This window comes from Pseudomonas sp. WC2401, assembly GCF_041200115.1.
Classification (GTDB): Bacteria; Pseudomonadota; Gammaproteobacteria; order Pseudomonadales; family Pseudomonadaceae; genus Aquipseudomonas; species Aquipseudomonas fragi.
Genome location: NZ_CP165623.1, coordinates 5108809 through 5166479, shown reverse-complemented (window position 1 = coordinate 5166479; position 57671 = coordinate 5108809). Strand labels below are relative to the sequence as shown.

Below are 57671 nucleotides of genomic sequence, written 5' to 3'. Positions count from 1 at the left end.
GCCACCCGGGACTCGGTCGAGCCTTGCAGTTGGTGATTGCCCAGCGCGAAAAACAGCAGCACGCAAGTGAGCAGTAATAACAGCAGAGCAGGACGAGTCAGGCGCATTGGGCTACCAGGCAGCAATCGAATGAATACTGCGCTGGAGTATAGGAGGGCAATCCTTAATAAATTGTGAAAGCTGGCAGGCCAAACACACATCCATGTGAGAGCGGGCTTGCTCGCGATGCTATCACCGCGGTTTTGCAGTCAGAACGCGGCGATAGCATCGCGAGCAAGCCCGCTCCCACAGGAAGCCCAAGCCCTTAGAAAGTCGCTTTTACCTGCAAACCCGCCACCAGCGCATTGCTGCGCTTGGCGCCGTAGAAAGCCCCAGGCTCGATGATGTACTGCAGGTCCGGACGCAGCAGCAGCCACGGCGTGACTTGCGCACCATAGTTGAGTTCCAGCAACTGCTCGCCGCTGTCCAGGCTGGCGATCATGTCCGCCTGCTCGGGACTGCTGGCTGCCGCTTCCTGGACATCACGCGAACGCGAGTTGAACACCGCGCGGCCATAGGCAAAGGCGATGCTGTCCTTGGGACGGCTGGCAAACGGCTTTTGCTTGACCAGACCCACCGAGTACCAGTGGCGCATCGGCGAGGTGGCGGCATTGCTGCTGGACGCCTGGCCAAAGGCGCGCAATACGCTTTCGGGGTCTTGCTCGTCACGCCAGATGGCCTGGTCGACCAACACATAGGCACCGGTGCGGTTGTTGGCTTTTTGCGTGCTGCCAATCTTGCGGGTGTTGGAGGTGTCGTAGTACCAGCCCACTTTATATTGGCCATTAAGCCAGGCGTTGTTGGTGAAGATCGCCTCCAGCGGCATGATCGCCCCCGTGGTGCCTTTGGTGGTCATGCTGAACGCTTCGGAGGAGCGGCTGTTGTACTCGGGGTTGACCTGGAACAGCGCCGTTTGCAAGGTCAGGGCCGGGCTGACGGTGTAACGCAATTCTGCACCCCAGTGGCCGGTGGGGTAGTTGGTCCAGCCACTGCCATTGGATTGGGTCAGCGGGTGCGCGCAAAAACCGGCGTTGACGAAGCTGGTCAACAACGGCATGCCGCCAAAGTCGTTGCCCATCGGCATAAAGCCCAGCTTGGTGGTCAGGTCTTCGGAAAACAGCGTGCGCTGGTAGCTGAACTCAGACAGGCGGGTGTAGTTGCCGCCAGCGTTTTCCTGGATCGGCAGGCGGTTGCCTACGAGGTCTTCGGAGGCGCTGTGGCCGCGACGGTCATTGACGGTGACTTGCACCAGGCCAGCATCGGCGCTACCGAGTATTTTACTCAGGTCGAACTGGGCACCGATGCGCACTTGCTGCGAATAGCGGGTGCCGTGCTTGATGCCGCCATGCAGGTTGGAGAAGGTTTCGGAGTTGTAATCACCGGTCAGCTTGATGCCTTTATCGGCCAGCTTCTGGCGTTCGCCGCCCCAGTCGCCGGTCAGGGTCGAACGGTTCATCAGGTTGTCGGTGGTGTCGGCCAGTACGCAGGCAGGCGTCAGGGCCAGCAATGACAAGCCGCCGCACAGGCTGGTGTTCAGCAGGGCGCGGGAAGAGAAAAACATCTACGGGAGCTCCTTTACATGAAGTGTCGGCGACAGGGCGCGACACGATGCCGCACATTATGAACTATTTAGTTAATTAATTTCATATTTGGTTACACGGCCTCCCTCTAATGACTAAGGGCGTTGGTAGCGGCCATCCGCTAGACTCCCGCGTTTACCCGTCTCAAAGGATGTTCATGATCTGGTTTCTTGAAGGGCAATCGAGCCAACGCGACGTGATTGCAGGTGCCCGGGCGGCGCTGCCGGAGACGGTACGGATTTTCGCTTCACACCGACAAAGCCGTCCCGAAATTACCGGGTTGGCGGATATCGCCTGGCGCGAACCGCAAGACAACCAGGAGCGCATCGGCTGGGTGATCGAGCAGGCTCGTGCGCAACAGATCAAGGTGGTGCTGGCCGGGCGTGTGGGCCAGGTCTATGAAGCGCACCGCGCCGAGTTCGAAGCGGCCGGGCTGCAACTGGTGACTGGCGCGCTGGACCTGGACACCTTTGAACGGGTCGACGACAAGTCGGCGTTCACTCGCGAAGCGCTGGCGGCCGGGCTGGCGTGCATCCCGGCGATAACCGTGAGCAACCGTGCCGAACTGCAGGCGGCTTACGCGCAACTGGCCCGTGACGGCCAGGTCTGTGTCAAACCCACACGCGGCATTTACGGCCAGGGCTTCTGGCGGCTGGCCGATAACGTCGACCCGTTCCGCAGTTTTGCCAATGCCGACGCCCATGAGGTCAATGCCGACGTATTTGCCCAGGCCTACGGTCAGTCGGACGCGCCCAAGCCGTTGCTGGTCATGCCTTATATGCCCGGCAGCGAATGCTCGGTGGACATGGTCTGCGAGGCGGGCGAGGCCGTGGCCTGGGTCGGGCGGCGCAAGCAGGGCCTGATGCAGACGTTCGAGCGCGAAGGCGGCGCCGTCGAGCTGGCGATCAAGGCCGCGCGGCACTTCAAGTGCGACGGCATCGTCAATGTACAAACCCGTGATGATGCCGGGGGTAAGCCGCACCTGTTGGAAATCAACCTGCGTTACTCCGGCGGCATCGGCTACACCCGGGAAGCCGGGGTCAACCTGCCGGGGATTTTTGCCGCTCGCCGCCTCGGCCTGCCAGTGCCTCCGAGCGTCTGGCGCGAAGATGTACAGGTCAAGGCGATCACCGTGGTTGTGCCGGTTCGCGGCGATTCGCTCCTGGGGTGATTTGACGTTTTCGGTAACTATTTATCGCTTGTTTAAAGTGATCGACTCGCCGATTGTCCCCCACTTTTTTATGTATTTCAGGTAGTAAAAGTTGATGAATAGCACTAACCCCATGACCGGTCCCAAGGTTTTGCATGCAAACCTCAAGCGCGGTCGTCTGGAGGTAGAGGTCAATGCATCGACCTTTGCTGCGCAGGCACTTTTCGATTTTGCCGAGCGTCGCAATCCCAAACGGGCCTTTCTGTTTGTTTCGCGTGTACTGGGCCGGCATATTCCGGCTCGGCCCTCATTAATGGCACAAAGCTCCAATGCCCTTGCCGGCAAGATTCCTGCTGACCTGCCCGGCCCGGTACTGGTGATCGGCATGGCCGAAACCGCCGTGGGCCTGGGCGCCGGGGTACACCGTGCCTTGAGCCAGACCCGCAATGACTGCGTGTACCTGTGCAGCAGCCGTCACCCTACGGGCAGCGCCTTGTTTGCCCGCTTTGAAGAAGAGCACAGCCACGCCAGCTCGCATTTGCTGCACCTGCCGCAAGACGCGGCAACCCGCGACATGATGCTCAACGCCCGTTCGCTGGTGCTGGTGGACGATGAGGCATCCACCGGCAATACCTTTATCAACCTGTCCCGGGCGCTGGCCGAGGCGGGGCTCGATTCGATCGAGCGCATCGTCACTGCCACCCTGACCGACTGGTCCGGGGACGCCGTGCGTACCGCCATGGGCGATCACGTCAGCAGCGTGGCGTTACTCGACGGTCGCTACAGGTTCGCCGAAGATCTAACCGCAGAGCTGCCGGATATGCCCGAAGTGGGCAGTGTTGCCCAAGGCGACTGGGCGCTGGACGCGAGCCGCGACTGGGGCCGCATGGGCGTTCGCGAACACCTCGACACGCTGGCGCCGGGCCTGCAGGTCGCTGCCGGTGAGCGGGTTCTGGTAATCGGTACCAGCGAATTCGTCTGGCGTCCGTTTTTGCTGGCCGAGCGCCTTGAACGGGCCGGTGCCGATGTGCACTTCAGCTCTACCAGCCGTTCGCCGATTGCCCTGGGCCATGCCATCGATCATGCGTTGTCGTTCTCGGACAACTACGGCCTGGGCATCCCCAACTTTTTATATAACGTCGCCCCCGGCCAGTTTGACCGGGTGCTGATCTGCAGCGAAACCCCGGCGGCTGCCGTCGACCCGGCGCTGGTCAGCGCATTGAATGCGCAGGTAATCGTTGATGAACAGTAATCGCCCCCTGGTGTTCGTTGATCTGGACGACACCCTGTTTCAAACCGCCCGGAAAATGGGCGAGGAGCCACGTTTTACCGCCACCCTGGACTTGGACGGCCAACCCAACGGCTTTATGAGCGCGACGCAAAAGAGCTTTGTGGAGTGGCTGCTGGCTACCAGTGACGTGGTCCCCGTGACCGCACGCAGCATCGAAGCCTATCAGCGCGTGCAGTTGCCATTCGTGCATGGCGCGGTCTGTGCTCACGGCGGGGTGATTCTCAACCCGGACGGCTCGCTGGACCCGGTCTGGCATGCCCGCATGTGCGAAGAGCTGGCGCTGGAGCAAACCCGCCTGCATCAGTTGAGCGAGCAAACCCTGGCCATTGGCGCCGAACTGGGCTTCTCGTTGCGTGGCTGGGTGGTTGAAGAGCAGGGCCTGGCCAATTACGTGGTCACCAAGCACAACAACGAAACCGACCAGGCGCTGCTCACCGTGCTGGCCGAAGTCAAGGCGCGGGGCTTGCTCGACGGCCTGTATGTGCATGGCAATGGCAATAATCTGGCTTTCCTGCCCATCACCTTGCAAAAGCGTGAAGCGGTACGAGAGTGGATCCGCCGCGACCGGGCGATCAACGGCAAACGCCCGCTGCTGGGCTTTGGCGACAGCGTGTCGGACCTGGGCTTTATGGCCGAGTGCGACTGGTGGGGCACGCCCAAACGCGGTCAGTTGGCCGCGCATGTGCTGGCGAGCGTCGATCATGAATAATGCCTTCGCCGGGCTGCAGACCGTCGGCAGTGGCAGCTATGCCGCCGATGACGTGCACTTTTTACTGCGTGCCATGCAGATTGAAGTCACCGACGTGCAGGAAAAAGAACGCCTGATCCAGACCCAACAGCGCCATTACTCCGAAATGATCAGCCAGGAGCATGCGCCGTCCGACACCCATAAAAGCCTCTATCAACTGGCCCTGGCCCAGAACGGTGCCCGTATGGCGGGTGATGTGCAAGCGCTGGCCCAGGCCTTGAATGAGCGCTACAACGGCCCTTCGATTGCGCTGGTGTCGTTTGTGCGCGCCGGCTTGCCCTTGGGCGTGTTGCTGCGCCGGGCATTGCTCGATCTGGGGCGCGAGGCTGCGCACTACGGCATCAGCATTATTCGTGACCGTGGAATCGACAATGTCGCACTCGAAGCTATCATCAAGGCCCACGGTGCGGAAAATATCGTGTTTGTCGATGGCTGGACCGGCAAGGGCGCGATCAGCGGCCAGATCCGCGACAGCCTGGCTGGGGATTCGCGTTTCCCGCCAGATCCGCGCCTGGTGGTCCTGGCCGACCCATGTGGCCGGGCCTGGCTGGCCGCCTCGGCAGAAGACTGGCTGATCCCGTCGGGCATCCTGGGGGCGACTGTTTCCGGGCTGGTTTCGCGTTCCATCTGGCCACAAGACCCGGGCCTGCATGGATGCGTTGTGTATGACCATTTGGCGGAACACGACGTGACCATGAGTTTTATCCACAGCATCGAAACCGAGCGGGCACAGCTTGCCCCGCTGGCCGCTGCACAACCCTGGACAGCCGAGCAGGCCGCAGCCTTGCAACACTCGGCGGTAGCCGCGGTCGAACGTATCTCGACGCGGTTTGCGGTGACCAACCCCAACCGGGTCAAGCCGGGGATCGCCGAGGCCACCCGCGCCGTGATGCGCCGGGTGCCAGACCATGTATTGGTGCGCAACCTTGACGATCAGGACGTGCAACTGCTGTTGCACCTGACGCGCCAGGCCCATATCGAGGTCCAGGAAGTGGGTGATGAACTGGGGCCGTATCGCGCCGTGACCGTAATCAGGAGTGTTCGCTGATGATCAAGCACTCAGCCTATGCCTTGGGCGCCACACTGTATATGCCGGCCACTCGCCCCGACATTCTGGAGGTGGTGCTGGGTGAAAAGATCCAGGGTTTGCGCTCGCTGGTGGTGTGCCTGGAAGACGCCGTGGCCGAAACCGACGTGCAGCAAGGGCTGAACAACCTGAAAAACCTGCTGCTGGGCATCGAGGCGCGTGGCGGTCGCCCTTCCAGCGGTCCGATCCTGTTTGTGCGGCCACGGGATGCTGCGATGGCAGCTGTGCTCAATGACTGGTCGTTGATGCGTCACGTCGACGGTTTTGTCGTGCCCAAGCTCAGCCTGGGCAATATCCGCGAGTGGCAACAGGCGGTCACCCGCGAAGACTTGATGCTGATGCCCACCCTGGAAACCGCAGACGTTTTTATCCCCAACGCCATGGTTGAACTGCGCAGTGCCATGCTGGAGCTGCTGCCAGGGCGTATTATTGCCTTGCGCATTGGCGGTAACGACTTGATGGGCTGCCTGGGCTTGCGTCGCCCTCAAGCGATGACCTTGTACAGCACGCCCATGAGCTATGTGATCCCCATGTTGTGCGGGATCATGGGCTCGGCAGGTTTTGCCCTGACTGCGCCGGTGTTCGAGCAGCTCAATGCACCGCACTTGATGGAGCAAGAGCTGGCGCTGGATATGGCCCACGGGCTGGTGGGCAAAACCGCGATCCACCCGTCGCAAATTGCAGTTATCCACAGGGCGTTGCAAGTCAGTCTTGAAGATCTCAACAGCGCACGCCACATATTGAATGAGGCGGCGCCTGCGGTGTTCAAGTTCAACGACGCCATGTGCGAGCCTGCGACCCATTACAAATGGGCGCAAACAATTATTGAACGGGCACACTGGCAAGGGGTTCGCCCTGAAGTTGCCAGCCCGTCGGACACTTTTGGAGGCAGCCTGCGATTGGCTGAATTAGTGGGTTGAACGACGTTTTGAAGACAACGGACAAAGGCAATAAGCAGGTACTGGCTGCGTTCGATTTTGATGGCACGCTGACCTATCACGACAGCTTTGTGCCGTTTTTGCGCTTTGCCTTTGGCAACCGGCTGTTTGCCATGCGCCTGTTGCGGATGATCCCGGCCACGGCGTGTTACCTGCTGGGCAGGATTTCGCGCAATGATTTGAAAGAGAAACTGATCGCGGTGTACCTGACCGGCACCCGGGAGGCCTGGGTAAAGGAACGTGCTGAAGCATTTTGTGACGTTTCCTGGCAGCGCCTGATGCGGCCTTTGGGCTTAACATCCGTCGCCAACCAGATTGAGCAGGGCGCCAGCGTGACGATTTGCTCGGCGTCCCCCGAACTGGTGCTCGCGCCTTTTGCCAAAAAACTCGGTATCGGCCTGATCGGTACGCGGCTGGCCTCGGTCGATGGCGTGCTCACCGGCGATATCGACGGCATCAACTGTCGTTGTGAACAAAAAGTCATCCGGCTGGAGGCGCAATACGGGCCTCTGGACCAATACGAGCTGCGTGCCTGGGGTGACACCCGGGGCGATGAACAAATGCTCGGGGCCGCTCAAGAGCCGCATTGGCGTGAATTTCACGCACTGTGGCGGCGCAAGCGGCCACTTGACGTGTGCTTGCGCGAGGAGCTGTAAGCAAGGCGTAAGCAAAGCATGTCAATAATCACTTATTACCTATCGTGCTTCAGTGCAGACAAGGAGACGCTTCATGGCCATTTCGCTGTCCAAGAATCAAACCATCTCTCTCGAGAAAGAAGCGGGGACCGGTCTCAAGAAAATCCGCATGGGCCTGGGCTGGGACCCGGTCAAGCCCAGCGGTTTTTTCGCCAAGCTGCTGAGCAGTGATGCTGCCATCGACCTAGATGCTTCGTGCATTCTGCTCGACAGTGCCAAACAACCGCTGGACCTGGTGTGGTTTCGCCAGCTCAAGTCCAACGACGGCTCCATCGTTCACTCCGGCGACAACCGCACGGGGGAGGGCGATGGCGACGACGAGTCGATCCTGGTCAACCTGGAACAGCTGCCGGCCGGGGTCAAGCACCTGGTGTTTACCGTCAACTCGTTTACCGGGCAAAACTTCGAAGCAGTAGAAAACGCCTACTGCCGTATCGTTGACGAGCTGACCGGCAAGGAGTTGGCGCGCTTCAATCTGTCGGACAAGGGCCGCCACACCGGCGTGGTTATGGCTTACATCAGCCGCACATCGGCGGGCTGGGACCTGACCGCCATCGGCACCGTGGCCAATGGCCGTACCGCCCAGGACCTGGCCACTGATGCGGCCCAGGCGGTGCGCGCATGACTACCCTGACTCCAGGCGCCAATACGGGCGTTGCCGGCTCCAGCCTGAGCGTCACCGTCAGCTACACCCCGGTAGCGGGGGCAGACCTGGATGTGTCGGCGTTCCTGCTCAATGACTCGGGCAAGGTCCGTGGCGACAACGACATGTGCTTCTTCGGCCAGCAGAGCGTCAACAATGGCGCGGTCAAGCTGGTGGAATCGGCGGCAGGTCGCAGTGTGTTCAGTGTCAACCTGGACGCCATTGATCCGGCCATCGAAAAAGTCGCCCTGACCGCGACCATCTACGAGAACAAGGCCCGTTTCGATGCTTTCCCGCAACTGACGGTCACCGTGAGTGGCGGCATTGAAGCACCGATTCCGACCCAGGGCATGCAGGAAACCGCGTTGATCCTCGGCGAGTTCTATCGCCGCCAGGGTGCGTGGAAGTTCCGTTGCGTGGCCCAGGGCTTTGCTGGTGGCCTGGCGCCTCTGGCTCAGCATTTTGGCGTTGATATCGCGGCACCCGCTGCGGCACCTGCTCCTGCAGCCGCGCCGACGCCTGTGCCACCGCCAGCACCAGCACCTGCACCTGCACCTGCATCGAAGATCAACCTGTCGAAAATCACCCTCGACAAGCAGCGTCCGTCCATCAGCCTTGAGAAAAAGGACGGTGATTTCGGCGAGATCAAGATCAACCTGAACTGGAATCGCACTAACCCGAATGACAGCGGCGCCAGTGGTGCTGGCGGCTTTTTCGCAACCCTGCGTAACAAGGCCACCGGCAAGTCGGGCGGTATCGACCTGGACGTGGGCTGCCTGTACGAAATGGAAAACGGCCGCAAGGGCGCGGTCCAGGCCCTGGGCAATGCCTTCGGTGATTTCCGTGATGAGCCGTTTATCCAGTTGATGGGCGACGACCGCACCGGCTCCGTGAGCGACGGCGAGTGGCTGCGTATCAATGGCAAGGAGTGGCGCAAGATGCGTCGCGTGCTGGTCTACGCGTTTATCTACGAAGGCGCCCCGAACTGGCAAGCTACCGACGGTGTCATCACCTTGTATATCCCGGGCGAGCCGCCGATTGAAGTGCGCCTGAGCGAAGAGGGCGGGACCAAGGGCATGTGCGCCATCGCCTTGCTTGAAAACGTCGGTGGCAGCGTGAAGGTCAACCGTCGGGTCGAGTTCTTCAAGGGCCACTCCGACATGGATAAAGCGTTCGGTTGGGGCATGCGCTGGGCTGCCGGTTCCAAATGAGCGCTGTGTAAGTGGCCGCCTGATGAAACAGGCGCCGTACCTGCAATTACTGACAAGGTGACTCCAATGCTCGAATGGCTCAAAACCAACGCTACCGCCGCCCGTGACAAGCTCTCGACGGAAGTCAGCAAGTTCAAGAACCGTGAATTCATGGAAGCCGTGGTTTCCGGGTGTGCACTGGTGGCCGCTGCCGATGGCAACATCAGCAGCGACGAAAAACAGAAGATGGTCGGGTTTATTCAAAATTCGAACGAGCTGAAGGTCTTTGACGTCAAGGACGTGATCAAGGCCTTTAACTCCGTGTGCGAAAAGTTTGAGTTTGACCAGCAGATCGGTCGCGCTGAAGCGCTGAAATCGATCGGTCAGCTCCGTAAAAAAGAAGATGCCGCCCGCCTGCTGGTGCGTGTTTGCTGCGCAATCGGTAGCGCCGACGGCAACTTTGATGAAAGTGAGCGGGCTGCTTGCCGCACCATCTGTAATGAGCTGGGGCTGAACCCTGGCGATTTTGATCTCTGAGGACATCATGGAAAACACGGCAATTGGCTTTCCGCCAACTACCATCGCTGTATTTGTGGCTCTGGCGGTCATTGCTCTGGCAATCGACCTGTTTACCCACAAAAGCGATAAACCGGTCTCGCTGACCAACGCCGCCGTCTGGTCGGTGTTCTGGGTGGTGATCTCGCTGATATTTGCGGGCTATCTGTATGTGGCCCACGGCCCAAGCGTGGCCAGCCTGTTCGTGACCGGTTACGCGCTGGAAAAAGTACTCAGCGTCGACAACCTGTTCGTGTTCATGGCGATCTTTGCCTGGTTCAAGATCCCGGACGCGCTGCGTCACCGGGTTCTGTACTGGGGCATCATCGGCGCCATCGTGTTCCGCCTGATTTTCGTGGCGATCGGTACCGGTCTGCTGGCGTTTGGCCCTTGGGTCGAAGTGCTGTTTGCCGTGGTCGTGGCCTGGACGGCAGTGATGATGCTGCGCAGCAAGGAAGAGGATGAGGAGGAGGATTACTCCAAGCACATCGCCTACCGTTTTGCGAAAAAACTGTTCCCGGTCTGGCCGAAGCTGCACGGGCATAATTTCTTTGTTTCACGCACAGAGCTTGAAAAAGAGATCACGAAGCCGCAGAACAAGGGAATGACCCTTGTAGGCAAGGGCGCTCTTTTTGCGACCCCACTGTTTTTGTGTGTGGTGGTAGTTGAGGTTTCAGACATTCTGTTTGCCTTCGACTCCGTACCGGCCGTGATTGCCGTGAGCCGTGAACCCTTGATCGTGTACTCGGCCATGATGTTCGCCATTCTTGGCCTGCGGACCATGTACTTTGTTCTGGAAGCACTGAAACGTTACCTGGTGCACCTGGAAAAAGCGGTTATCGCGCTGCTGTTCTTTATTGCCGGCAAGCTGGCCCTGAACGCAACCGATCACCTGTTTGGCCATGGTTATGAAATTGATCCAAACACCAGTCTGATTGTGGTGTTGGTGGTATTGGCTATCGGTATCGTGGCCAGCATCATCTTTCCCGGTAAGGAAGAAGAGCAATCCGACGTTAACAACGACACGAAAGCTTGATCGCACATTACTAAGGAGAACTACACATGGCACTTTCCCTTTCCAAAGGCGGCAACCTGTCCCTGTCCAAAGAAGCCCCCGGGATGACTAAAGTCCTCGTGGGTCTGGGCTGGGATGCTCGCTCTACCGATGGTCAAGACTTCGACCTGGATGCGAGCGCTTTCTTGCTCAAGGCTGACGGAAAAGTCCGCGCTGACTCCGATTTCATTTTTTACAACCAGCTCAAAAGCGTTGACGGCTCGGTTGAGCACACGGGCGACAACCGTACCGGTGAAGGCGACGGCGATGACGAGGCGATCAAGGTCGACCTGTCCAAGGTACCTGCCGACATCGACCGCATCGCCTTTACCGTGACCATTCACGAGGCTGACGCTCGCCGTCAAAACTTCGGTCAGGTGCGCAATGCTTTCATCCGTATTGTGAACCAGGACAACAACAGCGAAGTGGCGCGTTATGACCTGGCAGAAGACGCCAGCACTGAAACCGCGATGATCTTTGCCGAGCTGTATCGCAATGGCGCCGAGTGGAAGTTCCGCGCGGTGGGCCAGGGTTTTGCTGGCGGCCTCAAGCCATTGGCGGAAAGCTACGGTCTGAAATTCTGATCTGTACCCCATCAACTTTTCATATAAGGGTTCACGAACATGGCAGTAAGTCTGAGTAAGGGCGGCAACGTCTCCCTGACCAAAGAAGCACCGGGCCTGACCGAAGTGGTTGTAGGCCTGGGTTGGGACCCACGGGTGACTGACGGCCAGGAGTTCGACCTGGACGCCTCGGTATTTATCGTTGGCGAGAGCGGCAAAGTGCTGAATGACGGCAGCTTTGTGTTCTACAACAACAAAACTTCGCCGGACGGCCACGTTGTGCACCAGGGCGACAACCGTTCGGGCGCCGGTGACGGTGACGACGAGCAAGTGAACGTCAACCTGTCGGGTCTGTCGCAAGAAGCCAAGAAACTGGCTTTTGCGGTGACCATTCACGAAGCGGATGCCCGCAAGCAAAACTTCGGTCAGGTATCCAACGCTTACATTCGCGTTCTGAACAAGGCTGACGGTAAAGAGCTGGCACGCTTTGACCTGAGCGAAGACGCTTCGACCGAAACCGCGATGGTGTTCGGCGAGCTGTATCGCAATGGCGAAGAGTGGAAGTTCAAGGCAATTGGCCAGGGCTTTGCCGGTGGCCTGGCGCCATTGGCGTCGAACTTTGGCGTTAACCTGGGCTAACCCCCGGCGTTAAACAAAAGGCCCTCCCCGGTTTCGGGGAGGGCCTTTTTTTTGTGCAAAAAACCTGTAGCAGTTGCCGAGCTCCGCGAGGCTACGTTCGGCGGCGAAGCCGTCGTGAAGTCGGACATTGCGATGCGGCAGGCGTATTGAGTCGTCAGGTTTTGCAGCTTCAACTACCTGCGCTTGAGCGGGTGAGTGCGAGGGCGAGCGCAAAGCGTTGGGAAATAACCGGACCGTCTTTTATCGCGGGACGTTTTTACGAAATGATGTATCTGAATACCTCCAGAACCTCTGTATCGTATCGGCCATTGTAGGAATTTTCGCTTTTACTTGGCGCTCCCGGCTCTTATCGAAGTGCCCCTTTATCGAAGTGGTTCAGCTTACCCATGGAAACAGTACGTGCCCGTCTCGCCGGCCTGATCGAATTTGTTAAACAGACCGCGCTGATGCAAAAGCGGCCGGCGTTAACCCTCAGCCAGCACAACGCTTTCAGTGCCAGTGAAGAAAAACTGCGGGCATTGCCCGGGGTCAGCCTGGATCTGCACAACGGTGAGGAAGACGAAGTCTGGCTGCAGCTTGAACGCTTGCATGAGACCAAACCGCCAGCCCCTCTAAGTCCGTTGCTGGCGTTGTGGATCGAGCTCAAGGGCACGCCGCAGATCGACCCGGTACTCAAGGTGCGTCTGGCACGGGAGGTCCTGATCAACAGCACGGCCATCTCCGAGGACGAGCGCTCACGCTTGATGCCTGTGGCCCTGCAGATCGGTGAAGACGTCGGCGTCGAAGAGTGGGTCAATCTGGAAGACTGCCTGGACGCCGGTGAGATCCGTGCGCAGTTCAAGTCCTACAGTCAAACGGCTTGGCGCCTGTGGGCCGCAGAAGAAAAACAACGCCGCAAAAGCATCGAGCTGTATGCCGAGCTGTTTATGCTGGTGCAACAGATGCAAGGCAACCTGGGGGATGCGCAGCTGGAACTGGTGTGGGGGCTGGGCGTTTCGACATGGGAGCACCCTGTGGTCGGCGTCATCCATTACCCGTTAATCAGTCAGTTGGTGGAGATTGCCATCAACCCTGACAGCATGGCCATTGAAGTGCGCCCGCGCGCTGCCGAGCCACGGCTGGAAGTGGATGCCTATGTGGCGGCCGATATTGCCGGCGTCGGGCCGCTGGCGACCCTGGCCAAGGATTTTTTCAAACAGGAGCAGGCCGGTATCAGCCCGTTCAACGCCGCCAGTTACGAACCGGTAATTCGTTCGGCGTCGACCTTGCTTGATGCCCATGGTCAGTTTTTGCCGGTGACGCTGGCCGAAGGTGATCGTTCAGTCCCCAAGGCTGCCGAGTTCTTGTGCGTCACCGATACCTGGTGCCTGTTTGCCCGCAACCGCGACAGCAATATGTTTATTGAAGACCTGGGTCGTTTTGAAGGCGGGATCGAGGAGGCCGGTGAGTTACCGGCGGCCTTGCGGGCCATTCTCACCGAACCGTCCAGTGTGCTGGAAGACGTAGCCCTGCCACCGTTCCGTGGTTTGTCCTACGTCAGTGGTTCCCAAGGTGGCGATGCGCCGGCGGCTAAGGTTCACGAGCTGTACTTCCCCAAGCCGTACAACGATGAGCAGGTGCAAATCATCCAGTTGCTGCAAGTGCATGACGGGGTAGTGGTGCAAGGCCCGCCCGGCATTGGCAAGACCCACACCATCGCCAACGTCATCAGCCATTACCTGGCCAATGGCAAGCGGGTGCTGGTGACGTCGATGAAAGACCCGGCCCTGGCGGTGCTGCAGGAAAAACTCCCTGAAGCCATACGTCCGCTGGCGATCAGTTTGCTGAGCAGCGAAGCGGATGGCATGAAGCAGTTCGAATTCGCCATTCAAAAGATTTCAGCCGAAGTACAGCGCATCGATAGAGCGCTGTATAAGCGCGAAATTGGCCAGATTGACGACGAAATCAACACCCTTCATGGTCAGATGGCCAGTGTTGATCGTGAGATCACCCATTGGGCCGAGCGTAATCTTTCGGACCTGGAGATCGACGGTGAGCGCTTGAGCCCCACCCATGCGGCCTTGCAAGTGGCGGCGGCGCAAGCCGAAATCAGCAATTTTGCCGACCTGATCAGCGTGGGTGAAGAGCATCGCCCGCGCTTCACCTTGCAAGACATGATTGCCTTGCGCGAAGCCCGGCTTGAACTCAAGGAATCGCTGAGCTATCTGGGCCAGAAACTGCCGCAACTGGGCGACTTTCCGGACGCGCAGACACTGATTCAGGTGCATCAGGATCTGGCTCAGGAAAGCCAGTTGCAGCTCAAGGAAAGCACTGGCGAAGTGCCGCGTCTGCTGGATAACAGCGCCCGGACCCTGGAGCAGGCCCAGGCGCTGGTCGAGCATTTGGGCCACCTGCAAGCCCTGCGCACGCAGATCAACACCTCGGCCCACAGCTGGGCCGCGCCCATGCAGGCGTGCCTGATGCGTGGCGGCAACGCTGATGTGCTGGCGCTGTTCGCCAGCCTCAAGGGCGAGATCGAAGAGGCGCTGGCCGGGCGCAAGGCCTTTGTGGCCCGACCGGTAAGCCTGTCGTTCGAGCTGCATGCGCAACCCGAGGTGGTGGCTGCTATCGATAACCTGGCCGAAGGGCGACGCCCGTTCGGCTTGTCCGGCCTGATTGGCAAGGGCACGCAAAAACAGCTGCTGGACACCATTGTGGTGCTGGGCAGCAAGCCGCAAAGCGATCAGGACTGGCAACATGTGCAAGCCTTTGTGCGCTTCCAGCAACACAGCCGCACCTTGCTGCTGCGCTGGAATGCACTGGCCGCCGAAATACCCTTGCCGACCCTGGAAACCGACGCCGATCAACTGATGGCGGCGGCCCGGGCGATCGAGCAGTTCGACGCGATTGTGCTTGCCGAGCAAGGTGAAATCCGTGCCTGCAGCGAGCTTAAACAGTTGCTCCCGGACTGGGCCGACGTCAGCCAGTTGCGCAGCAACGCCACGGTATTGGCCGAGGCCGAAAGCATCCTGCGGCACTACCTGATGCGTCATCGCCTGGCGGCCACCTGGGCTATCAAGGAAACCTTCAACAAAGCGCTGGCCGGTTGCGGTGGTGATATCAGTGAGCGGTTGCAAGGCTTTCTGGATTTGAGCCTTGGCCAGCCGCAGGTCGATATAACATCACTGCAAAGCCAATGGTCCGGGCTGATGGACGAGTTGCGCCGGGTGATGGCCCTCACCGCAGCCCTTGAGACCGTACAGCGGGTCACCGACCTGATCGCGCAAAGTGGCGGTCTGCTCTGGGCTGCCCGTTTGCGTGAAGAACCGAGTATCGGGCCAGTCGACGGATTGCTCCCGGACAACTGTCTGGACCTGTGGCGCCTGCGCCGTCTGGCCCGTTATCTCGACAGCATCGACGGGCGCGAAGACCTCAAGCGATTGTTCAAACTACGCGGTGAACTGGAACTGAGCCTGTCGCGGCTTTATCAGGATGCGGTGGTCAAGCGAACCTGGCTGCGCCTGTCGGAAAACGCTACGCCGAGTGTCAGGGCCGCCCTTGAGCTGTATCGCACAGCAATTCGTAAGATCGGCAAGGGCACCGGCGTGCGCGCCGGGCGTTATCGTCAGGATGCGCGACTGGCGGCCGATGTGGCGATTTCGGCGATCCCGTGCTGGATCATGCCGCATTACCGCATTTGCGAGAGCCTGCCTGCGCAGTACGGTGCGTTTGATCTGGTGATTATCGACGAAGCATCACAGTCGGACCTCAGTGCATTGCCGGCCTTGCTGCGGGCGAAAAAAGTGCTGGTGGTGGGCGATGACAAACAAGTGTCGCCCGACGGTATCGGCATGGAAGAAGAGCGCGTGCAGAACATGATGGCGCGCTTCTTGGGCAATCAGGTCGGGCTCTACCGGCCATTGATGTCCCCCGAGCGTTCGCTGTACGACCTGTTCAAAGTGGTATTTGCCAAGAGCGGCACCATGCTGCGCGAGCACTTCCGCTGTGTGGCACCGATCATCGAATACTCCAAGCGTGAGTTCTACAACCACGAGCTCAAGCCGCTGCGCCTGCCAATGCTGACCGAGCGTCTTGATCCGCCGCTGGTGGATCTGCTGGTCATGGACGGGGAGAAGAAAGGCAAGTTCAACCTCGGCGAAGCCCAGGTGATCGTCGAAGAAATCCGCCGCCTGATTGCCCTGCCGCAGATTGCCGGGCGCAGCATCGGTGTGGTCTCGCTGCTGGGCGCCGAGCAGGCGCAAAAGATCATGCAGATGCTGACCAAAGAGCTGGGTGAAGAAGTTATCACCCAGTTCCAGATCAGTTGTGGGGATGCCCGCACGTTCCAGGGCAAGGAGCGCGACATCATGTTCCTGAGCATGGTGGCCTCACCCGGCGACTGCTTTGCCAACAGCCGCGACTCGATAGCCCAGCGCTTTAACGTGGCCGCTTCGCGGGCGCGGGATCGCATGTACCTGGTGCGCAGTGTCGAGTTGACCGACCTCAGCCCTGTGGACAGTTTGCGCCGCGGCCTGATCGAGCATTTCGAGACCCCCTTTACCCAGGATGCTGCCCAGGTCAGTGACCTGCGCGAGTTGTGCGAATCCGGCTTTGAGCAGGAGATGTACGATGAATTGACCCAACGTGGTTATCGGGTTATTCCGCAGGTGGGCGTGGGGGCCTATCGCATCGACATGGTGGTCGAGGGCGATAACGACAGCCGCCTGGCCATCGAATGTGACGGTGACCGCTTCCACGGCCCGGATCGCTGGGACAGTGACATGCGCCGCCAGCGCATTCTGGAACGGGCGGGATGGCGTTTCTGGCGCTGCTTTGCATCGGCCTTTACCCTTGATCGCCAGCAGATCATTGCTGATTTGCTGGCTACCTTGAAGGCAATGAATATCGAGCCTGCCAGCGGCGAAGGCGCGGCGCCGAGCATTCATGTGGAGCGGCGTCAGGTGTATGGTTTTGCGCGCGCCGGGGCCGTTGATGAAGAGGGCCGTGTGCGGCCCTATGACGAGCGACCGGCCAAGGACCCGTTTTTGTTCTGGGTTCCGGATGACAGTTTTGCGCTGAGCGATATTGAAGCGGACCAGTCCTCACCGCAGACCGTCTGACCTCCGCAGGCCGGCCAATCCCTTCAGGTTTTGGTCGGCATGTGTCAACAGGTGATCGTACAACCGCCTTGAGCTATGATGCGTGCATATGGGGGCGAGATATTGCAGCACTCAGGTCTGCTGCTTTCAGGGTCAAAGCCTCCGATCCTTTTGATATTGAGAAAAATGTTCACCATGGAAAACCACAACGACGTACCCCGCCTCCCTCGCAAGCGCCGCAGCCTGGCGCAAGAGTTGGTGACGGTGCTGTCCGAGCAGATCCGCGACGGCATGCTCAAGCGCGGCGACAAGTTGCCCACCGAGTCGGCGATCATGGAGGCCCATGGCGTGAGCCGCACGGTGGTACGCGAGGCGATTTCCCGCCTGCAGGCCGCAGGGCAAGTCGAGACGCGGCACGGCATCGGCACTTTTGTGCTGGATACACCGAGCCCGAGCGGTTTTCGCATCGACCCGGCAACCGTCGTCACCTTGCGCGATGTGCTGGCGATTCTTGAGTTACGTATCAGCCTGGAAGTTGAGTCCGCCGGGTTGGCGGCACAGCGGCGCAGTGCCGAACAACTGGCCGCAATGCGTGCGGCGCTGGATGCCCTGAACGAAAACACTGCGCGTAATGGCGATGCAGTGGCTTCGGACTTTCAGTTCCATTTGCAGATTGCGCTGTCGACCGGCAACCGCTACTTCACGGATATCATGACTCACCTGGGCACCAGCATCATCCCGCGAACCCGGCTTAACTCGGCGCGACTGGCCCATGATGACCAGCAGCAGTACATGAACCGCCTGAACCGCGAGCACGAAGAAATCTACCAGGCCATTGCCCGTCAGGATTCGGAAGCGGCGCGTGCGGCCATGCGCCTGCACCTGACCAACAGCCGCGAACGCCTGCGCCATGCCCACGAAGAAGCAGAGGCGCAGCGCGGGTAGGGCGTCCTCCACCTGTGGGAGCGGGCTTGCCCGCGATCGTATCGACGCGGATTGCCTGACAGACCGCAGCGTTTGCATCGCGAGCAAGCCCGCTCCCACAGGGTAATGCGGCGTAAGATGAGCTGTTCTACGACAACCTGCCACTCACTCAAAATTTAATTTCAACTTCGCCACACTCCACAAAAGCCCGTACTAGACGGGCTTTGTCGTTTTTATCGAAGCTGGAATGCACCCGGGCAGCCACGATTTAAAGAAATGAGATTGACGTTCCCTTGTTAAGTTGTACGATGACGTACGACGTAACGAAGCGCTAACGCATTTCTCATCACAACGTGCTCCCAGGGTGTTCGAAAAATGAATCCACAAGAACTGAAGTCCATCCTCTCTTCCGGTCTGTTGTCCTTCCCGATAACCGACTTCAATGCTCAAGGTGACTTTCACCGCGAGGGTTATATCAAGCGTCTGGAATGGCTGGCCCCGTATGGTGCTTCGGCCCTGTTCGCAGCCGGTGGTACGGGTGAGTTTTTCTCCCTGGCCGCCAGCGAATACTCACAAGTGATCAAGACCGCAGTCGATACCTGCGCCACCAGCGTACCGATCCTGGCCGGTGTCGGCGGTTCGACCCGTCAGGCCATCGAATACGCTCAAGAAGCCGAGCGCCTGGGTGCCAAAGGCCTGTTGCTGTTGCCGCATTACCTGACCGAAGCCAGCCAGGACGGTGTTGCCGCCCACGTTGAGGCGGTGTGCAAGTCGGTAAAAATCGGTGTGATCGTCTACAACCGCAACGTCTGCCGCCTGACCGCGCCGCTGCTGGAACGTCTGGCCGAGCGCTGCCCCAACCTGATCGGCTACAAGGATGGCCTGGGTGATATCGAGTTGATGGTGTCGATCCGTCGCCGCCTCGGTGATCGCTTCAGCTACCTGGGCGGCCTGCCGACTGCCGAAGTCTACGCAGCAGCCTACAAGGCGCTGGGCGTACCGGTGTACTCCTCGGCGGTGTTCAACTTTATCCCGAAAACCGCGATGGAGTTCTACCGCGCCGTGGCCCGTGACGATCACGGCACCATCGGCAAAATCATCGACGACTTCTTCCTGCCGTACCTGGATATCCGCAACCGCAAGGCCGGTTACGCGGTGAGCATCGTCAAGGCCGGTGCCACCATTTCCGGCTACAGCGCAGGCCCGGTGCGTACCCCGCTGACCGATCTGCTGCCCGACGAGTATGAAGCGCTGGCCGCCTTGATCGACAAGCAAGGCCCGCAGTAAGCAATGACCAAGGCCGCTGAGTAATCAGCGGCTTTTTACGTAAAGGAATACGATCGGTGGCTCACGCAGCTCCCACATAACGCTCCACCCGTCAGCAGCACCCAAAACAGATTCACCCGCGCATAAAAATAATCAGTGGGAGTAGTACTACATGCAAGCGACCAAGCCGACGCATGTCCGTTATTTGATTTTGCTCATGCTTTTTCTGGTGACCACGATCAACTATGCCGACCGTGCCACTATCGCCATCGCAGGCTCCAGCCTGCAAAAAGACCTCGGCATCGACGCCGTGACCCTGGGCTATATCTTTTCCGCATTTGGCTGGGCCTATGTGGCCGGGCAAATCCCCGGCGGCTGGCTGCTCGACCGTTTCGGCTCGAAAAAAATCTATGCCCTGAGCATCTTCACCTGGTCCCTGTTCACCGTGCTGCAAGGCTTTGTCGGTGAGTTCGGCATGTCCACGGCCGTGGTGGCGCTATTCATGCTGCGCTTTCTGGTGGGGCTGGCCGAAGCGCCGTCCTTTCCCGGCAACGCCCGCATCGTGGCCGCCTGGTTCCCTACTGCAGAACGTGGCACGGCATCAGCGATTTTCAACTCGGCGCAATATTTCGCCACTGTGCTGTTCGCACCGCTGATGGGTTGGATCGTTTATTCCTACGGTTGGGAGCACGTCTTTATCGTGATGGGTGTGTTCGGCATCGTCTTCTCGGGTATCTGGCTCAAGGTGATCTACAGCCCGCGTGAGCACCCGCGCATCAACGAAGCGGAGTTCAAGCACATCGCCGACAACGGCGGCATGGTCGACATGGACCAGAAAGGTAAAAAGGCCGACGGCCCCAAGTGGGACTACATACGCCAATTGCTGACCAATCGCATGATGCTCGGCGTTTACCTGGGTCAGTACTGCATCAATGGCATCACCTATTTCTTCCTGACCTGGTTCCCCGTGTACCTGGTGCAGGATCGCGGCATGACCATCCTCAAGGCCGGCTTTATTGCCTCTCTGCCAGCGGTCTGCGGGTTTATCGGCGGCGTGCTGGGCGGGGTTATTTCCGATTACCTGCTGCGCAAGGGCCACTCCCTGACCTTTGCCCGCAAGGCGCCGATCATCGCCGGCCTGCTGGTATCGAGCAGTATAGTGGCCTGCAACTATGTGGACATCGAATGGATGGTAGTGGGCTTTATGGCCCTGGCCTTCTTTGGCAAAGGCGTGGGCGCACTGGGCTGGGCTGTGGTTTCCGATACCTCGCCCAAGCAGATTGCGGGCCTGAGCGGTGGCCTGTTCAATACCTTCGGTAACATCGCCTCCATCACCACCCCGATCGTCATCGGCTACATCATCAGTGCCACTGGCTCGTTCAAATGGGCACTGGTGTTTGTCGGTTGCAACGCACTGGTGGCGGTCTTCAGCTATCTGGTGATCGTCGGCCCGATCAAGCGTGTGGTACTCAAAGAGCCACCGACCAGCGACCCGAAAATCGCTGACATTTTACCTGTCCATAGTTGAGGAGCGGCGTCATGACGTTGATTGAACATTCCGATTCGCCGCGCTCGATCCGCCTGCACCCGCGGGATAACGTCGCGGTGGTGGTCAACGACCAGGGCGTACCGGCGGGCACTGTGTTTGCCGACGGGCTGGTGACGGTGGATTTTGTCCCACAGAGCCACAAGGTCACCCTGGCCGCTATTGCCGAGGGCGGCGAGGTGATCCGCTACGGCCAGGTGATCGGCTACGCATTGCAAGCCATTGCGCAGGGCAGTTGGGTCAATGAGGACCAGCTGCGCATGCCCACCGCGCCGCCGCTCGACAGCCTGCCACTGGCCACCGATGTTCCTGCACCGCAAGCGCCACTTGAGGGCTATACCTTCGAGGGCTATCGCAACGCCGATGGCACGGTCGGGACGCGCAATATCCTCGGTATCACCACCACCGTGCAGTGTGTGACCGGCGTGCTGGACCATGCGGTCAAGCGCATCAAGGACGAGTTGTTGCCCCGTTACCCCCATGTCGATGATGTGGTGGCCCTGACCCACAGCTATGGCTGCGGCGTGGCGATCAGCGCCACCGACGCCTATATCCCGATCCGCACCGTGCGCAACCTGGCGCGCAACCCCAACCTGGGAGGCGAAGCGCTGGTGATCAGCCTGGGCTGCGAAAAACTCCAGGCTGGCCAGGTGATGCACGACAACGACAGCTCGGTGGATTTGAGCGAGCCGTGGCTGTACCGCCTGCAGGACGCCAGCCACGGCTTTACCGAGATGATCGAACAGATCATGGCGCTGGCCGAGGTGCGTTTGAAAAAACTCGATCAACGTCGCCGCGAAACCGTGCCGGCGAGCGAGCTGATTTTGGGCATGCAGTGCGGTGGCAGCGATGCGTTCTCCGGCATCACGGCCAACCCGGCGTTGGGCTATGCCTCGGACTTGCTGTTGCGGGCGGGGGCGACGGTGCTGTTTTCCGAAGTCACCGAAGTGCGTGATGCCATCTACCTGCTGACTTCCCGTGCTGCCAACGAAACCGTCGCCCGTGAACTGGTGCGCGAAATGGACTGGTACGACCGTTACCTGGCCAAGGGTGAGGCGGATCGCAGTGCCAATACCACGCCGGGCAACAAGAAAGGCGGGTTGTCGAATATTGTCGAAAAATCCCTGGGTTCCATCGTCAAATCCGGTAGCAGCGCAATCAATGGCGTGCTGGGGCCTGGCGAGCGGGTCAAGGGCAAGGGCCTGATCTTTTGTGCCACGCCTGCCAGCGATTTTGTGTGTGGCACATTGCAATTGGCGGCCGGGATGAACCTGCATGTGTTCACCACCGGGCGCGGTACGCCGTATGGGCTGGCAATGGCCCCCGTGGTGAAGGTCTCGACCCGTACCGAGCTGGCCCGACGCTGGCCGGATTTGATCGATATCGACGCCGGGCGTATTGCTACGGGACGGGCGACCATTGAGGAACTGGGCTGGGAACTGTTCCAGTACTACCTGGACGTGGCCAGTGGCAAACAACAGACCTGGGCCGAGCAGCACAAACTGCACAACGACATCACCCTGTTCAACCCGGCGCCGATCACCTGATCAACCAGGCCCCAGCCACTCATTGTGGGAGCGGGCTTGCTCGCGATGCAGACGATGCGGTTAATCCGTTACACCGAGTCGATCTTATCGCGAGCAAGCTCGCTCCCACAGGCGACTTATTTAGCCCTTGAGCTGCAGGCAAAACCATCAGGGCCTGCCGTTTGCGTGCAGGCGCGTTCGGCGGGCAGGTTTTTCACCGGCTCGCGCAGGTGGTTGCGGTTTTTGCCGTCGCGCTCCAGGTCAAAAGCGTCATACAGCTTGCCGGCCGCGGTGTAGCTGCGCACCTTGAGTCTTGAATCCTGCACGTCGACGGTCTGGTACAGCTGGGTTTCTTCGGCACTGCGGTCCGGTTGCAGCTGCGCCCGGTCATTGAGGCCATACATTTTCGAACCCGCCACCGACACCATATACACCGGGCCCTGAACCTTGCCGCCCGCCCGTGCGGCTTTGGCCGCAACGCGCCCGGCCTCGTGGCTCACGCGGCTATAACAGTGGTCATGGCCCTGCAGCACCAGGTCCACGGCGTAGCGCTCGAACAGCGGCTTCCAGGCGGTTTTCAACGGCTCGGTATCTTCAGGGCGGGCGCAGGTAAATACAGGCTGGTGAGTGACCACGATATTCCAGCGCGCGGGGCTGTTTTTCAGGCTCTGCTCAAGCCAGCGGGTCTGTTGATCAAGGGTGCCCATATCGAGCGCCGAGGTGCCATCAAGGACGATAAACCGTACGCCCTGATAGTCGACAAAATACGTGGTGTTCTTCACCCCTTCGACGCCGTTTTGCGGCAGGGCGAACTGGCGGCTCCAGTGCGGCCCTAGAGTTCGGGTTTCACTGCCGTCGGGGTTGAGGCCGTCGAGGTATTCGTGGTTACCGGCGGCCAGCACCTGGGGGATCATCGCGTAGTTGAACCCGCCTGCCTGGTTCCATTCACCCCATTGGTCGTCGTGCACCAGGTCTTCGCGTTGTGACACCAGGTCACCGGCATGCACGATCAATGCGGGGTTGGCCACGCTCTGCAAGGCCTGGCGAATGCTGCGTGAAGCCAGTGACAGAATGTCGTTCTGCACGTCGCCCATGTAGATGAAGTTGAACGGCTTGAAGCCCTCGGCCGCAGTGTGGAACTGCAACCATTCGCTCCAGCCGTCGCTGCCCTTGACCCGGTAGACATAGGCGGTGCCCGGCTGCAAATCGTGCAGACGCACCTGATGGAACAGCGCAGCGCCGTTCTCGTTGTCCAGGCTGATGCTGGTGCCTTCGACCTCATGCGCCGCCTTGGCCAGTTGCGGGCCATCGAGGGCAGGAGCCAGTTGCAATTGGCTGGCCTGCTGGCGGGTATCGGTGCGGAAGGTAACGGCCATTTCCCGAGCCGGATCGGCCCCGGGGGTCAGCACGATACGGTCGGCCAGGCCACTGGCAGCATAAGGCGCGCCGGGGGAGTGGGGCAGCGGTGCAGCTGGCTCGGCCAAGGCGCTGTTGATCACGGAAAAAAGCGCCAGGGCCAGCAGTGTGGGGCGAAACATGGGGACTCCTTGAAGGCTGAATGCCCGTCAAGGAAACAAAGCCCCATGACACCGAGATGACGGTGGGGGTCGATTTGGCTCAGTCACAAGCCGCTTTGCGCGTGGCTTGTGGCTCGCAGCGGGGTAAACGTTGAAGGGAAGGGGGTCGTTTGAGATCACTCCTTCTGCGCCATTTCTGTAGATATTCTGTTGCCGGTCAACCCTCCCTGTGGGAGCGAGCTTGCTCGCGAAAGTCGTTCGCGAGCAGGCTCGCTCCCACAGTTAAAATTCCCTTCAGACCTTGTAGGCGCTGGCTTGCCTGCGACTGCATCACCGCGATCCTTCAGAACTACCGGGCCGTCTGTATCGCGGGCAAGCCCGGCTCCCACACATTCTCCGGCCGTGATGGTTGTGCCGCACTGGATGCCGCCACGCGACCAATCACCAGAATCGCCGGGCTCTTGAGTTCAAACACCTGGGCATCTTTCTCCATCGCCGTCAGGTCGCTGCGGCATTCGCGCTGGTGGGGCAGGGAGGCATTTTCGATCATGGCCACCGGCATGTCCGCCATCATGCCGCCCGCCAGCAATTGCTCGCGGATCTCGCTCAACTTTGCCACCCCCATATACACCACCAGCGTGGTGCCGCTTTGCGCAAGCGCCTGCCAGTTCACCTGGCTGTCATCCTGGGTATGTGCAGTCACCAGCGTCACGCCACGGGCCACGCCGCGCAGGGTCAGGGGGATGTCACATTGCGTCGCTCCAGCCAGTCCGGCAGTGATGCCGTTGACCAGTTCCACCTCAACCCCCTGTTCGCGCAGCCACTGTGCCTCTTCACCGCCACGGCCGAAAATGCATGGGTCGCCGCCCTTGAGTCGAACCACGCATTTGCCGTGGCGGGCGTAACGCAGCATCAGGCGATGAATAAACGCCTGTGGAGTCGAACGACAGCCCCCGCGCTTGCCCACCGAAATCACCCGCGCAGCAGGGCAATGCTCCAGTACCGCGTCATTGACCAGATCATCAATCAACACCACATCCGCTTCGCGCAAGGCGCGCACGGCCTTGAGCGTCAGCAGCTCGGGATCACCCGGGCCTGCACCCACCAGCCAGACTTTTGCACTCATTGTGATTTCCTCACGGATTAATGGCGACCGGCTGCGCCTGGGCAGCCAGCAAGCGCTTGATTTGCGGGACGCAGGAGCCGCATTGCGTCCCGCAGCTCAACGATTTTTTCAGACCCTGCAAGTCCAGTCCTCGGGCCATGCCCTCATCTATCGCGCTCTGGCTGACGTTCTTGCAGGTGCACACAATCGGGTTACCGCCCACCGGGGCGTCGGTGTTGCCCGGTGGCGCGCTCAGTGGTGCCAGCAGCCAGCGGCGCAATTGCTCGTCGGCCCGGCCTTCCTGCCAGAGGTTTTGCAGCCAGTGCCGTGCCAGGGTTTCGCCAGCCAGACGAATCGCCGTGATGCTTCCGTGCTCAATGCGCACCCGCTTGCCAATGGCGCGGCGCGGGTCGTCGTAAGCCAGTACCGGTCCCTCGCTGAGCCCCAGGCATTGATCAATATCGCGCAGCAATTGCGGGTCGGGAGCGCTGGCGCTGGCGGCACGGATGACTAGCGCAGGGCGCTCGCGGCCCGCCAGGCTGAAACTGACATACGAAAAGGCTTCGCAGAGCGGGCGCAGTGTCTCGAAGTTCTGTTGAATATCACCCTCGATCAGGGCGAAAAGATGCCAAGGTAATAGCGCCGGCTCCAGGCGTACGGCGCTGTGTTTGAGTTCCGGTTGTTTGGACAGCGGGTCAAACGCTGGCACGGTCAGGGTATTGACCCCGCCCTTGAGAAAGCGGTCCCCCCAGTGCATCGGCAAAAACGCCTGCCCCGGGCGCACGCTGTCGTCGCTGCTGACCGGAACAATCACGGCCCCGCGCCGACTCTTGAGGCTGACCAGATCTCCGGGCTGCAGGCGATGACGGCGCAACTCGTCCGGGTGCAGGCTCAACACCGCTTCGCTGACGTGACCGAACAATTGCGCGGACGTGCCGGTGCGGCTCATGCCGTGCCATTGGTCGCGCATGCGGCCGGTGATCAGCGTAAGGGGAAAGCGCGCATCGCGCTGTTCCTTGGCCGCCCGATAGGGCTCAGCTACAAACTGCGCCCGCCCGGTAGCGGTAGGGAATACCCCGTCCAGATACAGCCGCGCGGTGCCTTCACGGGCACCGGCAGGGAAAGGCCATTGTTGCGGGCCGATGGCATCGAGCACGGCATGGCTGATACCCGACAGGTCCAGATCACGGCCAGAGGTCAGGTGCTTGTATTCGTCGAACACCTGGGCTGGGGTTGCAAATGCAAACAGGCTGCTGTGCTTGGGTCGCAGATGTTTTTCCAGGCGCTGTGCGAAATCCACCGTAATCGCCCAGTCCGGACGAGCTTCGCCCGGTGCCGGGATGGCTTTGCGTACATGGGAAATACGCCGTTCAGAGTTTGTCACTGTGCCGTCCTTTTCCCCCCAACTGGCGGCGGGCAACAGCAGGTCGGCGAAGGCCGCGGTTTCGGTGGTGTGAAACGCTTCTTGCAGCACCACAAACGGGCAGACCTGCAACGCCGCCCGCACGGTAGTCTGGTCCGGCATGGATTGCGCGGGGTTGGTGCAGGCGATCCACACGGCCTTGACCTTGCCACTGGCCATTTGCTCAAAGAGTTCGATGGCGCTTAGGCCGGTGTTCTGCGGCAGTTGCTCAACCCCCCAGTAAGCGGCGACTTCGGCCCGGTGTTCGGCATTGGCGGCGTCGCGATGCCCGGGCAGCAAGTTGGACAAACTGCCGGTTTCGCGCCCACCCATGGCATTGGGCTGACCGGTAAGCGAGAACGGCCCTGCACCCGGGCGGCCGATTTGCCCGGTGGCCAGGTGCAGGTTGATCAGGGCGCTGTTTTTCGCACTGCCGGCGGTGGACTGGTTCAGGCCCATGCACCACAACGACAAAAAACTCGGTGCAGTGCCAACCCACTCGGCGCATTGCTGCAGTTGATCGACGCTGATGCCGCACAACTGCGCCACCATTTGCGGGGTGTAATCGCGCACCAGGGTTTTCAGTTCGGGCAAGCCCTGGGTATGGTCTTTGATAAAGTCGCGGTCGACCCGGTCGTCCCATAACAGCAAGTGCAAAATCCCGTGAAATAACGCGACGTCGGTACCCGGTAGAATTGCCAGATGCAGGTCGGCCAGATCGCAGGTATCGGTATGCCGCGGGTCGATAACTATGACTTTCATCTGCGGGCGTCGGGCTTTGGCTTCCTCCAGCCGGCGAAACAATACCGGATGGGCGTAGGCCATATTGCTGCCGACGATCATCACGCAATCGCTCAGTTCCAGGTCTTCATAGCTGCATGGTGGCGCATCGGCGCCCAGGCTGCGCTTGTAGCCGACCACCGCCGAGGACATGCACAGCCGCGAATTGCTGTCGATATTGTTTGTGCCCACCAGTGCCCGTGCCAGTTTGTTGAAGGCGTAGTAATCCTCGGTCAACAACTGCCCCGAGATATAAAACGCCACGCTGTCGGGGCCGTGTTCGGCGATGGTGGCGGCGAACACGTTGGCCGCGTGATCCAGGGCGCTGTCCCAGTCGGTGCGACCACGGGCCAGCGCCTTGCCCAGGCGCAATTGCGGGTACAGCGCGCGGGCGTTGAGGTCGCCGGTCAGGTGCAGGGTCGAGCCTTTGCTGCACAGCTTGCCAAAGTTGGCCGGATGCGCCGGATCGCCGCTGACGCCGAGAATACGCTCGCCATCATGTTCGATCAGCACGCCGCAGCCGACCCCGCAATAGCAGCAGGTGGAGGCGGTGATCTGGCGGCTCATCAGCCTGCGTCCCGCAGGGCCAACTGCACACGGCCATTTTCGACCCGCGCCTGATGGTGGTGGGCGCAGCCGATGTCCGGCGCCTGGGCTTCGCCGCTTTGCAGATCGATCTGCCAGTTGTGCAGCGGGCAGGCGACGCGCTTGCCGTAGATCAAACCCTGGGACAGCGGGCCGCCCTTGTGCGGGCAGCGGTCATCGAGGGCGAACACCTCGTCATCGCTGGTGCGGAAGATCGCGATATCACCCTTCGGCCCGCTGATGATCCGTGAGCCCAGGGCGTTGATTTCCTCAAGTGAACAGATATCGAGCCAGTTCATGCCGGCACCTCCAGATTTTTCACGGGGATGACCTCGAACTCCTTTTTCAGCAACGGCTGCACCAGGCGCTCTTTCCACGGGTCTTGCTCAAACGACAGGGAAAACTGCAGGCGATCATTGAGCGCCTTGCGCCGTTCGGGGTCTTCGAGCACGGCCTTTTTGATGTGCTCCATACCGACCCGTTGCAGGTAATGCACGGTGCGTTCAAGGTAAAAGGCTTCTTCGCGATACAACTGTAAAAAGGCACCGTTGTACTCGCGTACTTCTTCAGCTGTTTTGAGTTTGACGAAGAACTCGGCAACCTCGGTTTTGATCCCGCCATTACCGCCGATATACATCTCCCAGCCAGAGTCCACGCCGATAATGCCTACGTCCTTGATACCTGCTTCCGAGCAGTTACGCGGGCAACCGGACACAGCCAGCTTCACCTTGTGCGGTGACCACATATTGAACAGGTCGTGTTCCAGCTCGATGCCCAGTTGTGTCGAGTTTTGTGTGCCGAAGCGGCAGAACTCACTGCCTACACAGGTCTTTACAGTGCGGATGGATTTGCCATAAGCGTGGCCGGAGGGCATGTCCAGATCCTTCCACACGCCCGGCAGGTCGTGTTTTTTGATCCCCAGCAGATCGATACGCTGCCCGCCGGTAACCTTGACCATAGGTACGTTGTACTTGTCGGCCACATCGGCGATACGCCGCAGCTCGGACGGGTTGGTGACGCCGCCCCACATCCGCGGAACCACCGAGTAGGTACCGTCTTTTTGAATATTGGCGTGGGCCCGTTCATTGATCAGACGCGATTGCGGATCATCCCTGGCTTCCCCCGGCCAGGTAGAAATCAGGTAATAGTTGAGCGCCGGGCGGCAGGTGGCACAGCCGTTGGGCGAGCGCCAGTTCAGGTAGTGCTGGGTGTCGGCGATGCTGAGCAAATGCTGCTCGCGGATGGCCTGGCGGATCTGTCCGTGGTTCAGGTCGCTGCAGCCGCAGATGGCTTTTTCGCTTTTGGGTTTGACGTCTGCCGCGCCGCCCACGGTGTTGATCAGAATCTGCTCCACCAACCCGGTGCAGGAGCCGCAGGAGCTCGCGGCCTTGGTGTGTTTTTTGACCTCGTCGACGCTGAACAGCCCGTGTTCCTGGATCGCCTTGACGATGGTGCCCTTGCAGACGCCATTGCAGCCGCAGACTTCGGCAGTGTCGGCCATGCTCATGGCTTTGTCTTGGCCCTGGTGCCCTACGTCGCCAATGGCGTTTTCGCCAAACATCAGATGATCACGGATCTCGCCTATGGCGTGGTTCTCACGGATCTGTCGGAAATACCAGCCCCCGTCAGCGGTGTCGCCATACAGGCAGGCACCCACCAGCACATCGTCCTTGATCACCAGTTTTTTGTAGACCCCGCCGATCGGGTCACTGAGGGTGATGGTCTCAGTGCCTTCGCCGCCCATAAAGTCGCCCGCCGAGAACAGATCGATACCGGTGACCTTCAACTTGGTCGACGTGACCGAACCCTGATAACGGGCAAAACCCAATTGTGCGAGGTGGTTGGCGCAGACCTTGGCCTGCTCGAACAACGGCGCCACCAGACCGTAAGCGATGCCGCGATGGCTGGCGCATTCGCCGATGGCATAAATGCGCGGGTCGTAGGTTTGCAAGGTATCGTTGACCAGAATGCCACGGTTGCACGGGATGCCCGCCTGTTCGGCGAGTTCGGTGTTGGGGCGAATGCCTGCGGCCATCACCACCAGATCGGCGGGAATAATGTCGCCGTTTTTGAACTCGACTGAACCGACCCGGCCATTGCCTGCGTCGTGCAGGGCGCTGGTTTGTTCGCGCAGGCGAAAATGCAGGCCCCGTGCCTCCAGGGCGTTTTGCAGGAGTTGGCCGCTGATCGGGTCGAGCTGGCGATCCAGCAGCCATTCGCCGATATGCACCACGGTCACATGCATGCCGCGCAGCATCAGGCCGTTGGCGGCTTCCAGACCCAGCAGGCCACCGCCGATGACCACCGCGTGCTTATGAATCTTGGCGGTATCGATCATCGCCTGGGTATCGGCAATATCGCGGTAGCCGATCACACCGTCCAGGGTGTTGCCGGGGATCGGCAGGATAAAGGGCGTGGAACCGATGGCGATCAGCAGACGGTCGTACTCGGCTTCGGTGCCGTCTTCGGCGATGACCCGGCGCTTGACCCGGTCGATCTGCACCACCTTGCGGTTGAGCAACAGCTTGATGTTGTTGTCCAGGTACCAGTCCAGATCGTTGAGCACTATCTCCTCGAAGGTCTGTTCCCCGGCCAGTACGGGCGAGAGCAGGATGCGGTTGTAATTGGCGTGGGGTTCGGCGCCGAACACCGTAATGTCGTACAGCTCGTTGCTCAGTTTCAGCAACTCCTCCAGGGTGCGAACCCCGGCCATGCCGTTGCCGATCATCACCAGTTTGAGTTTTTTCATCAGGTTCTCCGCGATCAGGGCCTGCCTTATGGGGGGCATTGCGGCCTTGTTCGACACATTGTGCAAAAACAAAAAAAGGCGTCCCGCTAGTTGCCTAGCGAGGACGCCTTTGTCCTTGTCCCGTTCTCTCGGGAAACCTGGGCTTCGTCGTTGAAGACCGGGTTTTATGTATGATGGATCAGCTAATGCAGTGGTTGTGCCAAGTAGGCCAAAGCCAATGTTTAAAGGGCGGAGCTGTTTTTGACGGAGAGGTTTGTGCACCGAATAAAAGCGCCGCGCCCGATGTTGGAGCGTTACCCGCCGCGTAACTACCGTTCAGCTGTGCAGCAGCAAAAACAGCAGCACCAGATTAATCAGCAATGACAGCCATGCCATCGTTCGCCAGACCTTTATCGGGTCGCGCTCCAGCAAGGGCCGGGGGCGCTGGCTCAAGCTCTGGCGTTCGCCCTGCTCCAGTTGCAGCAACCATTGTTCAGCCGTTTCAAAGCGCTGTGCCGGGTCGGCTGCAACGCCGCGTTCAAGGCTGTGGGCAATCCACTCCGGCAGATCGGGTCGATAACGGCTGGCGCTGACAGGCGAACCAAAGCGCGGGCGCTGGAAGGCTTCGATTTCTCCGTAGGGATAATGCCCGGTCAGCAGGTAATACAGCGTCACGCCCACTGCGTACAAATCCTGCCCGGGGCTGGGTTTTTCGCCGCGAAAGGCTTCCGGGGAGAGATAACTGGGGGTGCCGGGCAATGTCGATGGCAGATCCTCCGACAGACCGGGGCAGTAGGCCAGGCCAAAGTCCAGCAAGCGCAATTCGCCGTCGTCACCCAGCAACAGATTGTGCGGTTTGATATCGCGATGAAAAATCTGCCGCCGGTGTAACAGCCCCACGGCTCGCAGCAGGCGCTCGGCCAGATCCAGCCATTGTGCCAGGGGCAGCGGCCCGCTCCTGGTATAGAGATTTTCCAAGGTACAACCGGAATATTCACGCATCACGTAGTACAGATGCTGACGTTGTCTGGCCGGATGGACCTCGGGGAAATGCCGCCCGGCCACGCGCTTGAGCAACCACTCTTCCGACAGCAGTGCCTGCCCGGCCTGATAGTCATCGTGCAGGCGGGCCGGCAGGGTTTTCAGTAGCCAGGGTTGTTGTTGAGCGTCGCGCACCCGGTAGAGCAATGATTGCTGACTCTGGCCAAGATGGCTTTCTACCTGCCAGCCCTCAAAGTGTTGCCCAGGTTTGAGCGCGGGCGGCAGCGGCCATTGCTGCAATTGCATCAAAGCGTCGCCAATGCTGCTCTCGCCCAGGGCATCGACCCGTACCAGCAGGGCACTGGCATTGTCCTGGCTGCCTGCCCTGTGCGCAGTATTGACCAGTGTGCTGGCGGCACTTTGCAGATCGTGCTGGTCACGCAAAATGGCAGCGACGGCGCTATCGCCCAGCGTCGACCACACGCCATCACTGAGTAGCACAAAGGTTTCGTCCTGACGCAACTCATCGTCCAGAAAATCCACCACAAGATGCTGATCCAGGCCCAGTGCCCGCTTGAGCACATGCTGCATACCCGGCTGGTCCCAGACGTGATCTTCGCTGATGCGCTGCAAGGTTGAGGCGTGCCAGCGGTAGACCCGGCAATCACCCACATGGGCCAAGGTAAAACGCCTGCCGCGCATGACCACAGCACTTACCGTGGTCAGCAGCGGTTGCCCGCCGCCATTGGCGCGCAGCCAGCTATTTTGCGCGAGCAGCAAACGCTCCAGTGCCTGTGCGACGTTCCAGGTCTGCGGCGTGGCGTAGTAGTCCAGCGCCAGTGCCTGCAAGGTCGAGCGTGCGGCCAGGCCGCCATCGGCGCATTGGCTGACGCCATCGGCGATGGCAAATAAATGCCCCTTGCTTGCCGCCAGCATGGGCACAGGGGTGACCTCGCGCAGTGCGTCCTGGTTCTCTGCGCGAGGGCCGATGGCGCTGGCGTGGGCGAAGCTCAACTGCAGGCTCATCGGCGCCTCAGACTCGGGCAGCGGTCATGGCCGCCGAGCCCCAGGTTGTTCTCCAGCGACGCTTGACCCCGTGCAGGCCGAACCAGGCCAGAACCCCAAGGCTGGCGAACAACCACAGGGCCAGTTGATAGCTGCCGGTGCTTTGTTTGATTGCGCCCATGCCTGCCGCCAGGGCGAAACCGCCGATGCCGCCGGCCATACCGATCAAACCGGTCATAACGCCGATTTCACGGCGAAAACGCTGCGGTACCAATTGGAAAACAGCACCGTTACCTGCTCCCAGCCCCAGCATGGTGCAGACGAACAGCGCCAGTGCCGCGTAGGAACTGGGCAAGTTGAAACCCACGGCGGCGATGCTGATGGTCGCCAGGGTGTACATCCCCAGCAGCGTGCGAATACCGCCGAAACGATCCGCCAGTGCGCCGCCCAAGGGCCGCATCAAACTGCCGCCAAACACACAGGCAGCGGTGTAGTAGCCGGCAGTCACCGGGCTCAGGCCGTATTGATCATTGAAGTAGCCGGGCAGGGCGCTGGCCAGGCCGATAAAGCCACCGAAGGTCACACTGTAGAAAAACATGAACCACCAGCTATCGCGGTCTCCCAGGGCCTTGAAATAGTCGCTTATGGCTTTGGCCTTGGGGCGCTCAGGGGCGTTTTTGGCCAGCCAGGCAAATACGAATATGCACAACACCAGTGGGATCAGGGCAAAGCCGAACACATTGCTCCAGCCATAAGCTGCGGCGAGCACCGGGGCCAGCAGGGCGGCGAATACGGTGCCCGAATTGCCGGCTCCGGCGATGCCCATGGCCTTGCCCTGGTGTTGCGGCGGATACCATTGCGAGGCCAGCGGCAGGGCGACGGCGAACGAGGCCCCGGCCATACCCAGAAACAAGCCCAGCAACAAGGCTTGCTCGTAGCTGTGAATGCCGTGCTTCCAGGCCACAAACAGCGCACAGATAACGATGACCTGACCGATCAGGCCGGCAGTTTTCGGTGACAGGCGATCAGCCAGCAAGCCCATCATAAAGCGCAGCACGGCCCCGGCCAGAATCGGCGTAGCCACCACCAGCCCGCGTTGTTGTGTGGTCAGGTGCAGGTCGGCGGCGATTTGCACCGCCAGCGGACCCAGCAGATACCAGACCATAAAGCTCAGGTCGAAATACAGAAATGCCGCGAACAGGGTCGGGGTATGGCCGGATTTCCAGAAGCTTGAATTCATCGCGCACCTCAACGGTTAAGCGTTTCGAGAAGGAGTGATTTGCGATGGAGCGCCATAACGGCCGCACCACCGGCCCCGGTCACTGGGGCCAAAACGAAAAAACGCCGCTGCCGGATCCGCCATGGGCGAATAAGGGGAGCGACGTCTTTGTCGTAGGTGGGGCAACCGCCGTTGGTTACCGGTAGGGATTGCTTAGCGAGAAGTGTGCCAACAGTATCCATCCATGGGTTTCTGTGGGAGCCGGGCTTGCCCGCGATGCAGGCAACGCGATTTATCTGGTGTAACGCGGTGATGCAATCGCGGGCAAGCCCGGCTCCCACAAAAGAGCCTTGGGCACCTAACCCAATAACTCGCTCATGGCGATGATCTGTTCCGCCACCTGTATCAGCTTTTGCTGGCGGCTCATGGCCTGGCGGCGCATCAGGGTGTAGGCCTCTTCTTCGTTGCAGCTTTTCATCTTCATCAGCAGGCCCTTGGCCAGTTCAATGCGCTTGCGCTCGGCCAGTTGCTGGTCGCGGGCATGCAGTTGGGCGCGCAGGGCCTGGTCGCTCTCGAAACGAGCCATGGCCACATCGAGAATTGGCTGCAGGCGCTGGGCGTGAATGCCTTCGACAATGTAGGCGCTGACCCCGGACTTGATCGCCTGACGCATTACGCCGGGGTCGTGCTCGTCGGTGAACATGACAATCGGTCGTGGCTGGTCCCGTGACACCAGCACCACTTGCTCCATCACATCGCGGCTGGGTGACTCGGTATCGATCAGGATCACGTCCGGGCGCACAGTTTCGACGCGAGCAGGCAGGTCGATGGTCAGGCCCGATTCATCGATCACCTCAAATCCGGCTTCGCTCAGCGCGGCTTTCAGGCGGCCGACTTTTTTCGCCGTGTCGTTGATCAGCAAGATACGCAGCATGGGGGTGGCTCCGGTCAACGACGGGCAGCAAGGGAAGCGCGGGTGCTCATGGCATGCAGCGCAAAGCTTCGGGCATAGCCTGCGGGGTCCGAGCCGTCCCACACCTTGCCATCGAGCAACTGGCTGCTGCGCATGTCCGCTTCACCTGCCGGTACGTTAACGGCGTTGGCCGCGTCGCGGTACAGGGCCAATTGCTGAACCTGACGGGCAACACCGAGGTAGTCCGGGTCTTCGTGCAGCAAGCCCCAGCGACGGAACTGGGTCATAAACCACATGCCATCGGACAGGTACGGCAGGTTGACCTCGCCATCAGCATAAAAGCGCAGGGCGTGCGGGTCTTGCCAGTGCTTGCCCAGGCCGTCGCTGTAGTGGCCGAGCAGGCGCGGAGCGATGCACTCAACGGGTGCATTCAGGTACTCGGGAGCGCTCAGCAATTGCGCGGTACTGCGACGGTTTTCGTCGTTCTGCTCGATAAAGCGGCTGGCTTCAAGGATCGCCATCACCAGCGCCCGGGCGGTATTGGGGTACTGTTCGACAAACGCGCGGGTACAGCCCAGGACTTTTTCCGGGTGATCGGGCCACAGGGCCTGAGTGGTGGCGAGGGTGAACCCCATATTCTGTGCAACCGCGCTGGCAGCCCACGGCTCGCCGACGCAAAAGCCGTCAATGCGGCCCGCCAGCAAGTGCGCAACCATCTGTTGCGGTGGCACCACGACGCTGTTGACGTCTTGCAGCGGATGGATGCCCTGACTCGCCAGCCAGTAATACAGCCACATGGCATGAGTGCCCGTGGGAAAAGTCTGGGCAAAGGTCAGTTTCGAGCGACTTTGGTGCACGTGTTGTTGCAGCGCCTCAGGACGGGTCACGCCCAGTGCCTGCAAGCCGTGGGAGAGGTTGAGGCTCTGGCCGTTTTGATTGAGCCCCATCAGTACGCTCATGTCGGTGGCCGCCACGCCGCCGATGCCCAGATGCACGGCGTAGATCAGCCCGTAGAGACTGTGGGCGGCGTCGAGCTGACCGTTGACCAGATTGTCCCGCAGGCTGGCCCAGGACGACTGGCGCTTGAGGTTCAGGGTCAGGCCGAAGGGCTGGGCAAACCCTTGCGTGGCGGCCACCACCACCGAAGCACAATCGCTCAGGGCCATAAAACCGAGGTTGATTTCGGTTTTTTCCGGGGCATCGCTGCCGTTGACCCAGGCAAGAGGGCCAGCGAGTGATTCGTTCATGGGAGGCAGCACCTTGGCAAAAGCATACTGCGAAGGTGCAAGGCATATGCCAGAGGTGTTAACCCAGTTGAAAACCTGTTTTTACAGGGCTTTGGATTTGCGCTTGCCTTTGATGTGCTGGCTTACTTCAAACGGTCTTGCGCCTTGCGATACGCGGTCTCGTGTTCGCGCTTGTCAACGGCGACGACGAACACCACAACCTCTTGATCAATGACCTGATAGATCAGTCGGTAACCCGCGCTGCGTAACTTGATTTTTTAGCAATCGGGCAGCTTGCGCAGCCGGTTGGCTTCAACGCGGGGGTTGAGCAACACCTCTGACAATTTGCTCTTGAATTGCTGCCTGACCGGGTCTGCGAGCTTGTGCCATTCCTTGAGTGCGCGCTGGTCAAACTCAAGATCAAAGGTCATCCAGTGTCACCTTGACCCTTTGCGGCGCAGCCAGGCGTTCGCGCACGGTGTTGATGAGGGCTTCGTCTTCTTCGGTCACCAGCATGGGGCGAAAGGGCAGCTGGCCGCGTTCGGCTACGTATTGCAATGCCTGGCGGACCAGCTCAGAGGGGGTGACACCCAAACGCTCAAGTTCCTGGTAAGCGCGGGCTTTGAGTTCATCGTCAATGCGGATATTGATGGAGGCCATGGTTTTGACTCGTGTAATGACGTTTGTCATTACGTTGGTCTCTACCCGTTTTTTTTGCAAGTGCCATTGGGCGGTTGAGTGTTCTGCGTTGTTCATAAGCGCTCCTGAATTTAAGCCACCGAACCGGAGAGGGTGGTCAGTTCTGTGAGCCTAGCTAGAGATAATCAGGTGATTCGTACGACGATTCGCTTTCATTCCCGTGAAACATCCGAGAAAAACCCGCTCGCTTGCGCCTGTCCAAATCGGGGAAGAGTCTCGCTCCACCGCTGCTCAATGGCCGGTTGCCGCGTCGTGAAACGGTCGTGCGCGAGGCAGGTAAACAGGTGAACAATTGAAATAGTTATTAACTTACAACTGAAAATTTTATAACCATTTAACACCGCCAAAACATGGCTTGTTCTATAAAACTGCTCATCTATCCTTAGACTAAAAAGTGATTGGCTGCCCGGGTTTTTATGCCTTTATGATCTGTACACAACAACTCGTGAAGCAGGAGTGGGGCGATGACTATTCAAGTAAAACCCGTAGCGGGTCGAATTGGTGCACAACTTGAAGGCGTAAAACTGGGCGGTGATATCAGTGCCGAAGCATTCGAGTTTATTAATCAGGCCTTGTTGAAACATAAAGTCCTGTTCTTTCGCGACCAGCATTTAAGCGACGCCGAGCACGAAGCATTCTCCCGCCGCTTCGGCGACCAGGTGCCCCACCCGACCGTGCGTTCTGCCGAGCAAAGCGCCGCCATCCTGCACCTCGACGCCAAGGAAACCCGTGCCAACTCCTGGCACACGGATGTGACCTTTGTAGCCAATTATCCAAAAATCTCCATCTTGCGCGGTGTGGTCATTCCACCTTATGGCGGCGATACCGTGTGGGCTAATACGGCCTCGGCTTATAACGATTTACCCGAGCCGTTAAAACAACTTGCGGACAACTTGCGCGCCCTGCACACCAATGTTTATGACTATGCGACGCCTCGCGGTACCGATGAATCCGGCCTTAAGCGTTATCGCGAACAGTTCACCGCCCAAGTGTATGAAACCGAACATCCGCTGGTACGAGTTCACCCGGAATCGGGCGAAAGAAGTTTGCTCCTGGGCCACTTTGTCAAAGAGATTCAGGGCGTCAGCAGCAACGACTCCAGACAACTGATTCGCCTGTTCCATGACCGTATTACCCATGTCGACAACACCGTGCGCTGGCGCTGGCAGGAAGGTGATGTGGTGATCTGGGACAACCGCGCCACCCAGCATATTGCGATCAACGACTACGGCGATGCCCCGCGCATCGTGCGGCGCACCACCATCGACGGCGATGTGCCGGTAGGGGTGGATGGCCGCCCGAGCCAGGCGCTCAAGCCGACCCCGGACACCCGCTCGCCGAAAACCGAAGCCGACAAAAAACACCTCGCCGCCTGACGGGCCGCGCCTTATTGCTTCAAGGAAGACCTGCCCATGGCCACATTCAAAGTAAATGCCCTGTTGCGCAAGACCCGCATTGCCGCCGTGCTGGCGGCGGTCATGGCTGTTCCGCTGGCCGAGGCCGATGTGTTGCGCGTCGGGGTGGCGAGCGCCGGTGGCGGTGATCCGGTTACGTTCAGTGGCTCGCCGCTGGGCATCGTGCGCAACCAGCAATTGCTGGAGAAAGCGTTCGCTGGCACCGGCACCGAAGTGCAGTGGTTTTTCTTCAAGGGCGCCGGCCCTGCGGTCAACGAAGCCTTGTCCAACCAGCAACTGGACTTCGCCTACCAGGGTGATCTGCCGGCGGTGGTCGGGCGCTCCAACGGCCTGGACACCAGGCTGCTGGCGGCCCTGGGGGTGCGGGCCAACCTCTATCTGGCAGTGCCCAAGGGCTCTGACATCAAGACCATCGAAGACCTCAAGGGCAAGAAGGTCGCGGTGTTTCGCGGTACCAACGGCCACTTGGTGTCGATCAACCTGCTGGCCGCTCACGGCATGAGCGAGCGCGATATCAAGGTGATCAACCTCGATGCCGGCAGCACCCAGGCAGCCCTGGTGTCCAATGGTGTGGACGCGGCCTTCGGTGGTCGCGAGCTGTTCAAACTGCGTGACAAAGGCCTGATCGATATCGTTTACGACAACCCGGAGCAGGATGTGCGCTACACCCGCCAGACTGCCCTGGTAGTGCGTGGTGCCTATGAAAAAGAACACCCGGGCAATGTGCAAAAAGTCGTCGATACGTTGGTGGATGCGGCGAAGTGGACGTCCGAAGACAGCCATCGTGATGAAGTTTTCGCCGAGTGGGCCAAGAGCAACGACCCGGTGGACTCACTGCGCGCCGACTTTACCGGGGTGAGTTTGCGGGACAGGAATTCGCCGCTGATCGACACCTTTCTGCTGAGCCGCTACCAGGCGGTGGCGGAGCAGGCCAAGGACGAAAAACTGATCCGCCGCCCGGTGAGCATCGAGGGCTGGTTTGAGCCCGGCTACCTGCAAACCGCCCTCAAGGCCAAAGGCCTGGAGAACTTCTGGACAGCCTATGGCGCAGACGGCAAGCAGCCAACTGGCAACACGGTAGCGGGCAAGTAACTGCATACCCCCATGGGAGTTACCCCTGTGGGAGCGGGCTTGCTCGCGATTGAATCGACGCGGTGATCCAGACCAACCGTGTCGTCTGCATCGCGAGCAAGCCCGCTCCCACAAGGGTGCCCACAGGGACTCCGTTTTTTGTAGCAAGCAAGGGAGCCAGGCACATGGCCAGGGCACAGACCGTCACACCGCAGCAGTACGCACCGGCGCTACCCAAGGACAACGTCAAGCGTTTGCCGCCGGCACCGACGCGCCCGGTACGCAGGGTCGAAGTGCCGCGCACCTCGGCCTGGGCCGCCACTCTGGGTGACCGGGCCTTGCCCTGGCTGTTGCCGCTGGCCCTGCTGGGCCTGTGGTACCTGGGGGTTGAGCAGGGCTGGCTGTCAGAGCAGGTCTTGCCGCCGCCTGCCTATGTCTACGACACCCTGTCGGATCTCTTTGCCTCCGGCGACCTGTGGATAAATGCCGCCGCCAGCCTGCAGCGGGTAGTGGTCGGCTTTGCCCTGGGGGGCGCGATTGGTGTGGCGCTGGGGCTGGCGATGGGACTGTCGAAAACCGTCGAGGATTATTTGCTGCCCACCTTCAACGCCATTGTGCAAATCCCGGTATTGGGCTGGTTGCCGTTTGCCTTGCTGTTGTTCGGTATTGGCGAGCCGCTCAAGTATGTGTTGATTGCCAAGGCTGCATTGGTGCCGATCACGCTGTGCACCCTGCAGGCTTTCAAACAGGCGCCCCAGGGCTTGCTGGAAGCCGGGCGGGCCTATGGTTTCAGCCGTTGGCAGAGCGTGGTGTTTATCGTCTTGCCTGCGGCCATTCCGACTCTGTTCACCGGGTTGCGCCTGGGTTTTACCAAGGCCTGGCTGTCGCTGGTGGTGGTTGAGCTGGTGGCGTCGAGCGAAGGGCTGGGTTACCTGATTGTTTATGGTCGCCAACTGTTCCAGCTGGATCTGGTGATGGCCGCCGTGGTGGTGGTCGGGGCGATCGGGCTGGTGATCGACCGTGGTTTTGATTATGCCGAGCGCCGCCTTAATCGTGGCCGCGCTCCGGTAGCGGGGCGCCTGTCATGAGCAGCGCACTGGCTATCAGTCATGGCAGCAGCCGTCGCTATCGCGGCTGGGTGTTACCGATCAGCGTCGTTGCCCTGTGGTGGCTGGCTTCGCATATGGGCTGGAGCCAGTCCGGGCTGCTGGTTTCACCGGAGAAAGTAGCGGCCACGGCCTGGGACCAGATCGCTTCGGGCAAGTTCTGGCGGGCCATCAGCGCCAGCCTGACGCGCAACCTGAGCGGCTTTTTTATCGGCACCACCCTGGGCCTGGTGCTCGGTTGCCTGCTGGGCCTGTCGCACACCTTCGAGCGTTTGGTAGGCCCGAGCTTCAACACCTTCAAACAGATTTCGCTGTTCGCCTGGATCCCGCTGATCTCGGTGTGGTTCGGCCTGGGTGATGTGGCCAAGGTGGTGTTTCTGTCGCTGGCGGCGCTGGTGCCGGTGGTGGTGAATACCTGCGACGGCCTGCGCAATGTGCCGCCCAACCTGCTGGAAGTGGCGCGTGTGTACCGCTTCAGCCGCTGGCAAACCATCGTCGGGGTCATGCTGCCTGCCGCTTTGCCGTCGATCTTTACCGGCCTGTATCTGGCGCTGGTGTACTCGTGGCTGGCGACCATCGGCGCCGAATATTTGCTGGTGTCGGGGGAGGGCATCGGCAACACGCTGATCGATGGCAGCGAGCATTTCATGATGGACCTGGTGCTGTTCGGCATGGTGGTCATCGGCCTGGTGGGCTGGAGCCTCAATGCCCTGGCGCGGATTTTTGAGCGACGCATGCAGCGCCTGTACGGCATTGACCCGCGTTGATCGGCACTTATTAAAAGGATTGCAGCATGCTCAATAACAGCCTGACCCTGGAAAACATCAGCAAGCGCTTTGCATCCCGCCCGGGCAGCACCAGCCAGTTGCAAGTGCTGGACAATATCCAGCTGGACATCGCTCCCGGCGAATTTATCAGCATTGTCGGCGCCAGCGGCTGCGGCAAGTCCACCCTGCTGCGCCTGATTCTGGGCCTGGACGAGGAGTACGAGGGGCGCATCCTGCTCAATGGCCAGCCGATCGACGGCACGGGGCTGGAGCGCGGCATCGTGTTTCAGGACCATCGCCTGTTCCCCTGGCTCAACGTTGAACAGAACGTTGCCGTGGCACTGAAAAACTCGCCCCTGAGCACCAAGGAAAAGCGCGACACCGTACGCGAACATATCGAGCTGGTGGGCCTGCAGGACTTTACCGACGCCTACCCGCACCAGATTTCCGGGGGCATGGCCCAGCGAGTGGCGATTGCCCGCGGGCTGGTCAATCGCCCCAGCGTGCTGCTGCTCGACGAACCCCTGGGCGCCCTCGATGCCCTGACCCGTGCGCGCTTGCAGGGCGAGCTGCAAAACATCTGGGCCAAGGAAAAAATCACCATGATCCTCGTGACCCACGATGTGGACGAGGCGGTGTTCCTCGGTGATCGCGTGGTTGTCATGCAGCCCAACCCCGGACGTATCCGGCGCATTCTCGACATTGACCTGCCACGCCCGCGCAATCGCAGCGACAGCCGCTTTATCGCCCTGCGCGACGACGTGCTGAGCGACTTCGCCGAACTGCATTGAACCCCCGCTCCCTGAATTCAGAGAACAGAACATGTCCGAACGTCAGCTCAGCCTCAACTTGTTTATTTACCCCAACGGCCATCACGAAGCCGCCTGGCGCCACCCGCAGTCAGTGCCGGAGTCGTCTATGGATATCGGCTATTACCAGCAGTTGGCGCTGCGTGCCGAGCGCGAAAAACTCGATGCGATTTTCTTTGCCGACTCGCCGTCACTGGCCGAAAGCGGCCGGGAGGGTTTGCGGATCCGCTTCGAACCGGTGACCTGGCTGGCGGCCATTGCGGCAGTGACCCAGCGTATCGGCCTGATTGCCACGGCCAGTACCACCTACAGCGAACCCTACAACCTGGCGCGTTCGTTCAGTGCGCTGGATCACCTGAGCAAGGACCGTGCGGGCTGGAACATTGTCACCACGTCAATGGCTGCCGCCGCGGCCAACTTTGGTCTTGATGAACACCCTTCGGCCCATGACCGCTACGCCCAGGCCGAAGAGTTCGTGCAAGTGGTCGGTGACCTCTGGGACAGCTGGGAAGACGACGCGCTGGTGCTGGATAAAACCGCCGGGGTATTTGCCGACAGTGACAAAGTGCACTCGATCAATCATGTGGGGGCCTACTACAAGGTCAAGGGACCGTTGAACTCGCCGCGTTCGCCCCAGGGGCGACCGGTGCAGGTGCAGGCCGGTTCTTCCGAGGACGGCCGGGACTTTGCCGCCCGGCATGCCGAGGCGATCTTTACCGCGCACCAGACCCTGCAAAGCGCCACGGAATTTGCCAATGACATCCGCGCCCGGGCCAGGGCTGTGGGCCGCGACCCGCGCCAGCTGAAAATTCTTCCGGGCATCAGCCCGTATATCGCCAGCACCGAAGCCGAAGCGCAGCGCAAGTTTGATGAACTCAATGAGCTGGTATTGCCCCACGTGTCCCTGGGCCAATTGCGGCGCATGTTGGGTGTGGACTTGTCGGGTCAGGATCTGGACGCGCCGTTTCCCCGCCATTTGATCAACTTCGAGGGTGTTGAAAGCCAGTCCAGCCGCTTCAAGTTGATCATCGATATTGTCGACCGCGAAAACGTCACCTTGCGTCAGTTGATCAACCGTCTGGCGGGCGCGCGTGGGCACTGGGTGCCGGTGGGCACGCCGGTGCAGATTGCCGACCTGATCGAACAGTGGTTCCGCAGCGGCGCGGCCGATGGCTTCAACGTGATGCCGCCGGCATTCCCCGATGGCTTTGAAGTGTTCCTCGATGAAGTGCTGCCGATCTTGCGCCAGCGCGGGTTGTTCCGCAGTGAATACGCGGGCAGCACCTTGCGCGAACACTACGGCCTGACTCGCCCTGAATCGCGCTACACCCTGAAAACCGCCTGAACCCGGGCAACTCAACCCTTGTGGGAGCGGGCTTGCCCGCGATGCAGGCGCTGCGGTCTGCCTGTCGAATCACGGTGATGCCATCGCGAGCAAGCCCGCTCCCACAAGAGCAGCACTCAATCCACAAGGAGCGGGCATGAACCCGATCAACAACAGAAGAGCATTCCTGCGTAACTGCGCGGTGCTGGGCGCGGTCGGTGCTGCAGGTATTCTGCTGCCCGGCTGCGAAAAAAAGGACAGCGGCGCTAAAAGCGCTGCCGTGATCAAGGGCCGCGCTGACCAGATCGTGGATTTCAAATACCCCGATAACCCGTCATTCGACCTGGTCTACGTCGCCGATTCCCTCGGCTATTTCGAAGGCACCCGCGCCCGCCCCAAGTACATCGGCCGTATCGCCGCGCCGCAGGTGATCCCGTTGACCGGCACCGGCGAAATCGACTTCGGTGCGCGCATGGTGCCGCTGGTGATTTCAGCTATCGCCAGTGGCCTGGACCTCAAGGTGGTGGCCGCTGGCGGCAAGACCCTGCAAGAGGCTCCGCACATGAAGTACTTCGTGCGCGACGACTCGGGCATCGTCAAGCCCAAGGACCTGGAAGGCAAGACCGTGGGCTTCAACAGCTTTGGCGCCTGTGCTGAATTCGTCACCAAAAAATACCTGCGCGAGCAGGGCGTCAATGTCGACAAGATCAACTGGGTGGTGGTACCGGACAATCAGGGCGAACAAACCCTGGCCACCGGCAATATCGACGTTGCCATCATTCATCCGCCATCGTCCGGCGGCGCCGAGCACAACCCGGCATTGCGCAAGCTGTGGAGTGACTACGATCTGGATGGCGGGTTGGGCGGCATGGCGCCCTACAGTGTGTATGGCAAGTTCAGCCGCGAGAATCCGGAGGCTACCCGCGATGTGGTCAACGCCATCGCGCGTGCGGCCAACTGGGTCAATGCCAACCCTGACGACGCGCGCAAGATCACTTCCGAGCGTATCGGCATGAAGCTTGAGCTGGTGGAGCGCTTTGCCTATATCGACGATCTGGTGGTGACCGAACCGCCGATTCAGTACTACATCGACATCCTCGAAAACGAAGGCAAGATCAAGAAAGGTTCGATAGCCGTCAAGGACGTCTACACCAACGAATTCAACCCGTTCGCCCGGGGGCAAGCCTGATGGCGGAACACAAGATCGTCGCCCGTGACCTCAGCATGGAATTCCAGGCACTCGATGAAACCGGGCATGCAGAGCGGGTGCCGGTACTGGAGGGGTTCGACCTGCAGGTCCGCGAAGGTGAATTCCTGTCCATTCTCGGGCCGTCGGGCTGTGGCAAATCCACCTTTATGAACATACTCGCCGGGCTTGCCCACAAAACCGGTGGCGATCTGCTGGTGGACGGTAAACCCCTGCAAGGCATCAACCGCAATCAGGGCGTGGTGTTCCAGGGGTATGCATTGCTGCCCTGGCGCACGGTGCTCGACAACATCGCCGTTGGCCTGGAAATCCGCGGCGTGGGCAAGGCACAGCGGCTGGAAACCGCCCGCGAATACCTGGAACTGGTGGGGCTCAACGGTTTTGCCTCGCGCTACCCCCACGAGTTGTCGGGTGGCATGCGCCAGCGCGTGGCGATTGCCCGTTCGCTGGCCTACAACCCGGACGTGCTGTTGATGGACGAACCCTTCGCCGCTCTCGACGCGCAAACCCGCGAGACCCTGCAAAGCGAATTGCTGCGCATCTGGGGCACGCACAAAAAAACCATCGTGTTTATTACCCACAGCCTGGACGAAGCGATCTTCCTGTCGGACCGGGTGGCGGTAATGACCCAGCGCCCGGGGCGGATCAAGGAGATTTTCGATATCGACCTGCCGCGTCCACGCCAGCCGGAACTGCGTAACACCCAGGCCTTTGTGCATTACCGCCAGCGCGCCTGGGAAGCGTTGCGTGATGAGGTCGCAGACATCGCCCGCGAGCCGGCAGTGCCGGTGCGGCAGCAGAACTGGCAGAGCATCGCGACCCTGGGCGGTTATCGGATTGGAGTGTAAGCATGGGCTTTAAATTGACTTCACGGCGGGTGATCGACAGCTCGGTGGGCATCGTCCTGTTCCTCGCCCTGTGGGAAGCTTTGCCGCAATTGGGCGTGGTCAATCCCGGCTACTTGAGCCCTCCTTCAGCGGTGCTGGGGGCGGTGCTGGACCTGGCCAGCAGCGGTGACTTGCTCAAGCACTTGCAGGCCAGCCTGCTGCGCTCCTTTGCCGGGCTGCTGCTGGCGATCGCTTGCGGGGTTAGCCTGGGGCTGGTGATGGGCTGGTTTGCGCGGGTCGAAAGTGTGCTCGATCCGTTACTGCAGTTTTTTCGCCAGACCTCGGCGCTGGCATTGTTCCCGGTGTTTATCCTGTTTTTGGGCATTGGAGAACTGTCGAAAATCGCGATCATTTTCTGGGCGTCGTTCTGGCCGATCCTGTTGAGCACCATCAGCGGCGTGAAGCAGGTCGACGGGCTGCTGATCAACTCGGCGCTGTCGATGGGCGCGAACCGCTGGTTCCTGTTTACCAAAATCGTACTGCCGGCGGCGTCACCGTCGATCTTTACCGGGATTCGTCTGGCGGGTGCGTATTGCATCACGGCGCTGGTGGCGGCGGAGATGATCGGCGCTCATTCGGGGCTGGGCTTCCTCACGCTGAACTCCCAGGAGGTGTTTCAGATTCCGAGCATGTACGCAGGCATTTTGCTGCTGGCGGTGGTGGGTTTGCTGCTCAACTTTTTGCTGGCCCTGTTGGAGCGGCGCTTTACCTACTGGCGCCGGGGTTTGCGCCACGGTGGTTAGGTGGCTGGCGGCGGCGGGTATTGGAGTGTCGGCGCTGGTCGCCTGGCAATGGCCTGCGGCACCGGGCGATATGTCCCGGGGGCCGCTGTTGCAGGCGGCCGAACAGCGCGGGGTGTTGCGTGTAGGTGTACGCAGTTATCCACGCCCGAGCCTGGGGCAAGAGGCTCTGGTGGCCGAGCCGGATGAGCTGGACAGTCAATTGGCTGAGGCCCTGGGGGCTTACCTTGGCCTCAAGGTGCAATTGCAGGCTTTGCCTCAAAATGCCCTGTTGAGTGACGACCGGGTCGACCTGGTCATCGCCGGCAGTCTGAAACTGCCGGTTGCGGCCGACCGGGTGGCGAGCCTGCGGGATTTGCCGGTGCAGTACCGTGAGGGTGCGTTGCTTGGTTTGCGCAATGCTCCCGCCCGACCTGTGCGTGGGCAAAGTGTATGCGTGGCAGTGGGTAGCCCGTGGGCGCAAACCTTGCAGCAACAGGGTGCCGAGCTGCGTACTTATGTGTCGTCGATTCGTGCGGCGTTGGCGTTTATGGCGGGCGAGTGCAACCTGCTGGCTGAAGAGCGCAACAGCTTGCAGGCGCTGGCGCAGGCGCCGGACTGGCGCTTCTATGCGCTGTTGCCGCAGACCTTGAAGGCAAGCAGCGATGTACGGGTTTACCTGCCCGTAGTCGACAAGCAAAGCCGCGCGCTGATCAATGCTGCGCTGCGCGACTGGCAGGCCCGTGGCGGCCAGATCCGTGCGTGGGAGCTGCGCAGCAATGCGTTGCTGGTGGACAGCCTGAAGATCGGCGACGGGCTGGTGTGTCATTGAACGACACCACGCCGCGGTGGGAGCGGGCTTGCTCGCGATACAAACGGTGAGGTCTGCCAGGCAAACCGCGTCGATGCCATCGCGAGCAAGCCCGCTCCCACGGGTTTACTCCGCCACACCAATGCGCCATTGCGCCGGTGGCGGTGTGCCGTTCACCGCAAAATCCCCCACGATACGACTCTTGTAGATGCGGGGGTTGTGCGACGACAACGTCCGCGCATTACGCCAAAAACGGTCCAGCCCCAGCGGCTTGAGGGTCGCCGATGCACTCAGGGCATCGAACAGGTCGCCACTGGCCTTGATGATCAAGTCCGAGACAATGGTTTGCGACTGCGCCACTTCCAGTTCGGCAATATTCACGGCGTGGCTCAGGGCGTGTTCGTCATCCTTCAAATGGGCTTGATGGGCCCGCTCCAGCGCCTGGAAGTTCTGCGCCGCAATGGCGCCGGCGGCATAGGCCGCGCTGCGCAGGTTGCCCACCACTTGCAGCACTTGCGGGTCGTGGGCCACGCGCGGTGCATTGCCGCTGCTGAAGCTGCGGGTGCGCCTGGCCACGTGCCCGGCGGTTTCTTCGGCCAGCGCGCGGCCAATCCCGGTCAGGGTCGCCGTGTGCACAGACTGGAAAAACGCCGGTGAATAGCGAAAGCGGTTTTCAGCCAGGATCACATTGAGCGGGTCCACCGGCACTTCGCGAAAATGCGCGGTACCGCTGGCGGTCAGTGTCTGGCCGAAGCCATTCCAGTCGTCGATTATTTCCACCCCCGGATCATTGGTGCGTACCGTCACCGATACGCGTTGTTCATCAGGGTTGTTGGCGCTGACATCGACCCAGTCGGCATACAGCGCACCGGTGGTGTAGAACTTGCTGCCGCTCAATTGCCAGTGGCCGCCGTGCAGGCTCAGGCGGGTGCCGAATTCAAGCTGTTTGGCGTTGCCCACTTCGCCGGACGCCGGGCTGACGGTTTCGCCACGGCCCAGGCGTTCCAGCCACACGCCCTGGTAGTCAGGGTCGCGACTGTTGAGCAGGTTTTCACCAAAACCGAAGTGCCCGCGCAACGATTGCACCAGGTTGGAGTCGGCCTCGGCCAGTTCGATCAGCAGGTTGAACAGTTCCGGCAGGCTGGCACCGGCACCGCCGTATTCGACGGGTACACGCAGGGTGGTGAAGCCGGCCTCCTTGAGCCATTGCAACTCCTGGAGCGGCAAGCGCCGCTCCAGTTCGCGTTCCACGGCCCCTTCACGAATCTGCGCGAAGATCGGCCGAAAGCGGGCTGCCAATGCTTCGTATCGCGCCGACGGGACGGCGCCCCAGGCTGAGTCTATTTGCGACATGTCATGCTCCTTGGAATTGAGCGGTTCACCAGCCAACGGCAAAGCGCAGGCCGGATACAGGTTGAAGGGCCGGGAGCGGCGCAGCGGCGCCGGGTATCGCCGCCAGCAGGCGACGGGTGTAGGGGTGCCGGGGTGAATGCCAGAGGGTGTGCGGGGTGGCTTGCTCGACGATCTGCCCTTGTTCCATGACCAGAATCCGATCGGCGAAATAGCGCACCACCGACAGGTCGTGGGAGATAAACAGATAGGACAGGCCCAGCTCTTCGCGCAGCTCTACCAGCAGGTTAAGGATTTGCGCCTGGGTCGACACATCCAGCGCCGACACCGGCTCGTCGCAGATCACCAGCCGGGGCTTGAGGATCAGCGCCCGGGCAATGCCGATACGCTGGCGCTGACCACCGGAGAACTGGTGGGGCAGACGCGCCAGACTGCTGCGCGCAAGACCGACGGCATCCAGCATTGCCAGGCGTGCCTGTTGGCGCTGTCCCGGGTCGTTCTGTCCGTGCAGGCGCTGCACGCGGTCGAGAAGGGTCTCCACGCTGTGGCGCGGGTTGAGCGCGGCGTAGGGGTCTTGAAAGATCATTTGCACCTGACGCCGCCAGCTCAGCAACGCTTCGCCCTTGAGGCTGGCGATATCACGCCCGGCAAATTCGATACTGCCGCTGCGGGCGGGCAGCAGGCGCAGCAGGGTGCGGCTGAGGGTCGACTTGCCGCAGCCCGATTCGCCAACCAGGCCCACGCTCTCGCGCTCGCCCACTTCAAGGTTGATGCGGTTGAGCACGGTGTTGTCGCCATAGCCCGTGGTCAGCTCGCTGACCTTGAGCAACGCCGGGTTGCCGGCGGGTGCCCGAGGCTTGCGCCCCGGTCCATAGTGGCTGCTGTTGACGCTGTAACGCGTGGCCTGCCCGGGCTGGCGCTCGACGTTGATTTCGGCCAGGCGATTGCTCAGGTAGTGCTGGTCATGTTCGGCCCCCAGCGAGGCCTGTAACAGGCCGCGCGTGTAGGGGTGTTGCGGGCGTTCGATGAGGGCACGGGTCGGCTGGCTTTCCAGCGCGTGGCCGTCGTGCATCACGATGACCCGGTCGGCGTGCTGGCCAACCACCCCGAGGTCATGGGTGATCAACAGCAGGCCCATGCCCAGCTCGCCGCGCAAGCGCGCCAACAGTTCGAGGATTTGTGCCTGCACGCTGACATCCAGCGCTGTGGTCGGCTCGTCGGCGATCAGCAGCCGCGGCTGGCAGGCAATCGCCATGGCGATCACCACCCGCTGGCGCTGGCCGCCGGACAAGTGCTGCGGGTACTCGTGCAGGTGCGCAGCGGGGCGCGGCAGCTGCACCAGGGCAAACAGTTCTTCGGCGCGCTTCCAGGCCTGTCGACGAGTCAGGTCGGTATGCGCGAGCAGGTTTTCGGCCACCTGTTCGCCCAGGGTCAGCACCGGGTTGAGGCTCGACAGCGGGTCCTGGAAAATCATCCCCAGCGCATTGCCCTGCAACTGGCGCATCTGCCGTGGCGCCATGCTCAGCAGGTCACGGCCCTCGAACAGCACCTGCCCGGCCAGCCGGGCGTTGTCCGGCAGCAAGCCCATCAGCGCCAGGGCCGTGGTGGATTTACCGCAGCCGGATTCACCCACCAGCGCCAGTGTCTCGCCGGCTTGCAGGGTGAAACTCAGGTCTTTGACGGCATCGGCATTGTCGTAGCTCACGCGCAAACCGCGTACGTCCAGCAGGCTCATGGGATATACCGTCTCAGGCGAGGGTTGAGGGCGTCGTTAAGACCGTCGCCCAGAAGGTTGAGGGCCAGCACCACGAAGATGATGGCCAGCCCCGGCAGGGCGGTGAGGTACCAGCCGCTGGCGATCTGCTCGCGGCCACTGCCGAGCATGGCGCCCCAACTGGCCTGGTTCGGGTCGCTCATACCGAGAAAGGCCAGCCCGGCTTCCACCAGGATCGCCTGGGCGATCAGGATCGAGGTGGTGACCACCAGTGGCGCGAGGGCATTGGGCAGGATTTCGCGCAGGATGATCGAGCTGTTGCCAAAGCCCAGGCTGCGCGCGGCAGTCACAAAGTCGGCTTCGCGCAGGGTGCGGAATTCGGCGCGCACCAGCCGTGCCACCGTGGGCCATGAGGAGATACCGATCGCCAGCGCGATGACCCCCAGCGTCGGGTTGCCGATGGCGACGATGACGATGACCAGTAAAAACGACGGCACGGTCTGGAACACTTCGCAGATGCGCATCAGCACATCACCCAGCTTGCCGCCGTGGTAGCCGGCCAGGGCGCCGACCACGGTGCCGATCAACACGCTGATCAGGGTGGCGCTGGCGGCAATCAGTAAAGACCCGCGTGCGCCGTGGGCGATCCCGGCCGCCACGTCGCGGCCCAGTGAGTCGCTGCCCAGAAAGTAGCCCGGATCGTCGCCGGGCCACAGCATCGGCATGGCAACCATGTCCAGCGGGTCACCGGGGTAAAGCGTGCCCGCCAGCAGTGCCAGGGTCAGCACCAGGGCCAGCATGGTCGCGCCAATCAGGGCCGAGGGATTGCGCAACAGGGCCGTCCAGACGCTTTCGCTGTAGCCGGTCGGGGCGTTTGGCAGTACGGCAGTGGTCATGGGACAGCTCCTTTTCAGTCGGCCTGGATACGCGGGTCAAGCCAGGCTTGCAGCAGGTCGACGGTGATGTTGATCACCACCACCAGCATGGATGACAGCAACAGGATGCCCAGCAGCAGGTTGTAATCCCGGGACATCACCGCCTCCAGCGTAAGCCGGCCCAGGCCGGGCCAGCCGAACAGGGTTTCGGTCACGGCAGCGCCGCCCAGCAGGGCGGCGAAATGCAGGCCGGCCAGGGTCGAAACGGGCAGCAGGGCATTGCGCAGCACATGCCGCGACACCACCCGCCACGGCGCCAGACCCTTGGCCCGGGCGGTGCGCACGTAATCCTGGCGCTGCACTTCAAGCATCGCGGCGCGGGTCAGGCGGGCGTACAGGGCGATATAGAACGTGGCCAGTGCCAGCACCGGCAGCACGGCATGTTGCAGGCGGTCGAGCAACCAGGCCGGGCCATGCAGGTCCAGGCCCAGGGTCTGGAAACCGTTGCTGGGCAACCAGCCCAGTTTTACCGAGAACAGCAGCACCGCCATCAGGCCGATCCAGAACCCCGGCGTGGAATACAGCAACAACACCGCCAGTGACAGCACCCGGTCAGGCCAGCGCCCGACCCAGGTGGCCATGATCGTCCCGGCAGCGATGCCGATAGCCAGCGCCAGCCCCAGTGCGCCGACCATCAGCATCAGGGTGTTGGGCAGGCGGTCGAGCACCAGTTGGCTGACCGGCAGGTTGAAGCGCGGCGACAGGCCCAGGTCAAGATGGGCCAGTTGGCCAAGGTAGCGCTGCAACTGCTCCATCAGGCTCAAGTCCAGGCCGAAATGGCTGCGCCACTGCAGCAGGGTTTCGGCACTGGCACCGCCCGACTCACCGGCCAGCACATCTACGGCGTCACCGGGGATCAGCCGCAGCAGCAAAAAATTCAGCAGCAGGATGCCGACCACGGTGGGGATGGCCTGCCACAGGGTGCGCCGGGACAGGCGCCACATTCTGCGCCGTTCAAGCATGGGCGCCTCCGGTGTCAGCCAGGCTGATATTGGCCAGGCTGCTGTCCAGGCCATTGGCGTCGTCTTCGAAGCCGCTGACCCGGGCGTTGTACACCGACACTTGCTGCTGCATCACCAGGGTGATGGAGGGCACTTCATCGATAACGATCTTCTGGAACGCCTTGAACAGCTCGCCGCGTTTTTGCTCGTCGGTCTCCACGGCGGCGCTTTCCAGCAAGCGGTCGACTTCAGGGTTGTTGTAGTGGGTGCCATTGGAAAACGGCACGCCCTTGCGAAAGTTCTTCGACCAGAACAGGCGCTGCACGCCGACTGTGGGGTCATACAGGGTGCCCATGCCGACCACGGCAAAATCAAAGTCGCGGTCGGTGTAGATACGTTTGATATAGGTGGGGAAATCCTGGGCGCGCAGTTTTACCTCGATGCCGATGCGTGCCAGGGCGCTGCGCACATAAGTGGCGGTGCGGCTGTAGCTGTCACCGTAGGGCAGCGGGTCGAGGATCAGGCTGAAGCGCCAGTTGCCGTTCTTTACCAGCCCGGCTTTGTCCAGCAATGCATTGGCCGCCTCGGTATCGAAGGGGTACGGGTTGGGGCCCTCGTAGACGTAGTTGGCGAAGCTTTTCGGGATCGGCGAGTAGCTGGTTTCGGCGTAGCCGTAGTACACCACTTTGCGGATCACTTCGCGGTCCAGGGCATGGGCAATCGCCTGGCGCACTTCCAGGCGCGACAGCAGCGGGTGGTCCAGGTTGAACTCGAGCATGGTCGGGGTAATGGTGTAGCGATAGCCACGGGTTGTGGCTTTCAATCGACCGGATTTGGTCAGGCGCTCAAGCTCGCTGAGGGGCACCGGGCTTTGCCCGCCCGCGTCCAGCGTGCCGTTTTCGAAGGCCGCCAGCCGTGCCGCGCCATCGGGAATGACTTTGAGGATCAGGGTGTCGACCACGGTGGCCGTCGGGTCCCAGTACTGCGGGTTGCGTTCGTATTCGATAAAGCTGCCGCGTTCCCAGCGCTTGAAGCGAAACGGCCCGGTGCCCACCGGGGCGTTGTTGTGCAGGTTGCTCAGCGGGTCGCCCGCAGCGTACAGGTGCTTGGGCAGGATCGGTGTTTCGCCGCCGGCAAAGCCGCGAATCAGGTAGGGCGCCGGTTTGCTCAGGTAGACGATGGCGGTGTGGTCGTCGGGGGTGTCGACCCGCTCCAGGTTGGCAAAGGTGCTGGAGCCCCGGGGGTGAAAGCGTTTGATCAGGTCCAGGGAGAAGGCCACATCCGCCGAGGTGAACGGCTCGCCGTCATGCCACTTGACCCCTTCGCGCAAGGTGAAGCGGTAGCTCAGACCATCGGGCGCGGCCTCCCAGGCGGTGGCCAGTGCGGGGCGGGCGTTGAGGGCTTCGTCATAAGTGAGCAACCCCTCCAGCACCTTGCTGCTGGCGGTGACGCTGGTACCGGCGGTGGTGTTGAACGAACTCAGGGACGGCGGTTCGGGGTTGATCAACAGGTTGAACACCCGGCGCCCGCTGACGGCTTCACCCGTTGCGTCGGCCAGGGCCGTGGGCAGGAACGGAATGCTGGCGCCGAGCGCGGACAGGGCAGACAAGCCAGCAACGAATTGACGACGGGTAAAGGGCATGGCGTTCTTCCTGGGGGTGGGTTAGCGACGCAGACCGGCCTGGCGCAACAGGGGCAACACGCGCTCGCCAAACTGTTCAAGATCGGGGGCAAAGTCGAAGAAGCTCAGTTGCAGGCCGTCGATACCGGCCTCCTTGAGGCGGATGATGTCGCGCACCACGGTCTCGGGGCTGCCGACCAGCTGGATATTGCCGCCCACATAGCGCTCGGCCGGCTGGTGGCCGCGCCAGGCATGGGCATCGCTGGCTTCACGGGCATGGCCCTCCAGCGCACCGGGGTCGCCTGCGGCGGTGATCGCGGCGTGGACTTCCCACGCTTCGGCATCGCTGTCCCGGCAAATCACCAGCGGGTTGATCAGGGTGCGCACCTGGCGGCCATAGCCACGGGCGGCGTGTTTGATCCGCTGCAAATGCTCGGGCAGTTTCTCCAGCGCGTTTTCGATCTCGGCACTGCCGGGGCTGGTGGTAAACACGATGTCGGAGTGGCGGGCGGCGAAGTCGATGCCTGCGGGTGAGCCGGTGGCGTTGACCAGCACCGGGCGGCCAAACGACGGTTTGACACTGACATAGGCTTCTTCGAGCTTGTAATGATCGCCGCTGAAATCAAGGTTGTCCGGGCTGTGCCACAGCTCCTGCACCACGCGGATAAATTCATCGGCCTGGCGGTAGCGCTGGTCGTGCTCGATGGGGGCCTGGCCGAAGCGCCGGTGTTCGCGATGGCGATGCCCGGTCACCAGGTTCAACCCCCAGCGGCCCTTGCTGATGTGATCCAGGGTGGCGCCGAATTTGGCCAGGTGCAGCGGGTGCCAGGGGCCGTAGAGCACATGCAGAGTGGAGATCAGCAAGATTCGCTCAGTCACCGACGCCAGCGCTGCCTGGGTGATAAACGCGTCCAGCGACTCGTCGTGGTAACGGATGTCGCCCCCATAGCCTCCCTTGCCCAACCATTCGGCGAGGGCAAACACCAGATCGAAGCCCAGCGCTTCGGCGCGCAGGGTCAGCTGGCGGTTGTAGTCGAAGGTCCAGGTGGTGCTGCGTGGCAATGCCGAAGGGCTCCAGCCCCCGGACTGCACCGGCAGGAACAGGCCCAGAAACAACGGTTGCTCAAAGGCACGGGACAGCGGGCTTTCAGGAAAATCCAGAGGGGAGGGCTGACGTGACAAGGCGAAGGCTCCAGGCAGGGGATAGGGAAACGCGGGCTATTCCTGCACTTGCGCAGGGCTGGTCAGCAGGTAGGCGACAGCTTCGCTGTTGTGCGGGTTGTGGTAGCGGTGGGGCAGTTCGGCGCGAAACAGGATCGAGTCACCGGCGTGCAAGACAACCCGTTCGTCATTGATGTTCAGCTCCAGAGTGCCCTCGGCAACCAGCAGGTTTTTTTGCACACCGTGCGAGCTGCCGGGCACCTGCTCCTCGGCCTGTGGCCCCAGGCGCAGTTCGTTGAACGTCACCCCGCCAGCGGCGGGTTCAGCGGGCAGGGCGCGGCGGACAACAATGCCGGCGCCGTCGGGGTCGAGAAATTCGGCGATGGAAACGCTCAGGGCTGTGGCGACTTTGCTCAGCACCTTGACCGAGGGAAAGCTGCGGCCCGCTTCGATCTGCGCAATCATCGCCCGGCGCACACCGCTGGCCTGGGCCAGGGCTTCGAGGGTCAACTGACGTTTGTCGCGCAAGCGCTGCAGGTTGTGGCTGATACGTTGGGCGATGGGGTCGTCGCCCTGTTGATCACGCTCGGGCAGGCTGAAGGGAACGCTGCCGCTGCTGTCGAGAAAACCGGTAGGGATATTCATGGGCGTGAACCTGCAACGAAGGCGGTTGCAGATGAATAGTCAGGGCCATGGGGTCGACGGCTCATGATGATTCCTTTTCATGCGGTCCGAAAAGTCATGAGATTACCGAGGGTTTTTTAGATCCATAAATAATTAATTCCGACGTTTAAAGACCTGTTTTGAATAAGCGAATCCCTGATAAAACCGCTCTATGGTTATGCCCCGTTGGGCGTTGACCGCCAGAACAGGGCTGACTACTGTTTGCGCCACTTGATTTCACGATCACCACGCAGGGAGTCAGCATGAGCGACATTCAATACCGCAACCTGGGCCGCAACGGCGTCAAGGTCTCGCCCATTACCCTGGGCACCATGATGTTCGGCGGGCAGACCCCCGACGACGTGGCCCGGCGTATTACCGACCGTGCGTTCGAGCAGGGCATCAACTCCATCGATACTGCCAATGGCTACAACGGGGGCGCTTCGGAAGAAGTGGTGGGCCGTTTGATTGGTGATCGTCGTCAGCACTGGGTGCTGGCCACCAAGTTCGTCAATCCCAACCCGGGCGGCAGCGGGCCGAACAACAGCGGCGCCTCGCGCCAGAACGTGATTGCCTCGGTGGACGCCAGCCTCAAGCGCCTGAACACCGACTATATCGACCTGTTCTACCTGCACCGCGAAGACCACGACACCCCGGTGGACGAAACCCTGCGCGCGCTGGACGACGTGATCCGTGCGGGCAAGATTCGTGGCTACGGGCTGTCCAACCACCGTGGCTGGAAACTTGCCGAATTCAGCCGCAGCGCCGACCTGCTGGGCATCCAGCGTCCGAGTGTGAGCCAGCCGCTGTACAACCTGGCCAACCGTCAGATTGAAGTCGAGCACTTGCCGGCGGCGGAGCATTACGGGATTGGCGTGATCTCTTACAGCCCGCTGGCGCGCGGCGTGCTCACCGGCAAATATGACCCCGATCAGGCCCCTGGCCAGGACACCCGCGCCGGGCGCAACGACCCGCGCTTGCAGCAAACGGAATGGCGCCCCGAGTCCCTTAACCTGGCCCAGCGCATTCGTGACTATGCCGAGGGGCAAGGCATTACCGCAGGCCAGTTTGCTTTGGCCTGGGTGCTGAACAACCAACTGATCACCTCGGCGATTGCCGGGCCGCGCACCGAGCAGCAGTGGGAAGACTATGTACCGGCGTTGAACTACCGGTTCACCGCGCAGGACGAAGCCTTTATCAATGATCTGGTGGTCACCGGGCACTCATCGACGCCGGGCTACAACGACCCGAGTCATCCGTTTTACGGGCGCAAGTCGCGGGTGTAAATGAGCGACCGCGTCGTCTGCATCGCAGGCAAGCCAGCTCCCACAGGTCATGTGTTGAACACAAATGCTTGCGTGTTTGTGGGAGCGGGCTTGCTCGCGATGGCATCGCCGCGAGTTACCTGGCAGTGCGCGTCGTCAGGATCAGAAGTTGGCCGGTGTATTCGCGCTGATAATCTCGGCTTCATCCGCGCCAATATTGCGAAAGCGATGGGGCTGTGTGGTCGGGAAATAATAGCCGTCCCCGGCATTCAAAATGCTGATCTGCCCGTCCACGGTCAGTTCAATCGTACCCCGGACCACCAGCCCGCACTCTTCACCTTCGGTATGCACGATAGGCTCTTCCCCCGAGCTGGCCCCTGGCGCGTATTGCTCGCGCAGCAAGCGCATTTGACGGCCCGGCACCGAGGCGCCGATCAGCAGCAACCGCAGGCCATCTCGCCCCAGATCCGGCTGTTCATTGGCGCGGAAGACGTATTGGTGTTCGCGGGGCGGCTGGTTGAACGTGAAGAAATCCGCCAGGGACATGGGGATGCCTTCCAGCAATTTTTTGAGGGAACTGACTGAAGGGCTGACGCGATTCTGCTCGATAAGGGAGATGGTGGAATTGGTCACACCAGTACGCCGGGCCAGCTCGCGCTGGGACAGTTTATAGCTTTCGCGTATGAGTTTGAGTCGTGATCCCGTGTCCATGACAGCCTTGTATGAGTACTACTTAAGGTGATGGGGGGCATGCCGAAAAATCGTACCGTACCCCTGTTCCGCAATCGTGAAAGGCGGCTATTAAATCACGTTTGCGGGTGTTGCTCAGCAGGCTCGCAAACCGCTCTGTACTCGTGTGAAGGCAAGCGCTCTGGCCCGGCTTTTTTAGTCCGGGCGAGGGTGGGGATGGCCAGCTTTCAATTCAACTGTTTGGGGAAATACCGGCTGGGCGCTTCGCCCAGTACCCGGCGAAAAGCACTGGTAAAAGCACTCGGGCTGCTGTAGCCCAGGTCCGTCGCCACCCGTGTGATGGCCTCGCCATGCCCCAGGCGCACCACCGCTGCCAACAGGCAGGCTTGCTGGCGCCATTCGACGAAACTGATGCCGGTTTGCTGGCGAAACAGGCGGGTGAAGGTTCGACGACTCATGCCAACCTGGCGGGCCATGTCATCAATCCCGATATCCAGTGACGGCTGCTCCAGCAGTGCGCGGCAGGAACGTGCCAGCCTTGGC

General features: G+C 61.0%; 49 protein-coding genes and 1 pseudogene (2 of these 50 only partly in view). 28 read left to right on the top strand and 22 right to left on the bottom strand.

The genetic code is table 11. The annotated features are described in order from the left end of the window. Positions 1–107 carry the beginning of an ArnT family glycosyltransferase gene (locus AB3G35_RS23775; RefSeq protein ID WP_369782192.1) on the bottom strand. It extends 1360 nt beyond the left edge of the window, so 107 of the gene's 1467 nt are visible here — the first part of the coding sequence; it begins with the start codon at positions 105–107; its stop codon lies off the left edge, out of view. A gap of 197 nt (positions 108–304) precedes the next feature. After that, positions 305–1600 carry a carbohydrate porin gene (locus AB3G35_RS23770; RefSeq protein ID WP_134051216.1) on the bottom strand — a complete coding sequence of 432 codons (1296 nt, stop codon included), beginning with the start codon at positions 1598–1600 and terminating at the stop codon, positions 305–307. 176 nt (positions 1601–1776) lie between these two features. Between AB3G35_RS23770 and AB3G35_RS23765 the strand changes: the two genes are divergently transcribed. From AB3G35_RS23765 to garD, 17 genes are all read left to right on the top strand, one after another. After that, positions 1777–2790: an ATP-grasp domain-containing protein gene (locus tag AB3G35_RS23765; RefSeq protein ID WP_169911281.1), complete on the top strand. Its 1014-nt coding sequence runs from the start codon at positions 1777–1779 to the stop codon at positions 2788–2790. A 94-nt stretch (positions 2791–2884) separates the two neighbouring features. Continuing rightward, positions 2885–4021, top strand: a complete 1137-nt coding sequence (locus tag AB3G35_RS23760; protein ID WP_369782191.1) for a phosphoribosyltransferase domain-containing protein — start codon at positions 2885–2887, stop codon at positions 4019–4021. Next, a complete protein-coding gene (locus AB3G35_RS23755; protein ID WP_169911277.1) occupies positions 4011–4769 on the top strand; it encodes a trehalose phosphatase in 759 nt (252 codons plus the stop codon). Before AB3G35_RS23760 ends, AB3G35_RS23755 begins: the two co-directional genes overlap by 11 nt. Further along, positions 4762–5856: a cysteine protease StiP family protein gene (locus AB3G35_RS23750; protein WP_083369643.1), complete on the top strand. Its 1095-nt coding sequence runs from the start codon at positions 4762–4764 to the stop codon at positions 5854–5856. The genes AB3G35_RS23755 and AB3G35_RS23750 overlap by 8 nt, the downstream gene beginning before the upstream one ends. Next, positions 5856–6815: an HpcH/HpaI aldolase/citrate lyase family protein gene (locus AB3G35_RS23745; protein WP_016783518.1), complete on the top strand. Its 960-nt coding sequence runs from the start codon at positions 5856–5858 to the stop codon at positions 6813–6815. Before AB3G35_RS23750 ends, AB3G35_RS23745 begins: the two co-directional genes overlap by 1 nt. Further along, positions 6812–7489 (top strand): HAD-IB family hydrolase, encoded by a 678-nt coding sequence (locus AB3G35_RS23740; protein WP_016783517.1) that lies wholly within the window; start codon positions 6812–6814, stop codon positions 7487–7489. The genes AB3G35_RS23745 and AB3G35_RS23740 overlap by 4 nt, the downstream gene beginning before the upstream one ends. 73 nt (positions 7490–7562) lie before the next feature. Then, positions 7563–8153, top strand: coding sequence for a TerD family protein (locus AB3G35_RS23735; RefSeq protein WP_086798882.1), 591 nt, complete (start codon positions 7563–7565; stop codon positions 8151–8153). Beyond that, complete coding sequence (locus AB3G35_RS23730; RefSeq protein ID WP_340079829.1) at positions 8150–9382, top strand: TerD family protein; 1233 nt, start codon at positions 8150–8152, stop codon at positions 9380–9382. Before AB3G35_RS23735 ends, AB3G35_RS23730 begins: the two co-directional genes overlap by 4 nt. 66 nt (positions 9383–9448) lie before the next feature. Beyond that, positions 9449–9898: a tellurite resistance TerB family protein gene (locus tag AB3G35_RS23725; protein WP_016783514.1), complete on the top strand. Its 450-nt coding sequence runs from the start codon at positions 9449–9451 to the stop codon at positions 9896–9898. Positions 9899–9905: 7 nt separating this feature from the next. Then, complete coding sequence (locus tag AB3G35_RS23720; RefSeq protein ID WP_369782190.1) at positions 9906–10952, top strand: TerC/Alx family metal homeostasis membrane protein; 1047 nt, start codon at positions 9906–9908, stop codon at positions 10950–10952. Between the two features lie 26 nt (positions 10953–10978). Next, entirely contained in the window at positions 10979–11554 is a 576-nt protein-coding gene (locus AB3G35_RS23715) for a TerD family protein (protein WP_016783512.1), read from the top strand. A 39-nt stretch (positions 11555–11593) separates the two neighbouring features. Next, positions 11594–12172 (top strand): TerD family protein, encoded by a 579-nt coding sequence (locus AB3G35_RS23710; RefSeq protein WP_315250324.1) that lies wholly within the window; start codon positions 11594–11596, stop codon positions 12170–12172. A gap of 386 nt (positions 12173–12558) precedes the next feature. After that, positions 12559–17271 (top strand): AAA domain-containing protein, encoded by a 4713-nt coding sequence (locus AB3G35_RS23705; RefSeq protein ID WP_369782189.1) that lies wholly within the window; start codon positions 12559–12561, stop codon positions 17269–17271. Between the two features lie 174 nt (positions 17272–17445). Beyond that, positions 17446–18195, top strand: coding sequence for a FadR/GntR family transcriptional regulator (locus AB3G35_RS23700; RefSeq protein ID WP_037001762.1), 750 nt, complete (start codon positions 17446–17448; stop codon positions 18193–18195). Positions 18196–18549: 354 nt separating this feature from the next. Further along, the gene (gene kdgD / locus AB3G35_RS23695) at positions 18550–19461 is read left to right on the top strand and encodes a 5-dehydro-4-deoxyglucarate dehydratase (RefSeq protein ID WP_016783508.1); all 912 of its coding nucleotides are present in this window, start codon (positions 18550–18552) and stop codon (positions 19459–19461) included. A 151-nt stretch (positions 19462–19612) separates the two neighbouring features. Beyond that, complete coding sequence (locus AB3G35_RS23690; RefSeq protein ID WP_016783507.1) at positions 19613–20968, top strand: MFS transporter; 1356 nt, start codon at positions 19613–19615, stop codon at positions 20966–20968. 11 nt (positions 20969–20979) lie between these two features. Next, entirely contained in the window at positions 20980–22533 is a 1554-nt protein-coding gene (garD, locus tag AB3G35_RS23685) for a galactarate dehydratase (RefSeq protein ID WP_086798876.1), read from the top strand. Between the two features lie 116 nt (positions 22534–22649). On the opposite strand, the gene AB3G35_RS23680 is transcribed toward garD, so the two are convergent. From AB3G35_RS23680 to AB3G35_RS23630, 11 genes and pseudogenes are all read right to left on the bottom strand, one after another. Further along, positions 22650–24050: a metallophosphoesterase gene (locus AB3G35_RS23680; RefSeq protein WP_369782188.1), complete on the bottom strand. Its 1401-nt coding sequence runs from the start codon at positions 24048–24050 to the stop codon at positions 22650–22652. Positions 24051–24378: 328 nt separating this feature from the next. Continuing rightward, positions 24379–25155, bottom strand: a complete 777-nt coding sequence (gene cobA, locus AB3G35_RS23675) for a uroporphyrinogen-III C-methyltransferase (protein WP_134051206.1) — start codon at positions 25153–25155, stop codon at positions 24379–24381. 10 nt (positions 25156–25165) lie between these two features. Then, complete coding sequence (locus tag AB3G35_RS23670; protein WP_369782187.1) at positions 25166–27883, bottom strand: molybdopterin-dependent oxidoreductase; 2718 nt, start codon at positions 27881–27883, stop codon at positions 25166–25168. Then, a complete protein-coding gene (gene nirD / locus AB3G35_RS23665) occupies positions 27883–28200 on the bottom strand; it encodes a nitrite reductase small subunit NirD (protein WP_106116506.1) in 318 nt (105 codons plus the stop codon). The genes AB3G35_RS23670 and nirD overlap by 1 nt, the downstream gene beginning before the upstream one ends. Continuing rightward, positions 28197–30650, bottom strand: a complete 2454-nt coding sequence (gene nirB / locus AB3G35_RS23660) for a nitrite reductase large subunit NirB (RefSeq protein ID WP_369782186.1) — start codon at positions 30648–30650, stop codon at positions 28197–28199. Before nirB ends, nirD begins: the two co-directional genes overlap by 4 nt. Positions 30651–30965: 315 nt before the next feature. After that, positions 30966–32636, bottom strand: a complete 1671-nt coding sequence (locus AB3G35_RS23655; RefSeq protein ID WP_134051202.1) for a bifunctional protein-serine/threonine kinase/phosphatase — start codon at positions 32634–32636, stop codon at positions 30966–30968. 7 nt (positions 32637–32643) lie between these two features. Further along, the gene (locus AB3G35_RS23650; protein ID WP_369782185.1) at positions 32644–33855 is read right to left on the bottom strand and encodes a nitrate/nitrite transporter; all 1212 of its coding nucleotides are present in this window, start codon (positions 33853–33855) and stop codon (positions 32644–32646) included. Positions 33856–34192: 337 nt separating this feature from the next. Further along, on the bottom strand, positions 34193–34768 hold the full coding sequence (locus AB3G35_RS23645; RefSeq protein WP_019827366.1) for an ANTAR domain-containing response regulator: 576 nt from the start codon (positions 34766–34768) through the stop codon (positions 34193–34195). A 14-nt stretch (positions 34769–34782) separates the two neighbouring features. After that, entirely contained in the window at positions 34783–35994 is a 1212-nt protein-coding gene (locus tag AB3G35_RS23640) for a CmpA/NrtA family ABC transporter substrate-binding protein (protein ID WP_106116502.1), read from the bottom strand. Between the two features lie 122 nt (positions 35995–36116). Continuing rightward, a pseudogene (locus AB3G35_RS23635) lies at positions 36117–36404 on the bottom strand (type II toxin-antitoxin system RelE/ParE family toxin). Then, positions 36394–36633 (bottom strand): type II toxin-antitoxin system RelB/DinJ family antitoxin, encoded by a 240-nt coding sequence (locus AB3G35_RS23630; RefSeq protein ID WP_106116530.1) that lies wholly within the window; start codon positions 36631–36633, stop codon positions 36394–36396. Before AB3G35_RS23630 ends, AB3G35_RS23635 begins: the two are co-directional and overlap by 11 nt. 503 nt (positions 36634–37136) lie before the next feature. Here AB3G35_RS23630 and AB3G35_RS23625 point away from each other — a divergent pair. The 10 genes from AB3G35_RS23625 (at position 37137) to AB3G35_RS23580 (ending at position 46809) form a co-directional block, all read left to right on the top strand. Beyond that, entirely contained in the window at positions 37137–38048 is a 912-nt protein-coding gene (locus AB3G35_RS23625) for a TauD/TfdA family dioxygenase (protein ID WP_106116500.1), read from the top strand. Between the two features lie 36 nt (positions 38049–38084). Continuing rightward, a complete protein-coding gene (locus tag AB3G35_RS23620; protein ID WP_086798872.1) occupies positions 38085–39179 on the top strand; it encodes an ABC transporter substrate-binding protein in 1095 nt (364 codons plus the stop codon). A 164-nt stretch (positions 39180–39343) separates the two neighbouring features. Further along, the gene (locus tag AB3G35_RS23615; protein ID WP_134051196.1) at positions 39344–40246 is read left to right on the top strand and encodes an ABC transporter permease; all 903 of its coding nucleotides are present in this window, start codon (positions 39344–39346) and stop codon (positions 40244–40246) included. After that, positions 40243–41031: an ABC transporter permease gene (locus AB3G35_RS23610; RefSeq protein WP_016783501.1), complete on the top strand. Its 789-nt coding sequence runs from the start codon at positions 40243–40245 to the stop codon at positions 41029–41031. Before AB3G35_RS23615 ends, AB3G35_RS23610 begins: the two co-directional genes overlap by 4 nt. Positions 41032–41057: 26 nt before the next feature. After that, on the top strand, positions 41058–41822 hold the full coding sequence (locus AB3G35_RS23605; protein ID WP_016783500.1) for an ABC transporter ATP-binding protein: 765 nt from the start codon (positions 41058–41060) through the stop codon (positions 41820–41822). Between the two features lie 31 nt (positions 41823–41853). After that, positions 41854–43185, top strand: a complete 1332-nt coding sequence (locus AB3G35_RS23600) for an LLM class flavin-dependent oxidoreductase (RefSeq protein ID WP_369782184.1) — start codon at positions 41854–41856, stop codon at positions 43183–43185. Positions 43186–43321: 136 nt separating this feature from the next. Next, the gene (locus AB3G35_RS23595) at positions 43322–44353 is read left to right on the top strand and encodes an ABC transporter substrate-binding protein (protein WP_169870084.1); all 1032 of its coding nucleotides are present in this window, start codon (positions 43322–43324) and stop codon (positions 44351–44353) included. Further along, positions 44353–45219: an ABC transporter ATP-binding protein gene (locus AB3G35_RS23590; protein WP_086798868.1), complete on the top strand. Its 867-nt coding sequence runs from the start codon at positions 44353–44355 to the stop codon at positions 45217–45219. Before AB3G35_RS23595 ends, AB3G35_RS23590 begins: the two co-directional genes overlap by 1 nt. A gap of 2 nt (positions 45220–45221) precedes the next feature. Then, positions 45222–46001: an ABC transporter permease gene (locus AB3G35_RS23585; RefSeq protein WP_086798866.1), complete on the top strand. Its 780-nt coding sequence runs from the start codon at positions 45222–45224 to the stop codon at positions 45999–46001. 25 nt (positions 46002–46026) lie between these two features. Further along, positions 46027–46809, top strand: coding sequence for a transporter substrate-binding domain-containing protein (locus AB3G35_RS23580; protein ID WP_369782183.1), 783 nt, complete (start codon positions 46027–46029; stop codon positions 46807–46809). Positions 46810–46914: 105 nt separating this feature from the next. Here the strand turns inward: AB3G35_RS23580 and AB3G35_RS23575 are convergent, their stop codons facing one another. Genes AB3G35_RS23575 through AB3G35_RS23545 form a run of 7 tightly spaced genes read right to left on the bottom strand, consistent with a single transcriptional unit; the run spans position 46915 to position 55155 of the window. Continuing rightward, positions 46915–48141: an acyl-CoA dehydrogenase family protein gene (locus tag AB3G35_RS23575; RefSeq protein WP_324708515.1), complete on the bottom strand. Its 1227-nt coding sequence runs from the start codon at positions 48139–48141 to the stop codon at positions 46915–46917. A gap of 25 nt (positions 48142–48166) precedes the next feature. Further along, positions 48167–49873 (bottom strand): dipeptide ABC transporter ATP-binding protein, encoded by a 1707-nt coding sequence (locus AB3G35_RS23570; protein ID WP_369782182.1) that lies wholly within the window; start codon positions 49871–49873, stop codon positions 48167–48169. After that, a complete protein-coding gene (locus tag AB3G35_RS23565) occupies positions 49870–50748 on the bottom strand; it encodes an ABC transporter permease (RefSeq protein ID WP_016783492.1) in 879 nt (292 codons plus the stop codon). Before AB3G35_RS23565 ends, AB3G35_RS23570 begins: the two co-directional genes overlap by 4 nt. A 14-nt stretch (positions 50749–50762) precedes the next feature. Next, on the bottom strand, positions 50763–51749 hold the full coding sequence (locus tag AB3G35_RS23560; RefSeq protein ID WP_315246507.1) for an ABC transporter permease: 987 nt from the start codon (positions 51747–51749) through the stop codon (positions 50763–50765). Beyond that, entirely contained in the window at positions 51742–53370 is a 1629-nt protein-coding gene (locus AB3G35_RS23555; protein WP_369782181.1) for an ABC transporter substrate-binding protein, read from the bottom strand. Before AB3G35_RS23555 ends, AB3G35_RS23560 begins: the two co-directional genes overlap by 8 nt. Positions 53371–53391: 21 nt before the next feature. Beyond that, positions 53392–54531 (bottom strand): LLM class flavin-dependent oxidoreductase, encoded by a 1140-nt coding sequence (locus tag AB3G35_RS23550; protein WP_016783489.1) that lies wholly within the window; start codon positions 54529–54531, stop codon positions 53392–53394. Between the two features lie 36 nt (positions 54532–54567). Further along, positions 54568–55155, bottom strand: coding sequence for an XRE family transcriptional regulator (locus tag AB3G35_RS23545; protein WP_340079819.1), 588 nt, complete (start codon positions 55153–55155; stop codon positions 54568–54570). 281 nt (positions 55156–55436) lie between these two features. On the opposite strand from AB3G35_RS23545, the gene AB3G35_RS23540 reads away from it, so the two are divergent. Then, positions 55437–56459: an aldo/keto reductase gene (locus tag AB3G35_RS23540; protein WP_169846551.1), complete on the top strand. Its 1023-nt coding sequence runs from the start codon at positions 55437–55439 to the stop codon at positions 56457–56459. A gap of 141 nt (positions 56460–56600) precedes the next feature. On the opposite strand, the gene AB3G35_RS23535 is transcribed toward AB3G35_RS23540, so the two are convergent. Then, positions 56601–57149 (bottom strand): cupin domain-containing protein, encoded by a 549-nt coding sequence (locus AB3G35_RS23535; protein ID WP_016783486.1) that lies wholly within the window; start codon positions 57147–57149, stop codon positions 56601–56603. A gap of 206 nt (positions 57150–57355) precedes the next feature. After that, positions 57356–57671: the end of a helix-turn-helix domain-containing protein gene (locus AB3G35_RS23530; protein WP_369782180.1), read on the bottom strand. 467 nt of this gene lie beyond the right edge of the window; the window shows 316 of its 783 coding nt (coding positions 468–783); its start codon lies off the right edge, out of view; the stop codon is at positions 57356–57358.

What these genes read in the sequence shown, in the direction of transcription:
- AB3G35_RS23770 (WP_134051216.1), bottom strand. Translation starts at nt 1,600, where the DNA reads ATGTTTTTCTCTTCCCGCGCCCTGCTGAACACCAGCCTGTGCGGCGGC.
- AB3G35_RS23765 (WP_169911281.1), top strand. Translation starts at nt 1,777, where the DNA reads ATGATCTGGTTTCTTGAAGGGCAATCGAGCCAACGCGACGTGATTGCA.
- AB3G35_RS23760 (WP_369782191.1), top strand. Translation starts at nt 2,885, where the DNA reads ATGAATAGCACTAACCCCATGACCGGTCCCAAGGTTTTGCATGCAAAC.
- AB3G35_RS23755 (WP_169911277.1), top strand. Translation starts at nt 4,011, where the DNA reads ATGAACAGTAATCGCCCCCTGGTGTTCGTTGATCTGGACGACACCCTG.
- AB3G35_RS23750 (WP_083369643.1), top strand. Translation starts at nt 4,762, where the DNA reads ATGAATAATGCCTTCGCCGGGCTGCAGACCGTCGGCAGTGGCAGCTAT.
- AB3G35_RS23745 (WP_016783518.1), top strand. Translation starts at nt 5,856, where the DNA reads ATGATCAAGCACTCAGCCTATGCCTTGGGCGCCACACTGTATATGCCG.
- AB3G35_RS23735 (WP_086798882.1), top strand. Translation starts at nt 7,563, where the DNA reads ATGGCCATTTCGCTGTCCAAGAATCAAACCATCTCTCTCGAGAAAGAA.
- AB3G35_RS23730 (WP_340079829.1), top strand. Translation starts at nt 8,150, where the DNA reads ATGACTACCCTGACTCCAGGCGCCAATACGGGCGTTGCCGGCTCCAGC.
- AB3G35_RS23725 (WP_016783514.1), top strand. Translation starts at nt 9,449, where the DNA reads ATGCTCGAATGGCTCAAAACCAACGCTACCGCCGCCCGTGACAAGCTC.
- AB3G35_RS23720 (WP_369782190.1), top strand. Translation starts at nt 9,906, where the DNA reads ATGGAAAACACGGCAATTGGCTTTCCGCCAACTACCATCGCTGTATTT.
- AB3G35_RS23715 (WP_016783512.1), top strand. Translation starts at nt 10,979, where the DNA reads ATGGCACTTTCCCTTTCCAAAGGCGGCAACCTGTCCCTGTCCAAAGAA.
- AB3G35_RS23710 (WP_315250324.1), top strand. Translation starts at nt 11,594, where the DNA reads ATGGCAGTAAGTCTGAGTAAGGGCGGCAACGTCTCCCTGACCAAAGAA.
- AB3G35_RS23705 (WP_369782189.1), top strand. Translation starts at nt 12,559, where the DNA reads ATGGAAACAGTACGTGCCCGTCTCGCCGGCCTGATCGAATTTGTTAAA.
- AB3G35_RS23700 (WP_037001762.1), top strand. Translation starts at nt 17,446, where the DNA reads ATGGAAAACCACAACGACGTACCCCGCCTCCCTCGCAAGCGCCGCAGC.
- kdgD (WP_016783508.1), top strand. Translation starts at nt 18,550, where the DNA reads ATGAATCCACAAGAACTGAAGTCCATCCTCTCTTCCGGTCTGTTGTCC.
- AB3G35_RS23690 (WP_016783507.1), top strand. Translation starts at nt 19,613, where the DNA reads ATGCAAGCGACCAAGCCGACGCATGTCCGTTATTTGATTTTGCTCATG.
- garD (WP_086798876.1), top strand. Translation starts at nt 20,980, where the DNA reads ATGACGTTGATTGAACATTCCGATTCGCCGCGCTCGATCCGCCTGCAC.
- AB3G35_RS23680 (WP_369782188.1), bottom strand. Translation starts at nt 24,050, where the DNA reads ATGTTTCGCCCCACACTGCTGGCCCTGGCGCTTTTTTCCGTGATCAAC.
- cobA (WP_134051206.1), bottom strand. Translation starts at nt 25,155, where the DNA reads ATGAGTGCAAAAGTCTGGCTGGTGGGTGCAGGCCCGGGTGATCCCGAG.
- AB3G35_RS23670 (WP_369782187.1), bottom strand. Translation starts at nt 27,883, where the DNA reads ATGAGCCGCCAGATCACCGCCTCCACCTGCTGCTATTGCGGGGTCGGC.
- nirD (WP_106116506.1), bottom strand. Translation starts at nt 28,200, where the DNA reads ATGAACTGGCTCGATATCTGTTCACTTGAGGAAATCAACGCCCTGGGC.
- nirB (WP_369782186.1), bottom strand. Translation starts at nt 30,650, where the DNA reads ATGAAAAAACTCAAACTGGTGATGATCGGCAACGGCATGGCCGGGGTT.
- AB3G35_RS23655 (WP_134051202.1), bottom strand. Translation starts at nt 32,636, where the DNA reads ATGAGCCTGCAGTTGAGCTTCGCCCACGCCAGCGCCATCGGCCCTCGC.
- AB3G35_RS23650 (WP_369782185.1), bottom strand. Translation starts at nt 33,855, where the DNA reads ATGAATTCAAGCTTCTGGAAATCCGGCCATACCCCGACCCTGTTCGCG.
- AB3G35_RS23645 (WP_019827366.1), bottom strand. Translation starts at nt 34,768, where the DNA reads ATGCTGCGTATCTTGCTGATCAACGACACGGCGAAAAAAGTCGGCCGC.
- AB3G35_RS23640 (WP_106116502.1), bottom strand. Translation starts at nt 35,994, where the DNA reads ATGAACGAATCACTCGCTGGCCCTCTTGCCTGGGTCAACGGCAGCGAT.
- AB3G35_RS23630 (WP_106116530.1), bottom strand. Translation starts at nt 36,633, where the DNA reads ATGGCCTCCATCAATATCCGCATTGACGATGAACTCAAAGCCCGCGCT.
- AB3G35_RS23625 (WP_106116500.1), top strand. Translation starts at nt 37,137, where the DNA reads ATGACTATTCAAGTAAAACCCGTAGCGGGTCGAATTGGTGCACAACTT.
- AB3G35_RS23620 (WP_086798872.1), top strand. Translation starts at nt 38,085, where the DNA reads ATGGCCACATTCAAAGTAAATGCCCTGTTGCGCAAGACCCGCATTGCC.
- AB3G35_RS23615 (WP_134051196.1), top strand. Translation starts at nt 39,344, where the DNA reads ATGGCCAGGGCACAGACCGTCACACCGCAGCAGTACGCACCGGCGCTA.
- AB3G35_RS23610 (WP_016783501.1), top strand. Translation starts at nt 40,243, where the DNA reads ATGAGCAGCGCACTGGCTATCAGTCATGGCAGCAGCCGTCGCTATCGC.
- AB3G35_RS23605 (WP_016783500.1), top strand. Translation starts at nt 41,058, where the DNA reads ATGCTCAATAACAGCCTGACCCTGGAAAACATCAGCAAGCGCTTTGCA.
- AB3G35_RS23600 (WP_369782184.1), top strand. Translation starts at nt 41,854, where the DNA reads ATGTCCGAACGTCAGCTCAGCCTCAACTTGTTTATTTACCCCAACGGC.
- AB3G35_RS23595 (WP_169870084.1), top strand. Translation starts at nt 43,322, where the DNA reads ATGAACCCGATCAACAACAGAAGAGCATTCCTGCGTAACTGCGCGGTG.
- AB3G35_RS23590 (WP_086798868.1), top strand. Translation starts at nt 44,353, where the DNA reads ATGGCGGAACACAAGATCGTCGCCCGTGACCTCAGCATGGAATTCCAG.
- AB3G35_RS23585 (WP_086798866.1), top strand. Translation starts at nt 45,222, where the DNA reads ATGGGCTTTAAATTGACTTCACGGCGGGTGATCGACAGCTCGGTGGGC.
- AB3G35_RS23575 (WP_324708515.1), bottom strand. Translation starts at nt 48,141, where the DNA reads ATGTCGCAAATAGACTCAGCCTGGGGCGCCGTCCCGTCGGCGCGATAC.
- AB3G35_RS23570 (WP_369782182.1), bottom strand. Translation starts at nt 49,873, where the DNA reads ATGAGCCTGCTGGACGTACGCGGTTTGCGCGTGAGCTACGACAATGCC.
- AB3G35_RS23565 (WP_016783492.1), bottom strand. Translation starts at nt 50,748, where the DNA reads ATGACCACTGCCGTACTGCCAAACGCCCCGACCGGCTACAGCGAAAGC.
- AB3G35_RS23560 (WP_315246507.1), bottom strand. Translation starts at nt 51,749, where the DNA reads ATGCTTGAACGGCGCAGAATGTGGCGCCTGTCCCGGCGCACCCTGTGG.
- AB3G35_RS23555 (WP_369782181.1), bottom strand. Translation starts at nt 53,370, where the DNA reads ATGCCCTTTACCCGTCGTCAATTCGTTGCTGGCTTGTCTGCCCTGTCC.
- AB3G35_RS23545 (WP_340079819.1), bottom strand. Translation starts at nt 55,155, where the DNA reads ATGAATATCCCTACCGGTTTTCTCGACAGCAGCGGCAGCGTTCCCTTC.
- AB3G35_RS23540 (WP_169846551.1), top strand. Translation starts at nt 55,437, where the DNA reads ATGAGCGACATTCAATACCGCAACCTGGGCCGCAACGGCGTCAAGGTC.
- AB3G35_RS23535 (WP_016783486.1), bottom strand. Translation starts at nt 57,149, where the DNA reads ATGGACACGGGATCACGACTCAAACTCATACGCGAAAGCTATAAACTG.